Raw genomic sequence first — 57,671 nt, forward strand, 5'->3', positions numbered from 1 at the left:
AGGCGGACCTGTTGGTCGGTGATGCGGGTTCCAGACATGTGCTGACCGCTTCTTCTTTAAGAATCGATCAGCCATCCTATTGCCCCGCCGACGCAGCGCCGCCGGTGGTTCGTCGTCTCCAGCGGCTACGCCGCCTCCGACTCCTCACCACCGGCCAAAACAAACGTCAACGACCGGCCAAGCTAATTGTCGCCGCCCATTCACGCCTCCAGTGGCAGGGCGCTCGTTCCCTTGAGTTCATCGAGGCAGACGATCGAATGCACGCTGCTCACACCGGGCGCGCGCATGAGCGTGTCGAGCAGGAATTCGGACAGCGCCTTGAGATCGCGCGCCACCACCTTCAGTACGTAGTCGATATCGCCGGTCACGGAATAGCACTCCTGCACCTGCGGCAATTGCGTGACGAGCTCCTTGAACTTGACCAGCTCGCGCATGTGCCCGCGCTCCATCGTCACCTGAATGAATGCGACCACACCAAAGCCGAGCGCCTGGGCGTCGAGCCGCGTCTCGTAGCGCTTGACGACTCCCAGCTCTTCGAGCCGGCGATGGCGTCGCAGCGTTTGGGCTGGCGAGAGCTTGACGGCGGCGGCCAGTTCGAGATTCGAGGCGCGTCCGTGCTCCTGTAGCGCGGCAAGGAGCCGCAGGTCGATGGGGTCGAGGGTGAAATTTTGCACTTTCGTTGCCTTGCGGGTGGCTAATGCGAAATGAAATTGTACCAATCAGGGTTTGCCTGCGTATCAGATGAAATCATATTTTTCCGCTCCGCCTATACACTTGGCGCACCTGACAGGGCTGTCGGTCAAAGCTGAAGGCCTTGGGAGCGCGCCAGCGCAGAAGGTTGCGCGCGCAATTTTATTTCGCGCGGCCGCGCTGGGATCCCACCCGGATTCCCGGCGGACGCATCGATAAAGAAGAGACAGGAAGAGACATGGTTTCAAACGATAAACGTGGCAGTAGTGGTCAATCCGGCGACCAGAACGGTCACCTGAAGCGCGGCCTCAAAAACCGTCATATCCAGCTGATCGCGTTGGGCGGCGCGATCGGCACCGGACTGTTCCTCGGCATCGCGCAGACGATCCAGACCGCCGGCCCCTCGGTGCTGCTCGGCTACGCGATTGCGGGCATCGTTGCGTTCTTCATCATGCGGCAACTGGGCGAGATGGTCGTCGACGAGCCCGTCGCCGGATCCTTCAGCTATTTCGCCGATAAATACTTCGGTCCGTTCGCCGGCTTTCTGTCGGGCTGGAACTACTGGGTGCTCTACGTGCTCGTGAGCATGGCCGAGCTTTCGGCCGTGGGCATCTACATGCATTACTGGTGGCCGGCGCTGCCGACCTGGGTGTCGGCGCTCGTCTTTTTCGTCGTGATCAACGGCGTCAATCTCGCGAGCGTCAAGTCGTACGGCGAGCTCGAATTCTGGTTCGCGATCATCAAGGTGCTGGCGATCGTCGGCATGATCGCGTTCGGCGGCTGGCTGCTGCTCTCGGGCTCGGCGGGTCCGGAAGCGGGCGTTTCGAACCTCTGGCGTCATGGCGGCTTCTTCCCCCATGGCATGTCGGGTCTCGTGATGTCGATGGCCGTCGTCATGTTCTCGTTCGGCGGTCTTGAACTCGTCGGCATTACCGCCGCCGAAGCCGACGATCCCTCGCACACGATCCCGCGAGCGACCAATCAGGTGATCTATCGCATCCTGATTTTCTATGTGGGCGCGCTGGGCGTGCTGCTTTCGCTTTATCCGTGGGAAAAGGTCGTGTCGGGCGGCAGCCCCTTCGTGCTGATCTTCCACGCGATGAACAGCAATCTGGTTGCGAACGTGCTCAACGTCGTGGTGCTCACGGCGGCGCTCTCGGTCTACAACAGCGGCGTCTATTGCAACAGCCGCATGCTCTACGGCCTCGCGCAGCAGGGCAATGCGCCCAAGTCGTTGCTCAAAGTGAACCGGCGCGGCATCCCGCTGGCGGCGCTCACCGTGACGGCGGTGGCGACGGCGGCCTGCGTGATCATCAATTACTTCATGCCGGGCAGGGCGTTCGAGTTGCTGATGGGGCTCGTGGTGTCCGCGCTCATCATCAACTGGGCGATGATCAGCCTGATTCACCTGAAGTTCCGCCGCGAGAAGGCACGCGCGGGCCAGGCGACCCGTTTTCAGAGCCTCGGCTATCCGCTCACGAATTACCTGTGCCTGGTGTTCCTCGCCGGCATTCTCGTTGTAATGTATCTGATTCCGGATCTGCGGATTTCCGTCTACCTGATTCCGGTCTGGCTCGGGGTGCTCGCGCTTGCGTATCGTTTCTGGCGCCGTGGCGCGGAGCCGGCGCTGCAGGGCAGCGTCCAGACGCGCTAAGCGCCCAGCGCACGCCAGATCGCACCGCTTCGGGCAGCATTCGTAGCTGCCTTAAACCCGCGCCTATAACCCGCAAGCCAACTTACAAGCAAACGCCATGTTCGAACATATCGATGCCTATCCCGGCGACCCGATCCTCTCGCTCAACGAGAACTTCCAGAAAGATCCGCGACAGAACAAGGTCAATCTGAGCATTGGCATCTATTTCGACGATGAAGGCCGTCTGCCGGTGATGAAGGCGGTTCACGAGGCCGAAGCGGCGATCCTGGCGGAACCGGGCGCGAAGCCGTATTTGCCGATGGCCGGCTTCGCGCAATACCGCGACGCTGTGCAGACGCTCGTGTTCGGCGCGCAGTGTCCGTCGCGTGCGGCGAACCGCATCGCGACGGTGCAGACGCTCGGCGGCTCGGGCGCGCTCAAGGTGGGCGCCGATTTCATCAAGCGCTATTTTCCGCAGAGCCAGGTGTGGGTGAGCGACCCGACGTGGGAGAACCATCGCTTCATCTTCGAGCGCGCGGGTTTCGTGGTGAACACCTACCCGTACTACGACGAAGCGACCGGTGGCCTGAAGTTCGAGGCGATGCTTTCGGCCATCGACGCGCTGCCGGCGAAGAGCGTCGTGCTGCTGCACGCGTGCTGTCATAACCCGACCGGCGTGGATCTGGACGAGTCGCAATGGACACAGCTGATCGACGTGCTGCAAAAGCGCGATCTGCTGCCGTTCGTCGACATGGCGTACCAGGGCTTCGGCGCGGGTCTCGACGCGGACGCATTCGCGGTGCGCGAGCTTGGGCGGCGCGGCGTGCCGGCGCTGGTGGCGAATTCGTTCTCGAAGAACTTTTCGCTGTACGGCGAGCGCTGCGGCGGTCTGCACGTCATCTGCGATGACGCCCAGGCGGCCGATCGCGTGCTCGGGCAACTGACGAGCGCAGTGCGTTCGAACTACAGCAATCCGCCGACGCACGGCGCGAAGATCGTTACGCGCGTGCTCACGAACCCGGAGCTCAAGGCATCGTGGGAGGCGGAGCTGGCGGCGATGTGCGAGCGTATCGCGCGCATGCGTCGGGCGATTCACGACGGGCTCGCCGCGCACGTGAGCGGCGAGGCGCTTTCGCGCTACGTGAAGCAGCGCGGCATGTTCACGTACACGGGCCTGAGCGCGGATCAGGTCGAGCGTCTGAAGGATGAGTTCGGGGTGTATATCCTGCGCTCGGGCCGCATGTGTGTCGCCGGGCTCAACGAAAGCAACGTGAGCATCGTGGTCGATGCGGTGGGCAAGGTGCTGAAGGCCTGATAGTCCGGGGCGCCCGCAGCGGCGCCTCAGAATCTCATTCCCGTTCCTACCCCGCATCCGCCTCCGATGCCGCCGCTGCCGCCGCCCGCGGCACAGAACACACCGCAGCCGGAAAGGCTGGCGGCCAGCAGCATTAAAGCAGCACCTAGGCGCAGCCGCCGCACGGTGCGGTAGCTGCGCGAACGAGCCCAGGGGGCGTCGGTACGATCGCCGGAGGCCGGCGAAGCGCCGAAAATCGAAGCAGATTTCATGGTGGTTTAAGCGCGAATGGGCTCGAATCGAGCCCGAGTTGAGACTGAAAGCGGAATTGAGCCGCCGGATCGCCGCTCGATTGCGGTCGATCCGGATCTGGCTCGAAAATAAGCTACGCGGCGTGCGCGCTCCAATCAGACAAATCCGGCTTTGCGTTGCCGGTCAGCATATGCGCATCGCATTAAATTCTCCGTCTGTCAATCTGTGGGAATCGAACGTCACCCATGACAGAACGCGCAGGGTCTTCCAGGTGTTACCCTGATAGAATGCTTTCGCCGCAACGTAGTGGATTGCTGATGAAATTGCTTGATGCTCTCGTCGAACAACGGATCGCCGCCGCAGCCGCGCGCGGCGAGTTCGACGATTTGCCGGGCGCCGGAGCGCCGCAGGCGTTCGATGACGACCCTTTCGTCCCCGAAGAGGTGCGCGTGGCGAACCGCATTCTGAAAAATGCCGGTTTCGTGCCGCCCGCGGTCGAACAGCTTCGCGCACTGCGCGATCTCGAAGAAGAACTTGCGAAGGTGAGCGACAAGGCCGAGCAGTGCCGGCTGCGCGCCCGCATGCTGGCGCTCGATATGGCGCTCGAGTCGCTGCGCGGCGGCCCGCTGGTGGTGCCGCATGAGTACCGACGCCGCATTGCCGAGCGCCTCACCGAGCGTGCGACGCTGCAGGGCGCCGCGGTGGGGGCCGCGTGAGCGCGCCTGCCGCCACGCCGCCGTGCGAGGTCGAGCAGCACCACGCAGAGCGTTCCGAACCCTTGCCGGTCGAGACCGCGCCGCAAGCCGATCCGTCCGGATCGACCGACTCTCCCATCCCCCCCGAAGCTTCGGAAGGACGACCCGAGCCTGCCGGCGAACCGGTCTCCGAGCGTGACCGCCGTTTCATGCGCCTTGCACTGGAGGCGGCCGAAACGGCGCGCGCGGCTGGCGAAGTGCCTGTCGGCGCGGTGTTGGTGCGTGGCGACGAGGTAGTCGCGACGGGCTTCAACCATCCGATTGGCGCACACGATCCTTCGGCGCATGCCGAAATGGCCGCGCTTCGCGCCGCCGGCACGGCGTTGAGCAACTATCGATTGCCCGGCTGCGAACTCTATGTGACCCTGGAGCCGTGCCTCATGTGCGCGGGTGCGATCATGCACGCCCGCATCGCGCGCGTGGTGTACGGCGCGCGCGATCCGAAAACCGGGGCATGCGGCAGTGTCGTCGACGCCTTTTCGAACGGCCAGCTCAACCACCACACGAGTGTGGCGGGCGGCGTGCTCGAGACCGAATGCGGCGATGCACTGCGCTCGTTTTTTGCGGAGCGCCGCCGCGCGAGCCGCGAAGCGCGCCGTGCGGCCCTTGCGGTCGCCAATGCCGAGCCCGGTGCGGCCGAAAACAAGCAATAACAAGCAATAACCGGCAACAACCAGAAACAACCAGCGATAGCAATCGATAACAACGGATAATAGCCGCTGGCGGCTACGCGTCCGCGCCGGGGCAGGCGCATGGCAGGGTCGCCAATTACCTCACCTGTTGACCATGACCATGCATCACACCATCGAACTGATTGCACCGTCGGGCTATCCGCATGACCAGGAAGCCGTGCACCGCGGGATTACGCGTCTTCGCGCGGAGGGCCATCGCGTAGAGGGAACCGAGGCGGTCGAACGGCGCTTCCAGCGCTTTGCCGGCACCGACGGGCAGCGCGCCGCCGAACTGAACCGTCTCGCCGATCCCGGGCGCGACCTGCCCGATATCGTGCTCGCCGTACGCGGAGGCTACGGCGCCGTGCGCATCCTGCACGGCCTCGATTACCACAGCCTGCAAAAGCGCCTTGCCGGGCAGCCGATCGCATTGGTCGGACATAGCGACTTCACCGCGATCCAGCTTGCGCTCTACGCACAAGCGGGGCTCACGACATTCGGCGGCCCGATGCTCGTGAGCGATTTCGGCGCGCCGGAGTTGAGTAGCTTCACGATGCATCACTTCTGGAACGCGCTCTCGAAGCCCGAATTCACGCTCAAGGTCGACGCGCCGCAGGCGCAGCACGCCAACGCGTCGGGCATGCTGTGGGGCGGCAATCTCGCCATGCTGACTTCGCTCGTCGGTACGCCCTATATGCCGCCGGTGGAGGGCGGGATCCTGTTTGTCGAGGACATCAATGAACAGCCCTTCCGGGTGGAGAGGATGCTTTATCAACTCCATCTCTCCGGCATTCTTGCGCGCCAGCATGCGCTGGTGCTCGGCGACTTTTCCGGTGGCAGATCCTACGACTACGACAACGGCTACGACTTCCAGGCGATGGTCGAGCAAGTTCGCTCGGTAGTGGGGATTCCCGTTGTTACGGGCTTGCCGTTTGGCCACATCGACAACATGGTCACGCTGCCGTTTGGCGCCCAGGCGCATCTGAAGGCCGACGCTCACGGCTTCGAACTCACCGTGAGCGACTATCCATATCTGGCCTGACTGGACGATTGCGAGATGGAAGAGGCGCCTTCGGGCGCTTTTTCCGTGTGCGGATATGCAACTAACAGCCAAAAAGCGAAGAATTTGGCAAATGTTCTGGCAGCGTCGCCGCCCTTAAATTGTTGACAAAATATGGGGCGAACCGGAGTGGAATTTCACTGGCGAGGTGCCTGATTCCCCATATTGGCGCGGGTTTGACGAAAATTGGGCATGCGTATCAGGCACCGATCTGGGTATCTTCCCCAGGTTGGTCGAGAAAATTGTTGACAATCTTTATGTCCAAACTAGGATACACAACATCAAGGTGAGAGACATGCGAAACGCCGATACCGAAGCCGACGCGACCGGCACGAAACCCGAGGCCATTGCCGCGCGTATCCGCGCCGCGATCCTCGAGCATCGTTTGCCGCCTGGCGCGAAGCTCACGGAAGCGCAGTTGTGCGAAGTGTTCAATGTGAAGCGCGGGCCGATCCGGCAGGCTCTTTCGCTGCTGGCTGGCGATCACCTCGTTGATCTGGAGCCGAACCGCGGCGCGTTTGTCGCCAGCCCGTCGCTCCAGGAGGTGCACGAGGTGTTCGAGATGCGCCGCATCATCGAACTTGCGGTGGTGGAGCGCATTTGCAGTGCGCAACATGGCAACCGGCGGCTCAAGGGCATTGGCGAGACCATCCGGCGCGAGCGCAAGGCGTTCGAAGGGCGCGATTTTCCGGCCTGGATCCGGCTGTCGGGAGAGTTTCACACGGAGCTTGCGGCACTGACCGGTAATACAGTGCTGTGCGATTGCCTCAATGGCCTCGTCGCGCGGTCGACGCTGATCTCCGCGCTCTACGAGTCGCCGGGACGCAGCCCTTGCTCCTTCGACGACCACGAGGCGATCGTACAGGCCCTGGAGTCCGGCCAGGTGCAGGAAGCCACCGCGCTGATGACGCGCCACCTGCAGGGCGTCGAGCTCAGAATGCTCGACCGTCCGGCGGGCGCATCGGTGGATCTGCAGGACGTGTTCGGCACGCGTGCCGCAGCCGCGGCTGGGCGTTAAGCAAAGATTGAATGATTTTTCACCGGCACGGAGAAGTGCGGCGCCGGGCAAGACTGCAACACTGAATTGAACTGGAGACACGCGCGGCGCGACGCAATGCAGGCCGCCGCGCGCGAGAGAAAAGGATCGATGTGGCAGCGGGCGTCGCTAAGGCGCTCGCCGGAAAGGCGGCACCACGGGCAGGGCGCGCGCACGCGCGACCGCACGGTGCGATGGGCGTCGAGCCAGACGCCGCGAGGGTGCAAGGCCCCCGCCTGAATCCGGAGCCATCAGGGAACATCGCGGCGGCCGCGGCATGCGGCGCAGCGCGCGTTTCGAGGCGTTTCACGCGTCTTTTTCCGTCGGCGTACCCATCCCAAGGAGCGGATCATGGCTCAATTCAGCGCGTCACCAGGCAGTCCGGCAGTGCCCAATTTCGATTCTTCAGAGAGCAGCGACACGGCGGACAACGTCCACCTGCCGGCCGGCTACAGCGAACGCCTCTACAACGAAGACCTCGCGCCGCTCAAAGAGCAGACCTGGGGCGCCTATAACATCTTCGCGTTCTGGATGTCGGACGTGCACAGCGTCGGCGGCTACGTGTTCGCCGGCAGTCTCTTCGCGCTCGGCCTGACGAGCTGGCAGGTGTTGCTGGTACTGATCGTCGGCATCTCGCTCGTCAACGTGCTCTGCAACCTCATCGCGCGGCCCAGCCAGCGCCACGGCGTGCCATATCCGGTCGCGTGCCGTGGCACCTTCGGCGTGCTCGGTGCGAACATTCCTGCCGTGATTCGCGGTTTGATCGCGGTGGCATGGTACGGAATCCAAACTTATTTGGCGTCGAGCGCGCTCGTGATCGTCGTGCTCAAGTTCGTACCGCAACTGCTCCCATACGCTGACGTCCACAAGCACGGCATGCTCGGACTTTCGGCGATGGGCTGGGCCGGTTTCATGACACTGTGGGTGCTGCAGGCACTGGTGTTCTGGAACGGCATGGAAACCATCAAGAAGTTCATCGACTTCGCCGGTCCGGCTGTCTATGCGGTGATGTTCATTCTGGCGGGCTACATGGTGTATCGCGCAGGCTGGCACAACATCGGCCTGAATCTCGGCGGCGTGAAGTATCACGGTGCGGAGGTGATCCCGGTGATGATCACTGCGGTTTCGCTCGTGGTGTCGTACTTCTCGGGGCCGATGCTCAATTTCGGCGACTTCTCGCGCTACGGCAAATCGCTGCGGAGCGTGCATCGCGGCAACTTCTGGGGCTTGCCGGTCAACTTCCTTGCGTTCTCGATCGTCACGGTGATCACGACCTCGGCCACGCTGCCTGTGTTCGGACAACTGATTACCGACCCGGTGGAAACGGTTAGCCGCATCGACCATCCCACCGCCGTCATTCTTGGCGCGCTGACGTTCACGATCGCGACCATCGGCATCAACATCGTCGCGAACTTCGTTTCGCCGGCATTCGATTTTTCGAACGTCGCGCCGCGTCTCATCAGCTGGCGTGCGGGCGGCATGCTTGCCGCGGTGGCGTCGATTTTCATCACGCCGTGGAATCTCTTCAACAACCCTGCCGTGATTCACTACACGCTCGACGTGCTTGGCGCCTTCATCGGACCTTTATATGGTGTCCTGATAGTTGACTTCTATCTCGTGAAGCGCGGCCGTCTCGCAGTCGACGATCTCTACACCGTCTCGCCGAAGGGCGCGTACTGGTACAGCAACGGCGTGAACTGGCGTGCGGTGTCGGCGCTGCTGCCCGCAGCGGTCATTGCGATTCTCTGCGTAATGCTGCCGTCGCTCGAGAGCGCAGCGAACTTCTCGTGGTTCATCGGCGCGGGGCTGGGCGCACTGTTCTACCGCGCCTTGACGATGGGCGAACGTGCACGGGCACGGGCGTAATGTGAAACCAGCACGAAACGAGCAGAGAACTGACATGCGTATCAAGTTAATCAATCCGAACACCACGCAGCGCATGACGGCTGCGATGGGGCAGTGCGCGCGTACGGTGGCCGCGGCGGGCACGGAGATCGTCGCCGTGAGTCCGACGATGGGGCCGCCCTCGATCGAGGGCTACTACGACGAGGCGCTTGCGACGCCGGGTCTGCTCGCGGAGGTGGAGGCGGGAGAGCGCGAGGGTTTCGACGGTTACGTAATCGCCTGCTTTGGCGATCCAGGGCTGTACGCGGCACGCGAACTCGCGCGCGGGCCGGTGGTGGGGATTGCCGAAGCGGCCATGCACGCGGCGAGCGTGCTCGCGCCGGGCTTTTCTGTCGTAACCACGCTTTCGCGGACCAAGGCGATGGCCTGGCATCTCGCCGAGCGTTACGGCATGAACCGCTTTTGCCGCAACGTGCGGGCGATCGACGTGGCCGTGCTCGAACTCGACGAGCCGGGCTCGGCGGCGCGCCGTGCGATCGTCGACGAGTGCCGGCGGGCGCTCGATGAAGACGGCGCTGATGCAATCGTGCTCGGCTGCGCCGGCATGACGAGCCTGTGCGCACAGGTGGAAGACGCGCTTGGCGTACCGGTGGTGGACGGTGTGACAGCGGCCGTGAAGTGGGTGGAGGCGCTGGTCGCGCTGCGTCTCACGACGGCCAAGCGGGGCGACTTCGCGCGGCCCCTCGCGAAACGTTACGACGGCGAGTTCGCGCACTTTAGCCCGACCAGTGCGGCGAGCGTCACAGACACGCCGCCGCCAGTACGGCCGCTGCGGTACGGGTAAACGCGCAACAGGCGCGGTGCCGCGCCAGACGGGGCTTGCGCGGCACATACATCTCGCTTGACCCCTACTATCTGTCAGTGCGTATGGGCGTGCCCGGGCGATTTAGCTACACTGGGCCGATCCTGAAAACGGTCTCGCCCGCCGCGTCACAAGGCCTTGTGGCGCAAGGCTTTCATCTGGTTCAACCGGTTTCTGCAGGTGCGGACCGTCCGCGCGGTTTTTACGTTTCGTTATCCATTCGAAAGATTCGATCAGCATGCCACTCGATCCCCAATATCCCCGCGATCTGATCGGCTATGGCCGGCATCCGGTGCAGGCCAACTGGCCCGGTCAGGCGCGCGTCGCAGTGCAGTTCGTGCTCAATTACGAAGAGGGCGGTGAGAACTGCGTGCTCCACGGCGACCCGGCCTCCGAGCAATTCCTCTCCGAGATCGTTGGCGCCGCCGCCTACCCGGCGCGTCATATGAGCATGGAGTCGATCTACGAATACGGCTCGCGCGCGGGTGTGTGGCGTATTCTGCGCGAATTCGAAAAGCGCGGCCTGCCGCTCACCGTGTTCGGTGTTGGCATGGCGATCGAGCGCCATCCCGAAGTTGCGCGCGCATTCGTCGAGCTCGGCCACGAGATCGCATGCCACGGCTATCGCTGGATCCACTATCAGAATGTCACGCCCGAACTCGAAGTCGAGCACATGAAGCTCGGCATGGAAGCGATCGAGCGTGTGACGGGCGTGCGCCCGCTAGGCTGGTATACGGGTCGTGATAGCCCCAATACGCACCGCCTCGTGGCGGAGCACGGCGGCTTCCTGTACGACTCCGACTATTACGGCGACGACCTGCCGTTCTGGATGGACGTCGAAGTCACCGGTGGCAATAGCGTGCCGCAGTTGATCGTGCCTTATACGCTCGACACGAACGACATGCGCTTTGCCTCGCCGCAAGGCTTCAACACGGCGGATCACTTTTTCACCTATTTGCGCGACGCGTTCGACGTGCTCTACGCAGAAGGCGACGAAGCGCCGAAAATGCTCTCGATCGGCATGCACTGCCGTTTGCTCGGCCGCCCGGGGCGGTTCCGCGCACTGCAGCGCTTCCTCGATCATATCGAGCAGCACGACCGCGTGTGGGTTACGCGTCGTGTCGACATCGCGCGCCACTGGCGCGAGCATCATCCCTATCAACCGCAACAGAACGACCACCGCGGGGCCGCCGCATGAAGGCAATGCAATACACCCTCGACCAGTTGAACACCGCCTCGACCGACGCGTTCGTGGCAGCGCTTTCGGGCATTTTCGAGCACTCGCCCTGGGTGGCGGAAGCAGCGGCGCAGCAGCGCCCCTACACGAGCATCGACACGTTGCACAAGACGATGTCGCATATCGTGGAGACCGCTGGCGAAGTGAAGCAGCTTGCGCTCATCAACGCTCACCCGGAACTCGCGGGCAAGGCCGCCGTGCGCGGCGAGCTGACCGACGAATCCACGCGCGAGCAAAGCGGTGCAGGCCTGAACCTGTGCACGCAGGAAGAGTTCGACAAACTGCAGACCCTCAACCAGGCGTATCGCGAGAAGTTCGGTTTTCCGTTCATTCTCGCGGTGCGCGGCTACGACCGCCACGGCATCATCGCGAATTTCGAGTCACGCGTGAACAACACCCGCGCCGACGAAATGCGCGCGAGTCTTGACCAGATCTATCGCATCGCGCGCTTCCGTCTCGACGAGTTGATCGACGCATGAGATTGACGCCGCGCCTCGCGTATTATCGCGACGGCGCGTCTGCGACAGCGCTGCACTGCGGCGCTCGCGCATGCACCCGCTTGAGTGCGATAACGAGACGAATATGAGCGATATGACACAGGATCTTGGCATGACACTCGCAATCGAACTGCTGACCCCCGAGGCATTCGCGCCGTTCGGCGACGTGATCGAGCTTGCCGGCGCGAAGCAAATTCCGATTAATCTGGGCACGACGATCCGCTATCACGATCTGGCGAAAGTAGACGTCACGGACGAGAATGGTCGCACGCTGGTCAATCTCTTCCGTGGTCAGCCGCGCGTACTGCCGTTCGAAATCAAGATGCTCGAGCGCCATCCGCTCGGCAGCCAGGCATTCGTGCCGCTCAACGACAAGCCGTATCTCGTCGTCGTGGCGCCCGCGGGCGATCTGGACGTCACGAAGATTCGCGCATTCGTTTCGCACGGCTGGCAAGGCGTGAACTACGCGAAGGGCGTCTGGCATCACCCGCTGATCGCGCTGGGCGAGGTGAGCGACTTCATCGTCGTCGACCGCGGCGGCGATGGCTTGAACCTCAACGAGCAGGATCTGCCGGAGTCGCTCTGGCTGACCGAAGAGGCGATGGTGGCAGCGCAGCGCTGATGCGCTGAAGCATCGCGCTGGCGAAAGAAAAAACCACGGCCGAGGCCGTGGTTTTTGCATTTGAAGAGGCATGCGCCTTAGCGACATGCCCCGGTCATGCGGGTTTGGCTGTGATCAGAACTCGTAGCCGACCTGAGCGCGAGCCGCCGTGTTGCCGGTGCTCGTGACAGAGACGCCACCGTTGACGAGCCAGTGCATGTTCGTCGAACGATACGTTACGCCGACAGCCGCCGCGCTGCCGCCCATGTAGTAGCCGCCGCCTGCCGCGACCACCGTGCGACCCGGACCCGAAGGCGTGAGGTTCGGCATGGCCATTGCAGCAGCCACACCGGCATACGCGTTCTTCGAAACCGTGTTGATCGAGCTCTGCAGATTGCCGATTTGCTGACCGAACGCGTTCGATTGCTGCGCCATCGCGTTGTTCAACTGGTTCAGGTTGACCGCATCGGTGCCCGACGTGCCGGCTGCGACGTTGACGATCTGACGCTCGGAGCCTTCGGCGCCGACCGAGACCGCGTTGTCGCGGTTCGCGATCGAGTTCGCACCGATGGCCACGGCGTTGTTCGCCGACGCGTTGGCCTTGTCGCCGATCGCCGTCGAGTTCGCGCCCATTGCCACAGCGCCGCCACCGACCGCAACCGATTGCGAGCCCGAAGCTGCCGCGACGCCGCTCGTCGAATTGATCGAGGTCGCCGTGGAGCCGCCCACGCTGATGTTCTGCAGGGCCTGGTTCAGGCTGTCGACTTGCTGGTTCGTGGCGTAGAGCTGCTGGCCGGTCACCGCGTCCGTGCTGTCCAGCGAGAGGGCGCCGTTCGACAGGCCGCTCAGCTTGACGTTGCCGCCGCTCGTGCTGGCCAGCGTCACGCTCGAGTGGTCGGCGTTGTCGTAATGGACTGCGTCGGCGTCGGTGCTGGACGCGGTGTCGCCAACAGCGGCCATCGACCGGACGGAGCTGCTGTCGGCCGTGCTTGCGTTAGCGCCGAGCAGCGAGCGCGATGCCGCAGCCATTCGCATCGCGGGCGAGGCCGTTGCCGCGCTCGACGTGCTTAGGACCGTTGCCGGCGAGGTCGTTGCGTCCGCAGCCAGCGCCGCGATCTCGGCCGTGTTCTTCTGCACGCGGTTGTCGAGATTGGCGATGGCGTCGCCCACCGTGTTCACCGTCGTGCCGCCCACCGAGTAGGACGGTGCGATCAGGCCGCCCGCCGCGTTGATGCCGGCGCCGCCGCCCAATGCTGCTGCCACGCTGCGCAGTTGGCCGACATTGACTGCGTCGGTGTCGCCCTGGCCTGCTGCCAGATTGACGATGCGGCGCGTGTTGACGGCGTTCTGGATCGTCTGGACCTGGCCGTTCGCGTCATAGGCGACATACGAGCCCGTGCCGTCATTGCCGACCGAGACCGTGTTCGACTGGTTCGCCACCGAGCCTGCGCCGATTGCAACCGCGTCCTTCGCGCTCGCATAGGCTTGCACGCCGAGGGCCACGCCGTTCGCCGCAGGCGTGAAGGCGTTGGAACCTATCGCGATAGAGCCGGCACCCGAAGCGCGCGCCACGTCGGACGGACCCTGCGAACCGGAGCTGTCCGCGAGGCCACTGACCTGCGAGTAATACGCCGCAGTCGTATAGGTCCGCGTGAGGCCGGCCGAGTTGACGCCGGAGGTGCCATTCACGTCAGGCGCCTGCGCACGCAGCAAGGTGCTCTTGACGCCGCCACCCGTTGCCGCACTGACGATATCGTAGACTTGGCCCACGTTGGCCGCGTCGGTGTCCACCTCGCCGTTCGCCACGTTGCTGATGACGGTGCCCTTGGGCAGGTATTGACTCCGGTTGCCGTTGATGAAATACGGACTGTTGCCCTTGCCCGGATCGAGGACGATTTGCGATCCTGAGGTCCCGATGGTGTTCGGAACGTAGAGAACGGCAGGATTGCTGACCTTGCCGTTGGCGTCCATGACGAAGCCGCCGTATGTATAAGCGGTGGGATCCGACGACGTAGCCTGCGCGCCCCAACCCGCTGTGGTCAGCGTGTTGTTGATCTTCGTAATGGCGGTATTGGTGCTTGCGGCGACGTCGTACAGCTGTGCGCCGTTGACCGCTTCCGTGCTCGAAGCCGACACGTCTCCTGCCGCGACGTTGATGAGCTTCGTGCCTTGCGCGCCGCCGAGCGTGATCGCGCTCTTGCTCGAATCGTCATACTCCACGGCGTTGGCGTTTCTCTGCGCGATGTTGTCGATTGCGCTATTGGTCGCGTAAAGCTGCGAGCCGTTGATGGCGTCGGTCGACGATGCGCTCAGGCGGCCGGCTGCGACGTTCGTGAGCGTGCGTTCATTGCCGGCGCTGCCGATGCTGACGGTGCTAGCCGGATTGCTGCCCGCGAAGGTGTAGTTCTGGCCACCGATCGTGGCGTCCGGCGTTGCGACGGCGGCTGCCGTCGTCGAGCCCGCGCCGAGTGCGACTGCGTTGCTGTGCGACGCAGTGGCGCCTGCGCCGATGGCGAGCGCGTTGTCGCCGCTGGCGAGTGCGTTCGCACCGATGGCGATCGCGGCATCGCCGGTTGCGCCTTCGCCGTTGTAGTTGCCATCGTTCGGCGTGCTGTTGATACCGACGTAGTGCGTCGACTTGCCGTCGAACTTCTGGATGGCGTCATAGAGCTGCGAACCGTTGATGGCGTCGGTGCTGGCAACCGAGACTTCACCATTCGCGACGTTGTGCAGCGCGACCGGCTTCATGTCGCTTGCATTACCCAGTGTTACCGAATCGTGCGCCGACGAGTCGTACATCACCGCATCGGCGAGCTTGCCGTTGATGTTGGTGACGTCGCCAGCGAGGTTCGAGATGCTCGAGTTCGTGGCGTAGAGCTGGCCGCCGTTGACTGCATCGGTGCTGGCCGCCGAGAGTTCGCCGTTTGCAACGTTGTGCAGCGCGACCGGAGCGCTTGCATCGGCACCGCCAAGCGTCAGCGAATCGTGTGCCGACGAATCGTAGACCACCGCATCAGCGAGCTTGCCGTTGATGTTGGTGATGTCGCCTTGAATGTTGGTGACGTCGCCAGCGAGGTTCGAGATGTTCGAGTTCGTGGCGTAGAGCTGCCCGCCGTTGACCGCGTCGGTGCTGGCTGCCGAGAGTTCGCCGTTTGCAACGTTGTGCAGTGCGACCGGAGCGCTTGCATCGGCGCCGCCGAGCGTCAGCGAATCGTGCGCCGACGAATCGTAGACCACCGCATCGGCGAGCTTGCCGTTGATGTTGGTGATGTCGCCTTGAATGTTGGTGACGTCGCCAGCAAGGTTCGAGATGTTCGAGTTCGTGGCGTAGAGCTGCCCGCCGTTGACCGCGTCGGTGCTCGCTGCCGAGAGTTCGCCGTTCGCAACGTTGTGCAGCGCGACCGGAGCGCTTGCATCGGCGCCGCCGAGCGTCAGCGAATCGTGTGCGGACGAGTCGTAGACCACCGCATCAGCGAGCTTGCCGTTGATGTTGGTGATGTCGCCTTGAATGTTGGTGACGTCGCCAGCGAGGTTCGAGATGTTCGAGTTCGTGGCGTAGAGCTGGCCGCCGTTGACCGCGTCGGTGCTGGCTGCCGAGAGTTCGCCGTTCGCAACGTTGTGCAGTGCGACCGGTTTATGGGCTGCCGCGCCACCCAGCGTGACAGAATCCTGTGCCGCCGAGTCGTACTGGACGGAGTTGCCGACGCCGACGCCGAGCGCGTAGAGCTGCGAGCCGTTGACGGCATCCGTGCTGTCCGCCGATATCTTGCCCGGCGCGAGTTGCACGATCTTCTGGTTGCTCATCGTGACGACGCTGTCGAACGTCGTCGGACCGTAAACCATCACGCTGGCGCCACGGATAGCGAGCGTGCCATTCTGGTAACCAGCGACCTGCGCGGTCGACGCGCTGAATCCATAGCCACCCTTTGCATCTGCCGCATTGTTCAGTGAGAAGGCGAGGCCGTCGGAATTGCCGTTGCCACTGGAGCAATCAACTGACTGGCTGCCGCCACCGGAGCCCCACGAGTATCCCGAGGTACCCGAGCAAATCTCGAGGCCGCCCTGGCCCACGGTTCCTGGCACCGGGGCAACGGCTGTGGGGGTGGTGGTGGTTTTGGAAGTGGAGGACGCCGCCGACAGAGCGGCAAGCTGCGCGGGTGTCAGCGTTGCAGCACCCGTTGTTGCGGAAGAGAGGCCTGCAGCAAATCCAACAGCTCCGGTGGCAAGGACGGCAAGCCGGCGCGAAGATTTGCGGTGTGCCGTTGCGGTTTCGGGCGCGGCGACCCAGGTTTGGTCTGTTTCGCTCCAGACAGAGCGATAGGTCTTATTCATTCAGGCAACCATATTAGAGTTGATTTTCGTCAGCGCATGCGCCACCGACCTCCGTGTGAGTGCACGGCTGTCGAAAAAGGAAGCCCCGTTTTGGCGATGCGTTGCGCAACTCTATGGGTGGAATGCCAGTGTCAGGAATACGAATATTCTTAATTCGAGTTCTAAGGATGACATAATTTCTGAAATGGAATTTTTTTACATAAATATGAAGCTGGAATTTCTACCCCTTGACGGCAACGATAAAAGCGAAATTCTTATTTTTCGGCTTATTTTTCTGTTTAATTGAGAAATATGTGAAGTTTTGCAAATTAATATGGAAATGTGTCAATAATGGATTGGATTTAATTCCGGCTGTTAAGATAGCCGCGCCACCAAAACGGGGTGGCTTTCATCTGAAAATTGGAGAACCAAAAAATGGAAAAAATCGATCGTGGCCAACTGGCCAACGCCAAGCTCGCAGGCGGCTGCTGCAAGTGCAAGAACCAGCCGCAGCCGGACCCGACGCCGGTTCCGCGTTGATCGTCTGATCTGACCGAAAGGGGGGCATGTACCCCCTTTCGGCTTTTGAGCCTTTGGTTCATTCAGACATCGTTGGACCATGCAATGTCCGTCGGCACACTTTCACGATACTTCAAACATTTTCGCGCACGACTTGTCCGTGGGCGGCTGGTGCTGCGTCGGCAGTTGCTCGCACGCTTGCCATTTGGCGCGATCGAGCGGGCGGCGCTTGCCAGCTGGATGGTCAAGTCGGCGTTCGACGGGGGCATCCGGGCAAACGGTGTGTCGCGTTACGAGACCGGCCGCATTGATATAGGCCTTGGGCGCACTCATGCGCTGCGTACGATGAGTGCGGATGTGCGCGAGGCGTGGCTCGATGAACGCATTTATGCCGGGCGCGCACTGCGCCGGGACGCCTGGCCCGATCTGCGCGCGGCCGCTCAGCAATTGGCGATGCGAATCAACCAGATCAGGACTAAAGAGCCTGGTCGCGTCGTGGTGCTCTCGCCGTTTCACTATGTGTCGCAGTACGCGAACATCTGGGTGGTGGACGAAGTGCGCCGGGTCCTGGGAATGGAATCGATGGCAGTCGTTTCCGGCGTGCGGCGTGACATGTACGGCAACGACGCGGCGATGATTCCGTCCATCCGTGTGCTTTACACCTACGACGAGAATGGCCGCGAAAGCCGCAATGGTTTGGGCTTGCGGGTCATACGCGCATTGCGTCGCGATGGCGTGGCCGTGGTGTTTTCCGACGTTCCGCCTTATACATTGGCCAAATTTCCCATGGAGACGGTCGGGGTGACGATCGGCGGCCGGCCTGCGCGCGTGCATAACGGCGTGTTCCGGATTGGCGCGCCCGTGGATGCACTCCTGCTTCCCTTTTATCTGAGTTTCGAGAAGGGACGATTTGGCGTTAGGATGTTCGATCCTATTGCGCTTGCCGATGCCAATGCGCCGCAACATCTCGCCAACGATATTGAGATTGCGCGTCGCGAAAATTATCCGCATTGGCTCTACGCTGGGCATCCGTCGGTGTATCACTTTGCCGCAGCCCGTTAGAAATCCTTAAGAAGTAAAAGCACGAGTAGACCAAACGGCGCATGGCGCCGAAAAAAACACGTCGGCCGGCACGACTGGCCGCAGGGGAACAACAACAACGTGGAACCGATTTATCTTCCCGAGTTCCGGGATATCCGCTGGCGCTGGATTGCCTACGCGGCATCGACGATCGTGGTGTTGGGCGTGGCGTTTGCCTTCACGCGCGAGGTAGAGCTAAAACAGGACGTGCGCTGCGAAATCGTGTCGCCGGCTGAAATCAAGATACAGGGTGCGAGCGGGTTGATCTCGTCGATCTATGTTCAGCCGCCTGAGCAGGTTAGCGCGGGCCAGCCGCTTTTTCGTGTCGAGCGCGACCTGTCGCTCGCGACCGACGGCACGCGCCGAACGGCCTTCGACGCTCAGGTGCGCGACGAGGAGCGCCGTGCCGCCGACGCGCGCTATACGCAGCGTCATATCGAACTCACGACGCAGCTCTCCACGGCACGCAGCAACGAGGCCAGCCGCCGCGCGGAACTTGCTGAACTGGGCGTGCAGGGCGCGCAGAACAGCCTGCTCGTGAGCGAGGCGCAAAAGAAGCTGGCGCGTCTTGAATCCGTTTCCGATTATGTCGCCGCCGATCGTGTCGAGCAGGCGCGCGCGGACTTGCACCAGAGCCGCATCGCGAACGCCGAGGCGGCGTCGCGGCGTCAGCAGGCCCAGGCAGCGATCGCCGATCTGCAAAACACACAGACGGCGCTCGCCGCGCAACTCAAGGAACTCGAATCGAGCCATGCGCGCGAACTCCAGGAGGCGGATGTGCGCTTCGAGCAAAACCGGCGCGACGCGACGATCTCGGCGCCGAAAGCGGGTATGGTCACATTCTCGCGCCTCGTGCAGGGAAGCACGCTGCAGCCCGACGACGTGGCGATGGTGATCGTCACCGATCCGAAGCAGCCCTTGAGCGCCGAATTGCGCATTCCGTCACGCCGGCGCGGCTTCGTGCACGAGGGACAGACGGTACGCCTGAAGTTCGATGCATTTCCCTACGCACGCTTCGGTTCATACGAGGCACGCATCAATTCGATTTCGCACACGACGGTAGCGGCTGCGTCGCCGCCCACCGGAGCGGACGCAGCTACCGCGGCTGCGGGCGGCAAGCCGCCGGAGCAGGGCGACGAGTATGTTGCGTGGGTCACGCTGCCCGGCAACACGTTCCACTATGGTTCGCAGCGTTTCGACATTCTGCCGGGCATGCAGGCGACCGCGAGTGTCGTCGTCGAGCGGCGCACCATCGCGGAATGGGTGCTCGAGCCGTTGTTCAAGATCGTACGAGGCTGAAATGCAGGTGATTTACCAGAACGAAGTCGCCGAGTGCGGCTACGCGTGCCTTGCCATGGTGCTTTCGCATTTCGGCCGTGCCACGGAAGTCCGCGAGCTTTCTGCGTATCGGCCGATCTCGGCGAACGGTCTTTCGTTGATGGACTTGTACGACACGGCAACCGATTTTGGCCTCGAAGTTCAGGCGTTCCGCTTCGACGCCTCGCAGGTGGGCGAGATCAAGCGCGGCTCGATCATCCACTTCGGCGGCGCGCATTTCGTGGTGTTCGAGCGCGCCTCGCGCCATTACGTCACGTTGCTCGACCCGGCGGTCGGACGCCGGCGCATCGCCATGGACACCTTCCTCTCGTGCGTATCCGGCTATCTGATCGAATGCGCGCCCACACCGGCGCTCACGCAGATCAAACGGCGCTCGCGGGTGCCCGCCGCGCTCGCGCGCGTGCGTGCGCTCAATCCGCAGTTGCGCGGCCAGTTCGGGAAGATTCTCTTCGTCGCGCTCGGGGCGCAGTTCGCGATTCTCGCGCAACCTTATTTCGGCTCGTTCGTGCTCGATCATGTCGTGTCCGCGGACAATCTCGAACTACTCAACGTGCTCGCACTCACGTTCGGGTCGATCTTTCTCGTGGGCGCGCTTAGCCAGTACGTGCAGGGCGTGCTGGTCGAGTTGCTCTATGCGCGCATGAGCGTGAATGCCACGGAGGGGCTGTTTGCGCATCTGTTGCGCGTGCCCATCGCGTATTTCGAGAAGCGCAACGTCGGGGATATCTTCACGCGCTTCAAATCCCAGGATGAGATCAACGGTTTCGCGTCGCGCAAGGCCGTGTCTTTTTACATCGACATCACGGTCGGGTTGCTGGCGATGCTCCTGATGTTCGTTCAGAACGTCAAACTATCGCTCCTCGTCCTGGTGATTTTTGCTGTCTACGTCATCGTTTCCGGAGCGATCTTCGCATCGATGCGCGATGCCCACGCGCGCGTGCTCCAGGAGGGCGCACGTTGCGACGACGCGCTCTTCGAGACCGTACGCGGTGCATCGCTCATCAAGCTGTCGCAAGGCGAGACGCGGCGCGTGGCGCGTTACATGGAGATCTTTCGCACCTATGCGTCGGCGCTATTCCGCAGCAGCCGGCTCGCCGCTACGCGCGATGCCGTGCTCAAGCTGCTCATGCATGTGGAAACCCTGGTCGTCACCTGGTTCGCCGCGAAGCTGATGCTTGGCGGCGTGCTCTCGGTTGGCGCGTTCTACTCGTTCATGATCTATAAGGCGCTGTTTTCGGAGCGGATCGCATCCACCATCAACACGGGTTTTGCGTACTACATGCTGAGCGTGCCGGTCGCGCGCGTCGACGACATCGTTGCCTGCGAGCCGGAGCGCTATACGGCGCTCGCCGACGTGCACAAGACTGTCGAGGTGCGCGAGTTCGAGCGCATTGGCGTGCGTAACGTGACCTTTGCCTATGGCGTCTCCGACCAGCCCGTGCTCGCCGGGGCCAGCATCGATATCGCGCGCGGCGACAAGATCGTCATTACCGGACCGTCGGGCGCGGGCAAGTCCACGCTGTTCAAATTGCTGGCCGCTTCCGAAGTGCCGCAGCAAGGAGAGATCACGCTCAACGGCGTCGCCTGGCCCAATCTGAGCGTGGACGAAATCCGCCGCCACGCCGTTCACATGCGCCAGGGCGACATCATTCTGCACGGTTCGATCGCGGACAATATTTCGCTCTTCGAAGGCAATCCCGACGAAGCGCGCATTCTCAAGCTGCTGGAGGAGGTCGGGCTGCTCGATGACGTGATGCGCTTGCCGATGCGCACGCGCACGATCATCAGCGATTCGCTCGCGAATATTTCCGCCGGCCAGCGGCAGCGGCTGCTGCTTGCACGCGCGCTTTATCAGCGGCGCGAGTTGCTGCTGCTCGACGAGCCGACCTCGAATCTCGACCCCGTAGCGGTGCGGCGCATATCGGCGCTGCTGCAGCGGCTCGACCGCACGGTCGTGGTGATCACGCACGACGTTGCCATGGCCGAAGGTTTCGAGCGGCACTATCGTCTCGTCGACGGTGCGTTCGTGCGCGTCGAGCGCGAGCACGCCGGCGCGGCGATGGAGGGCATGGCATGAGCGGCGCGCGTCCCGGCCGCGGCGTGCGCGCGCTCGCGCTCGCGTGTTTCCTGCTCGTGAGCGGCGCGCATGCCGCCGACCTGCTTTCCGTGGTCGACGACGCGCTCGATCACGACCCGGCGCTGGCCGCTTCGCGCGCTGCGACGCGCGCTGCCGCGCAGGCCGTGCCCAAGGCGCGCGCGGGGCTCCTGCCTCGGGTCACGGGCGGTTGGGGGCGGGCCTATAACGGCATCGTGACCGAGGATTTTCCGACTCAGCATTACTGGCAGAGCGGCTGGACGATCGGGTTGACGCAACCGGTCTTCAACTGGGCGAGCTGGACTGCGTACCGCCAGGCCGACTACGAGGTCGTGCGCGCGCGCCTGCAGGCGGCCAATGCGACCCAGGACACCGTCCTTGCCGCAGCGCGCGCGTATTTCGATGCGCTTGCGGCCGGCGACGAGGTGGCACGAGCGACGGACTATCTGCGCGCGCTCGACGCACATCTCGCGCTGGTCAGACGCGCGAAGTCAGCAGGCGAGGCGACGCTCATCGATGTGCAGGACGGCGAAGCGAGCCGCGCACAGGCGCAACTCCAGTTGCTCGACGCGCAGAGCCAGGCGCGTCTCGCGCGCGCATCGCTCGAACGGCTTTCCGGAAAATCCGCGGAGACGCTCGCGCCGCTGCCGCCCGGCGGCGCGCCCATGCTCCAGCCTGCCGATGTCGAACCGTGGGTCACGCAGGCGCAAACGCACGGCTACGCGGTGCAGATCGGCGAGGTGGCCCTGCAAATCGCGAAGTTCGACACCGAGAAGGCGCGGGCGGGACGTTATCCGACGGTCGACTTGCAGGTGAGTCACACGCCAGCCGGCGCGGCGGGAGGCTATGCGAGACCCACGACGACCACGACCGGCATGCTCGCCGTCACGATTCCGCTTTTTGCGGGCGGCGAGATCTCGGCGAAAGTCGACGAGGCGAAGGCGCTGGAAGACAAGGCGCGCGACGAGCTCGACGTGGCGGTGCGCGACTCGGGAGCGGGCGCGCGCGACGCGTGGCTGCGCGTGACGTCGGGGCAGGCGCGCGTGAGCGCGCTCGAACAGGTCGTGCGGCGTTCGCAAACGGCGCTCGACGCGACGCGCATCGGCTTCGGTGTGGGAAGCCGCACGAGTCTGGACGTGCTGCGTGCGACCGATACGTTCTACGCGAGCCGCCGCGACTTGATCCGCGCGCGCTATGAATCCGTGCTCGCGTTGTTAAAGCTGCTCTCGCAGACAGCCACGCTTGACCTGGACGAAGTGGGCCGCATCAATGCACAGCTTTTCGCGAACGGCGGGGCGCCTGAGCGCGGGAAGCCGCTTGCCACGGCAAGCCAGGTCAGTGCGAAGCAGGCAAGCGCGCCTATTGCCGAGCCGGTCGTGCGCAACGTCGTCGATAGCGAGGCTTCTATTGCGCGGTCTGCGGAGCCCGCTGGGATGCCTGTCACGCCAAAACGCGCAGAGGCAACGCCTGTACAAAGCGCACCGTCGCAGGCTGCGCCGCGGGCGCAACGCGTGCTTTCTGCGGCGGACATGGCGCCCGCCGCGCAGGCCTTGAATAGCTATGCGCCGGCCGTTCGCTGATCTGATCGATCAACGAAAAAAAGCCCGAAGCGTTGCGCTTCGGGCTTTTTCATCTTGCTTAACTGCCTGATTCGCGGCGAGGGCGATTACTGCTTTGCGCCACCCTGGAACCACGCTGCAATCTTCTGGCGCTCATCATCGGTCATGTGCGTGACGTTGCCAAGCGGCATGGCCTTGAGCGTGACAGCCTGCTGGTACAGACGCTGAGCGTTCTGCGAGATTTCGTCGGGCGTATCGAGCATCACGCCGGCGGGCGCTGCGCCCATCATCGTCGGGTGAGCCGAGTGGCAGCCCGCGCAACGCTGTTGCAGGATCGGCTGGATGTCCGAAACCTTGATCGACGGAGCGTTCGCGGCTTCGGCTTGCGGCACGACCGGCTTCGGCATCGTCCAGACCAGTGCGACGAGCATCAGCACCACGCCGCCGATCGGCAGATACCACAGCTGCTGACCACGGTGACGCATCACGAAGAACTGGCGAATCAGCGCGCCGGCCAGCATGATCACGACGAGCACGGCCCAGTTGTAGGCGTGTGCGTACGTCATTGCGTAGTGGTTCGACAGCATCGCGAACACGACGGGCAGCGTGAAGTAGGTGTTGTGCACCGAGCGCTGCTTGCCGCGCTTGCCGTAGATCGGGTTCGGCGTTTCGCCCTTGAGCATCGCGGCGACCATCTTGCGCTGGCCCGGGATGATCACGAAGAACACGTTCGCCGACATGATCGTTGCCAGCATGCCGCCCATGATCAGGTACGCTGCGCGGCCCGAGAAGATGTGGCAGGCGAGGTAGGCTGCGACCACGACATAGATGCCGACGCAAACGCCGAGCAGCTTGTCGTTCGTGCCGAGCGTGCGGCACAGCGTGTCGTAGACGATCCAGCCGGCGGCGAGAAAGCCGAGTGCCGAGAAGACCGCGACGACCGGGCCCATGTCGAGCACGTTCTTGTCGATCAGGTACGTGTTCGGCGCCATCAGGTAGAGCACCGTGAACAGCGACGCACCCGAGAGCCACGTCGTGTACGAAGGCCACTTCGACCAGTGCAGGTCATCGGGCATTTCGGGCGGCGCGACGGTGTACTTCTGCATGTTGTAGAAGCCGCCGCCGTGCACGTGCCACAGCTCGCCGAACACGCCGCGACGCTTCTGGTTCGGGTCCGTAGGCGGTTTGAGGCTGTTGTCGAGTGCGACGAAGTAGAACGACTCGCCAATCCAGGCGATGGCCGCGATGACGTGGAACCAGCGCAACGCGAGGTTCAGCCAGTCGGTAATAAAGCCTTCCATGAAACTCCTCCAATCCTGATTCGTTGCGCGCGGACGGCTATGCGTCTCGCGCTGACTGCGGGGACGGCGCGCAGGAACCGGGTAATCCGGTCTCGCACCAAACGCCGAGAGAAAGTGCGGCGCGTCAAAAGCGGGGTGTCGCTTGCGCGGACCGCCTTCAGTCTGTTATGCGTTTTTGGGTTTGGCGGGACCGCTCAGCTACCGCGATAGGTGCTGTAGGACCACGGCGAAACGAGCAGCGGCACATGGTAGTGCGCGCCCGTGTCGGCGATGCCAAAGCGCAGCGCGACGCGGTCGACGAAGCGCGGTTCCGGCACTTTGGCGCCCAGCGCGGCGAAGTAATCGCCAGCGTGGAAGATCAGTTCGTATTCGCCCGTGGCGAGCGCTGCGCCTTCGAGCAGCGGTTCGTCGCAGCGGCCGTCGTGGTTGGTCGTGACGGTCTTCAGCGCACGACGGGTTTCGCCCTCGAGCGCATAGAGTTCGACCTTGATGCCCGCGCCGGGACGGCCGTTCGCGGTGTCGAGCACGTGGGTAGTCAGCTTGCCCATTCGCAGTTTTCCTTGTCTTTTCCTGGTGTCATTGCGAGGTTTCGGCGGCAGTCCGATCCGTCGAACCCGAGGGTTCTTGGCGGATCGAGGCTCCACGTCAGCTGTGGCTACATACCCGTCGGCGGATCGATTTGAGCGCCGTGCACGCATTTTAAGAACAATGCGGCAAAAGCGCGCGACCGATAGGAAAGATAATCCAGGCCGCATGTACCTGACGCCGAGCCTTGCCCCGTGGGGCTTACGCGGCGATGCCGAGTTGGGGTTTTCACCCATGGATGAATCTTAAATGAGCCAGAAATCGACCTTTATACGTATTCCGTGAATGTGGTTATCCCGTCCGGGTGAATTGTCAGCATTATTTTGGCCGCGCAAGGTAACGTTTATGCGCGGCCCACACGTTGAGCCGCGCGTCCCGAAGACGGCGCCAGGGCGCTGGGTAACCGGGCCAGCGGCGTCTGCAGTCGGGACGCGTCGGCACCGGGCTCCCGGATTGACTGGCGCGTGCGGCGAGGGCGTCTGCTTCAAATTCACGGTCATCTCAAACGCGGCGGGCTGCGCGCTCATTAGCGCGAGGCATGCACTGCGGCAAGACAACGGAGCGAACAGACACAATGGAACCCACGAACCGCACAGCGCAAGGCGCAAACCAGGGGCGCGGCAAGACCCTGCTGGTGAAGAACGCCGACATGCTGGTGACGATGGATGGCGCGCGGCGCGAGATTCGCGGCGGCGGCCTCTACGTCGAAGATAACCGCATCGTCGCGGTCGGCACGGCCGACGAGCTGCCCGAAAGCGCCGACGAAGTGATCGATATGCGCGGCCACCTGGTGCTGCCGGGTCTCGTCAACACGCACCATCACATGTACCAGAGCCTCACGCGCGCCGTACCCGCCGCGCAGGACGCCGAGCTGTTCGGCTGGCTCACAAGTCTCTACAAGGTCTGGGCGAACCTCACGCCCGAAATGATCGAGGTCTCCACGCTCACGGCCATGGCCGAGCTGCTGCTCTCGGGCTGCACGACCTCGAGCGATCATCTTTACATTTACCCGAACGGCAGCCGGCTCGACGACAGCATTCGCTCCGCGCAGCAGATCGGCATGCGCTTTCACGCGGCGCGCGGCAGCATGAGCGTCGGGCAAAAGGACGGCGGCTTACCGCCCGATTCCGTGGTCGAAAACGAGGACGCGATTCTCGCCGATACCCAGCGCCTCATCGAGACGTATCACGACGAGGGCCGCTACGCGATGCTGCGCATGGTGGTGGCGCCGTGCTCGCCGTTCTCGGTGAGCCGCGATCTGATGCGCGAATCGGCGACGCTGGCGCGCCACTACGGCGTTTCCATGCACACGCACCTCGCTGAGAACGTCAACGACATCGCCTATAGCCGCGAAAAATTCGGCATGACGCCGGCCGAGTACGCCGAGGATCTGGGCTGGGTGGGCCACGACGTCTGGCATGCGCACTGCGTGCAGCTCGACGAGCACGGCATCGGCCTGTTCGGGCGCACCGGCACGGGCGTCGCCCATTGCCCGTGCTCGAACATGCGGCTTGCCTCGGGCATCGCGCCCATCAAAAAGATGCGTCTTGCGGGCGTGCCGGTCGGGCTCGGCGTGGACGGTTCCGCTTCCAACGACGGCGCGCAGATGGTGGCGGAGGCGCGCCAGGCCATGCTGCTCGCGCGCGTGGGCTTCGGCCCCGATGCGATGACCGCGCGCGAAGCGCTCGAAATCGCCACGCTGGGCGGCGCGCGCGTGTTGGGCCGCGACGACATCGGCGCGCTCGCACCGGGCATGGCCGCCGACTTCATCGCGTTCGATCTGCGCCAGCCGCACTTTGCAGGCGCGTTGCACGATCCGGTCGCGGCGCTCGTGTTCTGCGCACCGTCGCAAGTTGCGCTATCGGTGATCAACGGACGGGTTGTGGTGAAGGAGGGCGTGCTGCAGACCGTCGAACTCGGGCCCGTAATCGAGCGGCATAACCGGCTTGCGATGCAGCTCGCGCAGTCGGCGCGCTAAGTGGAATAAGAGCGGGGACAGGATGGAGCGGGCGGCGCGTGTGCGTGCCGCCCGGCCCCGAATGATAAAAGCAGGGAAGGAACGTAGAAAGTGCAACGGCGCAACTTCAGGCGCCTAGCTTGCCGCAGCAGCGTTGCCTGCCGTTCAGGGCTTGTCGATCAGCGTCTTCGTCGCTTCGGCCACGAGGCTGCGTAACCAGCGTACCTCGTCCGAGTAATGACAGCGTTCATGCCACAACTGGTAGTACTGCATCGGCGGGAAGTCGAGCGGCGCCGGCACGACCGTGAGCGGCAGGAAGCGCGCGTAGTGGTCGGCGAACAGGCGCGTGGTCGTGAACACGAGATCCGACTTGATGAGCACGTAGGGCGCGAGGTTGAAGTACGGCAGCGTGACGACCACGTGGCGCTTGAGGCGCTCGCGCGCGAGATGCACGTCGATGGCGCCACGCTGGCCCACGGAATAGGGCGTGGGCGCAAGGTGCGGCGCGTTGAGGTACTGGTCGAGCGTGAGCCCGCCGCGCTTGGCGTACGGGTGCGTGCTGTTCAGCAGGCAGACGATCTGGTCGACGAACAGATTCGAAAGGTGCAGTTGCTCGGGCGGCTCGGGCCAGTTGCCGATCACGATGTCGAGCTTGCCTTCCTCGAGCGCGAGTTCGTAGTCGAACGCGGGTCCGAGCGAATGGAACTCGAGCGTGGCGTTGGGCGCGGCCTGGCGAAAACGTTCGACCACGGTTGGCACGAACAGCACGTTCAGGTAGTCCGGGCAGCCGATGCGGTAGCAGCGGATGGAAGTGGCTGGATCGAAATTGTGCTGCTGGAAACGGATGCGCTCGATCTCGCGCAGCGCGTTCTGGACGGGCTCGAGCAGGCGCAGACCGTATTCGGTGGGCACCATGCCGGACTTGCCGCGCACGAGGAGCGGGTCGCCGGTGATGTCGCGCAGACGCCGCAGCGCGGCGCTGATCGCGGGTTGCGATTGATTCAGTTTGACGGCGGCGCGTGTGACGCTGCGCTCCATCAAAAGGGTGTGCAAGACGCGCAAGAGGTACGTGTCGATCGCCTCGCGTTGCTGGCTCATGAACTCTCCGGATTATATGTTTTGGCTGATCGAGGGGCTTTGTCAGTATATGATTTTTAATATGAACTGAAAGCTCCGTCAAGGGCGGCTTTCTACCAGGCATATTTGTCGAACCTGCGCCGCGTGGGGAAACGCGGGTTTTTGGCGGCTCGACTCTGGCACTGTGAACAAGTATCGTCATTTCGCGCGGCGGCGCTTTACGGGGGCTCGCCGCGGCATCGAACGGCACACAGCACCACGTCGAAACACACATAGCCATAACGTACTACGACGGAACCTCCATGGACGACTCATCTTCACGTCTGGCCGGCAGTCCACACGCGGCGCGCGCTGTTGCGCGTGCGCCGCGGCTCGCGCTCTCGGGCATCACGAAGCAGTATCCCGCCGTGCGCGCGAACGACGATGTCACGCTCTCGGTCGAGCCCGGCGAGATTCACGCGTTGCTCGGCGAGAACGGCGCAGGCAAGAGCACGCTCATGAAAATTGTCTACGGCGCGGTGCGGCCGGACGCCGGCGAAATCCGCTGGGAGGGCGAGGCGGTCGAGATCCCCAGTCCGGCCGCTGCGCGCAAGCTCGGCATTGGCATGGTGTTCCAGCATTTTTCCCTGTTCGAAACGCTCACGGTGGGCGAGAACATTGCGCTTTCGCTCGACGAGGCGTTCGACCTCAAGGCTTTGGCCAGGCGTATTCGCGAGGTGTCGGCGCAGTATGGGCTCGACGTCGATCCCCAGCGTCACGTGCATAGCCTCACGGTCGGCGAGCGCCAGCGCGTCGAGATCGTGCGCTGCCTGTTGCAGAACCCGCGCCTGCTGATCATGGACGAACCGACCTCGGTGCTCACGCCGCAGGCCGTGCGCAAGCTGTTCGGCACACTGCGCCGGCTGGCCTCGGAAGGCTGCAGCATTCTCTACATCAGCCACAAGCTCGACGAAATCCAGGAGCTTTGCGACACGGCCACGGTGCTGCGAGGAGGCAAGGTGACCGGCAACGTGACCCCGCGCGAGGAAACGCACGCATCCCTCGCGCGGCTGATGGTGGGCCATGAGTTGCCCGCCTACACACGCCGCGCGCACTCGCCGGGAGACGTGCGGCTCGACGTGAAGCATCTGTCGATGCCAAGCGAGGATCCGTTCGGCACCTCGCTCGACGATGTCACGTTCGCCGTGCACGCGGGCGAGATCCTGGGGATCGCCGGCGTGTCTGGCAACGGCCAGGCGGAACTGCTCGCGGCGCTCTCGGGCGAGGCGCGCGATGCGCTCCAGTCCCGGGCGGCCCGCCACAGCGTGGCCACCGATGCCGTGACGATCTGCGGCAAGCCGGCAGCGCGTCTTTCCGCTGGCGCGCGGCGCAAGCTTGGCTTCGCCTTCGTGCCCGAGGAGCGGCTTGGCCGCGGCGCCGTGCCCGCGATGTCGCTTGCCGAAAACGCGCTGCTCACGGGGCACCGGCAGGGCATGGTGCGCTCGGGTTGGTTGCGCACGGGCGCGATGCGCTCATTCGCCGAGCGCTGCATCGGCGCTTTCGACGTGCGCTGCGGCGGCCCTGATGCGCTCGCCCAAAGCCTCTCGGGCGGCAATTTGCAGAAGTTCATCGTCGGGCGCGAGATCCTGCAGGCGCCGCAGGTGCTGGTGGTTGCGCAACCCACGTGGGGCGTGGACGTGGGGGCGTCGGCGTTCATCCGGCAGCAACTGCTCGATCTTTCGGCGCGCGGTGTGGCGATCCTCGTGATTTCGGAGGAGCTCGACGAACTCTTCGACATCTGCGATCGCATTGCGGTGCTTGCGGGCGGCCGGCTTTCTCCTGCGCGCCTCACGGGCGAGACCAACGCGGAGGAGATTGGCCGCTGGATGGCGGGCCTCTTCGGGGAGCGTGGCGACGGCGCGGGGCGCCCGAACGGCGGCCCGCCGCCAGCGGAGCCTGTGATGCATCCCTGAGCGAAGCGCACTGCAGCGCACCACTTGCGTCCCAAGCTTTTCCGCAGAGCGACCACCATCACGATCACCGGACCGATTGACGACATCGCCATCATGATCCTTCCGTACCGCCTCGAAGCCCGCACTACGCCTTCCCGCACGGTTCGCATCGCCGTGCCGCTCGTCGCCGCGCTCCTTACCCTCGCCATCGGCTTTCTGATCTTCAGTCTCGTCGGGCGCGATCCCGTGCAGGCGATGCGCGCGTTTTTCATCGATCCGCTCTCCAGTGTCAACGGCTGGTCCGAACTGCTGCTCAAGGCGTCGCCGTTATGCCTGATCGCGCTCGGCCTCGCGGCGGGCTATCGCGCCAATGTCTGGAATATCGGCGCGGAAGGGCAGATGGTGCTGGGCGGCATCGCGGCGAGCGGCGTGGCCATCTACTTCGATCAATCGACCGGTGGGTGGATCCTGTTCCTCATGATGCTCGCAGGCGTGCTGGGCGGCATGGCCTGGGCGGCAATTCCGGCCTGGCTCAAGAGCCGCTTCAACACGAGCGAAATCCTCACGAGCCTGATGCTCACCTACGTCGCCACGCAATTGCTGATCTGGCTCGTGAGCGGTCCGTGGCGCGACCCCAACGGCATGAACTTCCCGCTTTCGGAGATGTTCAGCGGCGACGCGCTCTATCCGACCTTCGGCGGCGACTGGCGCATTCACTGGCTGCGCGGCACGCGCCTGAACGCGTCGATCTTCCTCACGCTCGCGGCCGTTCCGCTGGTCTGGCTGTTCATGCGCCGCAGCTTCGCGGGCTACCGCATGAGCGTGGGCGGCCTCGCGCCGCTCGCCGCGCGCTACGCTGGCTTCTCGGAGAAGAAGACGATCTGGACCTCGCTGCTGCTCTCGGGCGGCCTCGCTGGACTTGCGGGCATGAGCGAGATCGCCGGCCCGATCGGCCAGTTGCAGGCAACTTGGTCGCCAGGCTACGGCTTCACGGCGATCATCGTCGCGTTCGTGGGGCGCTTGCATCCGGTCGGGATCGTGCTCGCGAGCCTGCTGATGGCGCTGCTCTATCTGGGCGGCGAAGCCGTGCAGACCTCGCTGCAACTGCCCCAGGCGCTTTCGGGTGTGTTTCAGGGCCTGCTGCTGTTCTGCCTGCTCGGCGCGGATCTCTTTGTGAACTACCGCGTGCGCCGCCGCCATCCCATAGCCACAGCTCGCTGATCCGCGAATCGACCGACTCACGAAAAAGCCCAGAAAAAAGGCCTCAAGACATGGATATCCAGCAAGCCAGTTCGCTCGCATCGAGCGCCGTCACCGCGGCAATCCCGCTGATGTTCGCGGGCGTGGGCGAACTCGTCACGGAAAAATCGGGTGTGCTCAATCTCGGCGTGGAAGGGATGATGCTGATGGGCGCGGTGACCGGCTACGCGCTCACCACTGTCACAGGCGATCCCTGGCTCGGGCTGCTGGCCGGCATGGTCGCGGGCATTGCCATGGCGCTGCTGTTCGGCTTTCTCACGCTCACGATGCAGGCCAACCAGGTCGCCACTGGCCTGTCGCTCACGATCTTCGGCGTCGGGCTTTCGGCGTATGTGGGCAAGCCGTACACCTCGGCGGCCACGTCGGCGACGATTGCCGCCTGGCCGATTCCGGGCCTCTCGCATTTGCCCGTTGCCGGACCGGCGCTCTTCAGCCTCACGCCGGTCGATTACCTCGCATTCCTGATGTTCGCCGTGGTCGGCTGGTTTCTCTATCGCACGCGCGCGGGGCTCGTGTTGCGCTCCGTGGGCGAGTCGCCGCAGGTCGCGCACTCGGTAGGCTTTCCGGTGATCGGCGTGCGCTATGGCGCGACGGCGTTTGGCGGCGCGATGGCGGGGCTCGCGGGCAGCTACTACTCGGTCGTGCAACTGCACCTGTGGCAGGAGCAGATCACTGCGGGGCGCGGCTGGATCGCGCTTGCGCTGGTCGTGTTCGCGACGTGGCGCCCGGGACGCCTCCTGATCGGCGCTCTGCTGTTCGGCGCTGTCACGGGCGCGCAATTCTATGCGCAGGCCGTAGGCGTGCCGGTGCCCACGCAGTTTCTCGCCATGCTTCCCTACGTGGCAACGATCGTGGTGCTGGTCCTCATTTCCCGTAATCCGAACACGATTCGCCTGAACGCGCCTGCCTCGCTCGGCAAGGCGTTTTATGGGGCCGCCTAGATGGCGGCCGCGCAGGTGATCATCTTGAAGCTTCGAACGCACGCAGTAACCCTATTCACGACAGGAGATCCACGATGAGAAAAACCATCCTGACCGCATTCGCCGTTGCCGCAACCTGTGGCACGGCGGCGCTCGCGCCGCAGGCCCAGGCGGCCGATGCGCCGGGCGTCGCGTTCGTCTATCTCGGCAATCCGGGCGATGCCGGCTGGACCTACGCGCACGATCAGGGTTCGAAGATGGTCGAGCAGAAGTTCGGCAACAAGATCAAGATCACGCGCATCGAGAACGTGCCCGAATCCGCAGATTCGGAGCGCGTGTTCCGCGATCTCGCGAACAAGGGCAACAAGATCATCTTCGGTTCGAGCTTCGGTTATCAGGACTTCGAACTGAAAGTCGCCAAGGACTTCCCCGATACCGTGTTCCTGCACGCGACCGGCTACAAGAAGGCCGCGAACTTCGGCACCTATGACGTGCGCATGTACCAGGGCGCATATCTCGCGGGCGTGGCGGCCGGTTACGCGACCAAGACCAATACGCTGGGCTTCGTAGCCTCGGTGCCGATTCCCGAAGTCGTGCGCAACATCAACGCGTATACGCTGGGCGCGCGCTCGGTGAATCCTAAGGTCCATACGAAGGTCATCTGGATCAACAGCTGGTTCGATCCGGGCAAGGAGAAACAGGCAGCCGAGACGCTGATCGGCCAGGGCGCCGACATGCTGCTGCAAAACACCGACTCGAGCGCGACGCTCGCGACCGCCGAGGAGAAGCACGTTCATGCCTTCGGCTGGGATTCGAACATGAAGAAGTTCGGTCCGCACGCCCATCTGGGTTCGGTGGAAGCGAACTGGGGCGTCTACTACACGGCAGTGATCCAGCAGGTGCTGGACGGCAAGTGGAAGAACGATCCGGTCTGGTGGGGCATTCCCCAGAAGGCCGTCGATCTCGGCGACGTGAACACGTCCGAGCTGTCCGCCGAAGCGCAAAAAGCCGTCGCCACGAAGCGCGAACAGATCGCGAGTGGCAAGTGGGACGTATTCACGGGCCCGATCAAGGACCAGACCGGTGCCGTCAAGATTCCGGCCGGCAAGACGCTGACCGATCCGGAACTGCAGCGCCTGAACTGGTACGTCGAGGGCGTGGACGGCGCCTTGCCGAAATAAGCAGAAGTAAGGCGAAGCAGGGCCTGGCGACGCCACGCGGCTGCGCGCGAACCTCACTCGTCAATGCGCAGCCCGACCTTGATGGTCACCTGCCAGCGCGTGATCTGGTCGTTCTCGATCAGTCCGCGCGTTTCGGTGACTTCGAACCAGTGCAGATGGCGCAGTGTCTTCGAGGCGCGCGCGATGGCGCCGCGCACGGCGTCGTCGCTCGAAACGGTGGAGGAGCCGGTGAGTTCGATCTGCTTGTAGACGTGGTCGTTCATGACAATCTCTCCTTATTTGCAGGCGCGGCGCGGCCCATTGGGCACACGTGTCAATCGAGTATAGGCAACCGCCGGCATCGACGGCCGGTATCATGGCGCCTTGCGATTGCGCCGCATCGGCCGTGCCGGCCAGGGCCGGAAGGCCAGGCAAAGACCACACGCGGCGCGGAAAGTGAAATGCGCCGGACTCGAACGTAGCGAGGCGCGATGCAGGAGACGGAGAGGATGCAGAAGCAGGAACTGGGATTTTGCGGACCGGGATTGATGGGCGCGCCGATGATTCGCCACTTGTTGCGCGCGGGTAACACGGTGCACGTGTGGAACCGCTCGCCGGCGAAGGCCGAGGCGCTGGTCGCCGATGGCGCGCAGGTCGCGGCCACGCCGGCGGCGCTGGCGCAGCACGCGGACGTCGTGTTGCTGTGCGTTGCGGACGGCGCGGCAGTCGAGCAGGTGGTATTCGGCGAGCAAGGCTTGCTCGCCGCTGCGAAGGACGAGAGCGGGCAAGCCGTGCGCGTGCGCCGGATCGTCGACCATTCGAGCATCCCGCCCGAACTGACGCGCGAGCTTGCCGCGCGCGCGGCGGCGCTCGGCGTGGGCTGGGTGGACGCGCCCGTGTCGGGCGGCGTGGCGGGCGCGCAGGCGGGCGCGCTCGCGGTCATGGCGGGCGGGACGGCCGAAGACGTCGAGGCGGTGGCGCCGATACTTGCTGCCTATGCGGCGCGGGTCACGCATATGGGCGGCCCCGGCGCCGGCCAGACCACGAAGCTGTGCAACCAGGCCATCGTCACGGCAACGGTTGCGGCGATTGCAGAGGCGGTGGGGCTCGCACACCGCAGCGGCATCGACGCCGCCAAGCTGCCCGAGGCGCTCGCGGGCGGCTGGGCCGACTCCACGCTGCTGCGCACGTTCGTGCCGCGCATGACGCAGGACGGTCTCGTGCCGATCGGCGCACTGAGAACGTTCCAGAAAGATGTGGACACGGTCGCGGACGCCGCGCGCCAGACCGGTACGCCCATGCCGGTTGCGGGTGCCGTGCAGCAAATCTTGCGCCTTGGCGCCGCGATGGGTCTGGCTGAGGCGGACTTGTCGGGTTTCGTCGACGTCCTGCAGACGCCGCGCCGCGCCTGAGGGCGCGAGATGGGGAAGGGTATCAAGCGGCCGCCCCGTGCCTGACGGGTTTTCATCAGGCCCTATCGCAGGCGGCCCCCCTGTGCCGCCTGCACGAATCTGCCACGAATTTTCGGTAGTTTTCCCGAGCGCACCCGCAACACCGGAGCGCTGGCAGGCGCGCGCGAACTGGCATAACCTGCTAAAATTACAGGTTTTTCGTCGATCTACTTTCCGGGACGCGCTGTGCTCTCTACCGCCAACATCACCATGCAATTCGGGCCGAAGCCCTTGTTCGAGAATATCTCGGTCAAATTCGGCGAAGGCAACCGCTATGGCCTGATCGGCGCTAACGGTTGCGGCAAGTCCACGTTCATGAAGATCCTCGGCGGCGACCTCGAACAGAGCTCGGGCACCGTGATCCTCGAACCGAACGTGCGTCTGGGCAAGCTGCGCCAGGACCAGTTCGCCTACGAAGACGTGCGCGTGCTCGACGTCGTCATGATGGGCCACACGGAAATGTGGGCCGCGATGACCGAGCGCGACGCGATCTACGCGAACCCCGAAGCCACCGACGACGACTACATGCACGCCGCCGAGCTCGAGGCGAAGTTTGCTGAGTACGACGGCTACACGGCCGAGGCGCGCGCGGGCGAACTGCTGCTCGGCATCGGCATCGGCACGGAATTCCACAATGGCCCGATGAGCGGCGTGGCGCCGGGCTGGAAGCTGCGCGTGCTGCTCGCGCAGGCGCTGTTCTCGAAGCCGGACGTGCTGCTGCTCGACGAACCGACCAACAACCTCGACATCAACTCGATCCGATGGCTGGAAGATGTTCTGAACGAGTACAACTCGACGATGATCATCATCTCCCACGATCGACACTTCCTGAACCAGGTCTGCACGCACATGGCGGACATGGACTACGGCACGCTGAAGGTCTGGCCCGGCAACTACGACGACTACATGCTCGCTTCGGCGCAGGCGCGCGAGCGTCAGCAGGCCGCGAACCAGAAGGCGAAGGAGCGCGTGGCCGACCTGCAGGACTTCGTGCGCCGCTTCTCGGCGAACAAGTCGAAGGCGCGTCAGGCCACCAGCCGCCTGAAGATGATCGACAAGATCAAGATCGAGGAATTCAAGCCGTCTTCGCGCCAGAACCCGTTCATCCGCTTCGAGTTCGAGAAGAAGCTGCATAACATCGTGGTGGTCGCGGAAGAAATCACGAAGACCTATGAACGCAAGATCTTCAACAAATTCAGCATCAGCGTGCAGCCGGGCGAGCGCATCGCGATCATCGGCGAAAACGGCGCGGGCAAGACCACGCTGCTGCGCTCGCTGCTCGGCAATCTTGCTGTCGACAACGGCACGGTGAAGTGGGCCGAAAACGCGAACATCGGCTACATGCCGCAGGACACGTACGAAGAGTTTCCGGACGACGTCACGCTGATGGACTGGATCGACCAGTACCGCCAGGAAGGCGACGACGAGCAATCGGTGCGCGGCACGCTGGGCCGTCTGCTCTTCAACGCCGACGACATCCGCAAGTCGGTGAAGGTGTTGTCGGGCGGGGAGAAGGGCCGCATGATCTGGGGCAAGCTGATGCTCGGCCGCCACAACGTACTGCTCATGGACGAGCCCACCAACCACATGGACATGGAGTCGATCGAGTCGCTGCAGATCGCGCTCGAGAAGTTCGAAGGCACGCTCATTTTCGTGTCGCACGACCGTGAGTTCGTGAATGGTCTGGCCAACCGCATCATCGAGGTGAAGACCGATGGCAAGATCAACGACTACAGCGGCAACTACGAGGACTTCCTCGCAAGCCAGGGGCTGCACTAAGCGCTGGTCTAGCGGGCAGGGCAGGTAACAAAACAAATCGGGCGGCGCGAATGCGTCGCCCGATTTGTTTCTGGCGCGGCACAACTGCCCGAACGCATGAAGGCTCGACCTTACGTTTGCGTCAACCACGCTAGAATGCACTGTTCCTGCGGTGCAAGCCGCGACGAGATCGCAAACGAACACGGAGTCAGGAGAGACGCGCATGCACAACTACGACCAGCTCTACATCAACGGCCACTGGGTCGTGCCGCACGGCAAGGGCACGATCGACGTGTTCGACTCGGGTACCGAGGCCGTCATGGGCCGCATCCCCGAAGGCAACGAAGCCGATGCCGAAGCGGGCATTGCCGCCGCGCGCGCCGCGTTCGACAAATGGGCCGCAACGAGCCCGCAAGAACGTGGCGCTTACCTTCAGAAAATCGCCGAGAACCTCAAGGCCCGCACCGATGAGCTCGCGCGACTGATCGCGGGCGAAGTCGGCATGCCGCTGAAACTCGCGCGCGCGATTCAGGTGGGTGGCCCCGTCTACAACTGGGGCGCTTATGCGAAGCTCGCAAGCGAGTTCCAGTACGAGGAGCGCGTGGGCAATTCGCTCGTCGTGCGCGAGCCGGTGGGCGTGGTGGCGGCCATCACGCCGTGGAACTATCCGCTCAATCAGATCACGCTCAAGGTAGCCGCCGCGCTTGCCGCGGGCTGCACCGTCGTGCTCAAGCCGTCCGAGGTCGCGCCGCTTAACGCGTTCGTGCTCGCCGAAGCCATTCACGAGGCCGGCCTGCCCGCTGGCGTCTTCAATCTCGTGACCGGCTACGGGCCGGTGGTCGGCGAACTGCTCGCGCGCCATCCTCAGGTCGACATGGTCTCGTTCACGGGCTCTACGCGCGCGGGCAAGCGCGTCTCGGAAGTGGCCGCGGCCACCGTCAAACGCGTCGCGCTGGAGCTGGGCGGCAAGTCGGCCTCGGTCGTGCTGGACGACGCCGATTTCGCCGCGGCCGTGAAGGGCACCGTGGGCGCCTGCTTCCTGAACTCGGGTCAAACCTGTTCGGCGCACACCCGCATGATCGTGCCCGAGGCCCGATACGAAGAAGCGCGCGCGCTCGCGAAGGAGGCCGTCGAAGCCTATACGGTGGGCGATCCTCGCGACGAGAAAGCGAAGCTTGGACCGCTTGCCTCGAAGGTGCAGCAAGAGCGCGTGCAGCAGTACATCGAGCGCGGCATCGCAGACGGCGCCGAACTCGTGACGGGCGGCGCGGGCATGCCCGAGGGCGTGACGAAGGGCTTCTTCGTGAAGCCGACCGTGTTTGGCCGCGTGCCGCGCGATGCCGCGATTGCGCAGGAAGAAATCTTCGGCCCGGTGCTCACGATTCTCACGGCAAAAGACGAGGACGACGCTGTCGCCATCGCCAACGACTCGCTCTATGGCTTGGGCGGCGCAGTGTGGGCCGGCAGCGACGAGCGCGCGGCGCGCGTGGCGCGACGTATCCGCACGGGGCAGATTGACATTAATGGCGGCACGTGGAACATGGCCGCGCCGTTCGGCGGTTTCAAGCAGTCAGGCCATGGCCGCGAGAACGGCGTATATGGTCTCGAGGAGTACCTCGAGTACAAGTCGATGCAGTTCAAGGTGCCAAAACCTTGATCTAATGACGTTTTCGCGCCTTGCAAATGTTTTGGTGCGACGTTTTGATTTTTGTCAAAAACGCGGCGATCCTTGAGGCTCCCCGCGTTTTTTATTGATGTGCATCAATAACGCATGTGGGCAGCGCGCGACCATTGACGTTTTGCCACCGACAACGCAAAGCGGTCCACCATGTTTCCTAACTATTCTTTTGCGCCGCTCCATATTCGCGGCCGCCAACTGCTGCCCATCGTGCAAGGCGGCATGGGCGTCGGCGTCTCGGCGCACCGGCTCGCGGGCAGCGTCGCGCGCGAAGGCGCGCTCGGCACTATCGCGAGCATCGACCTGCGCCATCATCACCCCGACCTCGTCGAGTTGTGCCGCGCCGACCCTCGGCACGCGACGCTCGAGCGTGCCAATCTCGTCGCGCTCGGCCGTGAAATCGCGGCTGCGCACAAGCTGGCGCAAGGCAACGGCATGATCGCCGTGAACGTGATGAAAGCGGTCAGTGCGCATGCCGACTACGTGCGCGCGGCCTGCGAGCATGGCGCCGACGCCATCGTCATGGGCGCGGGCTTGCCGCTCGATCTGCCGGATCTCACGCAGGGCGTGGACATCGCGCTCATCCCGATTCTTTCCGATGCGCGCGGCGTCTCGCTCGTGCTCAAAAAGTGGATCAAGAAAGGGCGTCTGCCCGACGCCATCGTGCTCGAACACCCCGCACACGCGGGCGGCCACCTCGGCGTGACCGACATCGCCGACATGGACAACGAGCGCTTCGGGTTCGAGCGCATTTTCGAAGAGCTCGACGGTGTTTATGCGTCGCTTGGCATCACGCGCCGCGACGTGCCGCTCATCGTGGCGGGCGGCGTCAATAGCCACGACGCCGTGCGCAAGTGGCTGGAGGCGGGCGCCAACGGCGTGCAGGTGGGCACGCCGTTCGCCGTGACCGAGGAGGGCGACGCGCATCCGAATTTCAAGCGCGTGCTCGCCGACGCCAAGCCCGAGGACATCGTCGAGTTCGTGAGCGTGACCGGCCTGCCTGCGCGCGCGGTGAAAACGCCGTGGCTCGATCGTTACCTGCGCAACGAGTCGCGCATCCGCATCAAGATCGGCTCGAAGAAGAATCCCTGCCCGACCGGGCTCGAATGCCTGTCGATCTGCGGCCTGCGCGACGGCATCGAAAAATTCGGCCACTTCTGCATCGACACCCGCCTGGCGGCGGCGTTGCGCGGCGATGTGGCCAATGGCCTGTTCTTCCGTGGTCGCGAAGCGTTGCCGTTTGGCAACGCCATTCGCAGCGTCAGGGACCTGCTGGAGCTGCTTTTGACCGGAGTTGCGCGGCCTCCGGTCGCACAGCAGCCAGCATTGGCCATGAACTGACAGCTGTCAATTTCGTGATGGGATCCCCCGCAGAGAATCTCTGCGGACCTGCGAATCTACGCGGGCACAAAAGGGGTAATCATCATGAAGAGGCAATTGAAAACCATCGCGGCCGCTACGGCATTGGCACTGGGCGCCGCGTTCGCCGTATCGGCTGCTCACGCCGCCGATGCGCCCGCCACGGGCATCTACGCGGGTGACTGGCTCGTGCGGCTGCGCGCGATCGCCATCACGCCGCAGGTGAGTTCGAGCGGCGCGCTCAATACGCTCAAGGCCGGCGTCAACAACGCGATCGTTCCCGAGCTCGACTTCACCTACATGGTGACGAACAACATCGGCGCCGAACTCATTCTCGGCACGTCGCGCAACCAGGTCACGTCCAGCCTCGGCGCGCTGGGTGGCGTCGGTGTGCTGCCGCCCACGCTGCTGCTGCAGTATCACTTCAACAATGCAGGGGTATTCCGGCCATACGTGGGCGCCGGCATCAACTACACGCTGTTCTACAACAACGGGCTGCACGCGGGCGGCCAGCCCGTGTCGATCGACAACCATAGCTTCGGCCCGGCGCTGCAGTTCGGCGTCGACTACCAGGTCGCGAAAAACGTGTTCGTGAACGCGGACGTCAAGAAGATCTGGATGCGTACCGGTGCGTCGCTCAATGGCTCGTCGCTCGGCACGCTCTATATCGACCCGATCGTGGTGGGCGTGGGTGTCGGCATGAAGTTCTGATCGCCGTCGCTCGATATCGATACAAAAGCAACGCCGGTTCATCCGGCGTTTTTTTCGTGTTGTGGGCCGCTGGGCTTAGGCGCGGCTCTTCTGGAAGCGCATGGCGGTGCCTTCGCGCTCGATGCGCGTCCAGACGGCGCGCTTTTCCTCGTCGGTCAGAAACACCCAGTTCGAGACTTCCGACGCAGTGCGGCCGCAGCCTTTGCAGATTTCGTCGAACAGCGTCGAGCACACGCCGATACAGGGACTGTCGGGAAGGTCGTGGAGATTGGAGGCCATCGATATGTCTTGGGGCAGGATGACCGGCACGCGGACATGCGCACCGGCTTTGCGGAAAACCCCGCTATGTTAATCGATTCGCGGGCGCCGCCTGCTTAGCCCATTTGGCTGAGGGGGCGATGGCCTCGTGGCGAGAGGCGTCGCGCGAATGTTGCGCGGGCCGTTTTTTTGGTGGACAGGGGCCGATAAACGGCTAAAATTGCGCGCGATTTACTGTCAGTGGCGCCCATCCGGGGGCGTGCGCGGGTTGCGGCCGGCCTGGCTGCACGACAGGTCCTGTTCCGTTTGTGCGACAGGCCGGCGCGCTTTCTTTGTCCCCCGGCAGGTTTGATGGTAGGTTCGATGAATTATTCAGGCGGGCCGCCGCCGGGCTGAACACCGGCAGGGACAAGCAGCACGCAAGCTAACAGGCAGATTAACAACCAGGCTATCAATCGGGTTGTTGTTCGGCCATCAATCGGGCTATCAATCGGAGAACGGGATGAAGAAACGGGTTTTGGCGAAACTGGCTGTACTCGCGCTGTGTGCGGCGCCGTGGGTGACGTCGGTGGCGAAAGATACGCAACTGAACGTGTATAACTGGTCCGATTACATCGCTAAAGACACGATTCCGAACTTCACGAAGCAGACCGGCGTTCAGGTCAAGTACGACAACTACGATAGCGACGATACGCTCCAGGCCAAGCTGCTCGCAGGCAATTCGGGCTACGACATTGTGGTGCCGACCAGCAACTATGCGGGCAAGCAGATCGCCGCCGGCATCTTCTCGCCGCTCGACAAGTCGAAGATTCCCAACCTCAAGTATCTCGATCCGCAATTGATGGCGCTGGTAGCCGGCGCGGATCCGGGCAACAAGTATGCGGTGCCCTGGGCCTACGGCACCACGGGTCTGGCCTATAACGTCACGAAGGCGCAGCAGCTTCTCGGCAAGAACGTGCCGCTCGACAACTGGGACAACCTCTTCAAGCCCGAGAACATCTCGAAGCTGAAGGCTTGCGGCGTGTCCGTGCTCGATGCGCCGGACCAGATGTTCGCGGCCGCGCTGCACTACATCGGCAAGGACCCGCTCTCGACGAATCCGGACGACTATCGCGCCGCGCTGGCGATGATGAAGAAGATTCGCCCGTACATCACGCAATTCAGCTCGTCGGGCTACATCAATGACCTCGTGGGCGGTGACGTCTGCTTTGCTTACGGTTATTCGGGCGACGTCGTGATCGCCAAGCACCGCGCGCTCGACGCCAAGAAGCCGTACAAGGTCGAGTACTACATTCCGAAGGGCGGCGCGCCGATCTGGTTCGACGTGATGACCATCCCGAAGGACGCGCAGCACAAGGAAGCCGCTCACGAGTGGATCAACTACATCGAGACGCCGCAGGTTCACGCGGCCATCACGAATGCGGTCTACTACCCGAGCGCGAACGCCGAGGCACGCAAGTACGTGAACAAGGACATCGCCAGCGACCCGGCCGTGTATCCCCCGGCGGAAGTCCTGAAGACGCTGTTCCTGCTCAAGCCGCTGCCGCCGGAGATCCAGCGCCTGCAGACGCGACTGTGGACCGAGTTCAAGTCGGGACGCTGATGCACTGGCGCGCCGTTGACAGACCGCGTTGGCGGTGCGCGTAGCGTCTTCCGATCGTATTACCCGAGCCCTCGGCATGATGCCGGGGGCTTTGTTCGTCAACCCCGTCCAGCATCAAGGCAGAACCAGGCAGGGCAGAGAGAATCATGAGTGACCAGTCGAGCGTGCCGGCAGCCCCCGGCGTGCTGCCTTCGGGCATCGCCACGGCCGATAGCGCCGCGGATAACTTCGTGCAGGTCGTCGACGTCGTCAAGAAGTTCGGCGAAACGACGGCCGTCAAGGGTGTCAACCTGTCGGTGAAGAAGGGCGAACTGTTCGCGCTGCTCGGCAGCTCGGGCTGCGGCAAGTCCACCTTGCTGCGCATGCTTGCCGGTCTGGAAACAGTGACCTCGGGCAAGATCCTGATCGACGGCGAGGATCTCGCGATGCTGCCGCCGTACCGTCGTCCGGTCAACATGATGTTCCAGTCGTATGCGCTCTTTCCGCATATGACCGTGGAGTCGAATGTCGGCTTCGGGCTGCGCCAGGAAGGCGTGAAGAAGGCCGAACTCAAGGACCGCGTGGCCGCCGCGCTCGAACTCGTGCAGATGTCACGTTTTGCCAAGCGCAAGCCCCATCAGCTCTCTGGCGGCCAGCAGCAGCGCGTGGCGCTCGCGCGTTCCCTTGTCAAGCGCCCCAAGCTACTGCTGCTCGACGAGCCGATGTCGGCGCTCGACAAGCAGATTCGCCAGCGCACGCAGATCGAACTCGTCAACATTCTCGAGAACGTGGGCGTCACCTGCATCATGGTCACGCACGACCAGGAAGAGGCGATGACGATGGCCGACCGTCTCGCGGTCATGAGCGAAGGCCAGATCGTGCAGCTTGGCGCGCCCAATGAAGTCTACGAGTTTCCGAACAGCCGTTTCTCGGCGGAATTCATCGGCTCGACCAATCTGTTCGAGGGCAACGTCGTCGAGGACGAACCCGATCACGTATTCGTCGAGTCGCCGGACCTGCCGGTACGCCTCTACGTGAGCCACGGCATCACCGGCCCGCTCGGCATGCCCGTAACGATCTCGGTGCGGCCCGAGCGCATCGCGCTCACGCGCAAGCCGCCCGAGGGCGCGTTCAACTGGGGCAAGGGCGTCGTCAAGAACGTCGCGTACATGGGCGGCTACTCGCTTTATCACGTCCAGCTCGAATCGGGCAAGACGGTGATCGCGAACATGTCGAGCCTTGCGCTCTCCGAGATCGACTCGCCCACCTGGGAAGACGAGGTCTATGTGCGCTGGGGCGCATCGGCCGGGGTGGTGCTGACGTCATGAGCGCGCTGAGCTTCAAGAATCTGCTGCACTGGCCGGCGAAGCGTTTCAACCTGACCGGCCGCACCGCCGTCGTGGCGGGCCCGTTCTTCTGGCTGCTGCTGTTCTTCCTCGTGCCGTTCGTGCTGGTGGTGAAGATCAGCTTCGCCGACCAGCAACTCGGCATCCCGCCATACACGGAGCTCACGTCGTACGCGGATGGCGTCTGGCACATCGCGCTCGATCTCTCGCACTACGCATTCCTGCTTCAGGACAGCCTGTATTTCGCGACCTACGTGAATTCGGTTGTGGTGGCGGCCATCTCGACGCTGCTGTGTCTGTTGATCGGCTATCCGATGGCGTACTACATCGCGCGCTCGAATCCGGCCACGCGCAACGTTCTCATGATGGCGGTGATGCTGCCGTTCTGGACGTCGTTTCTGATTCGCGTGTACGCGTGGATCGGCATCCTGAAGAATAATGGACTGCTGAACAATTTTTTGATGTCGCTCGGCATCATCCATTCGCCCATCGAGCTCTATCACACGAACACGGCGGTCTATATCGGCATGGTGTATTCGTATCTGCCGTTTCTCGTGATGCCGCTTTATGCGCACCTCGTGAAGATGGATCTCACGCTGCTGGAGGCCGCCTATGACCTTGGCGCGAAACCGTGGCGCGCGTTCGTGGAGATCACGCTGCCGCTCTCGAAGAACGGCATTATTGCGGGGTGCCTGCTGGTGTTTATTCCGGCGGTGGGCGAGTACGTGATTCCCGAACTGCTCGGCGGCGCGAACACGCTGATGATTGGCCGCGTCATGTGGAACGAGTTCTTCGACAATGCAGACTGGCCGATGGCCTCCGCCGTGACCTGCGCAATGGTCCTGCTGCTGCTCGTGCCGATGGCGCTGTTCCAGCACTTCCAGGCGAAGGAACTGGAGGGCCGCGGCAAATGAAACCAAATCGCGTTCTGCAATTCATCGCGCTCGGCATCGGCTTTGCGTTCCTCTATATTCCGATCCTGAGCCTGATCGTCTACTCGTTCAACGATTCGCAGCTCGTGACGGTGTGGACGCATTTCTCGACGCGCTGGTATCAGGCGCTCGTGACCGACGACGAACTCATCACCGCAGCGTGGCTGTCGCTGCGCGTCGCGCTGATGACAGCGTTTGCCTCGGTGATCATCGGCACATGGGCGGGCTTCGTGCTCGCGCGCATGGGGCGTTTTCGCGGCTTCACGCTCTATACTGGCATGATCAACGCGCCGCTCGTGATTCCCGAAGTGATCCAGGGCATTTCGCTGCTGCTGCTGTTCGTGGAAATGGGCAAGCTGTTCGGCTGGCCGGCGGGGCGCGGCGTGTTCACGATCTGGATCGGCCACGTGATGCTGTGCATCTCCTATGTGGCCATCATCGTGCAGTCGCGCGTGCGCGAGCTCAATCCGTCGCTGGAAGAAGCCGCTCTCGATCTCGGCGCCACGCCGTTCAAGGTGTTCTTCCAGATCACGCTGCCGCTGATCTCGCAGGCGCTTGCGGCAGGCTGGCTCCTGTCGTTCACGCTGTCGATCGATGACCTCGTGCTCTCGGCCTTCCTCTCGGGCCCCGGTTCGACAACACTGCCGCTCGTGGTGTTCTCGCGCGTGCGCCTTGGCTTGAACCCGGAGATGAACGCGCTCGCGACGCTCTTCATTCTCGTGGTGACGGCGGGCGTGATCGTCGGCAATTACTTCATGCAGCGCGCCGAGCGCAAACGCATGGCGATGGCGGTCTGACGCGCTCCCAAGCGAGCGGGTGCTTCCGTGCAAAGGCGGCGCGTGGGCTTCGGCTCACGCGCCGTTTTTCGTTTTTTCGGCGCGTTTGTGCGTCGGCCGCGTGGGGGGCTTTAGCGTGCCAGGCGGCTAAGGGGCTATGATCGCAAAATACGGGCGGGCAGCTATCGTCATGCAGCACGGCGACCAGCACGGCCCGCAGCGGGAACACGATGATCGAAGCAATATTGAAGGAGGGCGCGATCGTAGCGCTCTGGCAACAATTGATTCAGCTCTGGGAGCTGATCGTCTTGGTCTGCCGTTTCCTTTGGGGGTTGCTCAAGCTCCTGAGCGGCGCCTGAGTGCGAGGCGGCCATTACGCGACGGACACGATACGAGGGCATACGATGATCGACGATTCCACCCGGCGTTTCACCGATCGGGTCGCGGACTACGTGAAGTACCGGCCGGCTTATCCACGCGAAGTGGCGACTTTCGCTCACGTCGAATGCGGCATTGCGCCAGGCGCCACGGTAGCAGACATTGGCGCGGGCACTGGCATTTCGGCGAAACTCTTTCTCGATGCGGGCCATCCGGTCGTGGCCGTCGAGCCGAACGCAGCGATGCGCGAAGCCGCGGACCGCTATCTCGCGAACTATGCCGACAACCCCGGCTATCGCGGTGTGGCCGGCACCGCGGAGAACACGACGCTCGACACTGCGAGCGTCGACCTCGTGACGGCGGCTCAGGCGTTCCACTGGTTCGAGAGGGCGGACGCACGGCGCGAGTTCGCGCGCATCCTCAAGCCGCGCGGCAAGATCGTGCTGTTCTGGAATAGTCGGCTCGTGAAGGGCTCGGCGTTTCTCGAGGGCTACGAAGCGCTGTTGCGCGAATTCAGCGCCGACTATGCGAGCGTGGCTGAGACGTACCCCGACGACGACGCCATTGCCGACTGGTTCGGCGACGGCTTCGAGCAGAAAACCGTGTTTCCGAATGCGCAACTGCTCGACTACGACGGGCTGCGCGGGCGTCTCGCGTCCTCGTCGTATGCGCCGAAGCCCGGCGATGCGCGCCATGAACCGATGCTCGCCGCGCTGCGCCAATTGTTCGACGCGACGCAGCGCGACGGGCGCGTGAACTTCGCGTACGAAACGCGCGTGTATGCGGGCAGGCCGCTGGCCGCTCAGCGCCCGAACTCGTAGTCGCGCTCGCGCACGCGGCGCGTGCGGCGCCGAAACGTGAACGTGAAGCCCGGCCATAGCGACGTGACTTTGCCGCTCATGGTCTGGTAATAGCTGTGGCAGCCCGAAGTCCACACCGTGTGCGCGAGTTGTGCCTGCAACTGTACGTTGAAGGCGCGCTGCACCTCGGGCCGCACGGTCATCGTGCGCGCGCGCCGGCGCCGCAGCGCCTCGATGCAATCGGCGATATAACGGACTTGCGACTCGATCATGTAGATCATCGAGTTGTGCCCGAGGCCCGTGTTGGGCCCGACGATGATGAAGAAGTTCGGAAAGCCCGCAACGGTGGTGCCCAGATACGCCTCGGGCCCGTCGCGCCGCCATGCTGTACCCAGATCCGCGCCGTCCATGCCGGTCACGCGAAACGGCGCATCCACATCGTTCACCTGAAAGCCGGTGCCGCAGACGATCGCATCGAATGCCCGATGCACGCCATCCGCGGTGATGATTCCGTCGGCGACCACTTCGCGAATCGGCTCGGTTACCAGATCCACGTTCGGCTGCGATATCGCCGGGAAATAGTGGCTCGACAGCAGCACGCGCTTGCAGCCCAGTACATGGTCGGGCGTGAGCTTTGCGCGTAGCACCGGGTCCTTGACCTTGTGCGCGAGATAGTTGCGCGCGAACTTCATCGGCGCATTGAGCAGGCGTCGATCGACTACAAAGCCCAGTGCGCGCGATTCGAGCTGCAAGTAGATCGCCGCGCGCGCGAAGCGCCGTGCGAGCGGCACATGGCGATACACCCAGCGCGCGCACGCGCCGATGGCGCGATCGCGGCGCGGCATGATCCACGGGGCCGTGCGCTGGAACACCGTGAGTTGTGCGACGCGCGGCTGAATCATCGGCACGAACTGGATGGCGCTTGCGCCGGTGCCGATCACGGCGACGCGCTTGCCGTCGAGCGCGTAATCGTGGTCCCAGCGCGCCGAATGAAAGCGCGCGCCTTCGAAGCGATCGAGCCCCTCGATGGCCGGCAGGGCGGGGCGCGAAAGCGGGCCGTTCGCGGCGATCAGCAAATCGGCCTCGACGGTGTACAAGACCCCGTCGCGCTCGATCTCGATCAGCCATACACCGCGCCCGCTGTCGAAGCGCGCGGCGCTCACGTGCGAGCGATACTCGATGTAGCGCTCGACGCCGTATTTGTGCGCGCAGTGGCGCAGGTAATCGAGAATCTCGCGCTGCGGCGCATAGGTGCGCGTCCAGTTCGGATTCGGCTCGAACGAAAATGAATAGAGGTGCGAAGGAACATCGCAGGCCGCGCCGGGATAGGCGTTGTCGCGCCACGTGCCGCCGAGACTCGCGGCCGCCTCGTAAAGCGTAAACGTCTCGATGCCCATGCGCCGCAGACGAATGGCCATGCCGATGCCGGCAAAGCCGCTGCCGACGATCGCGATGCGCGGTGTGGTTCGCGTGTCTTGCCGCGACGAGGACGCGTGAGTGGTCATGTCTGAACGTAGAAAATTGCTGCGCTGGGGAACAGGCGCAAGCACAGCACAAGCGGCGAATGATGCAAAACGGGCTCCGTGAGGGAGCCCGTTATTGTGCGACATTAACCGGGAACGGTGGTGCGATCAGGTATTCCAGTCGTCCGAGCTGTCGTTGCTGCCCAGATCTACGCCGCCGCCCGAGCCGTCGTCCCAGTCGTTCGAGCCCTGGCCAAAGTCGACGCCGCCGCCATTGCCGCCGTCGCGCGAAATGCGTCGGCCTTCGTCGTCGACGAGCACGTCGCGCTCGATCACCCGGTCGCGGCCCTGATTGAGCACCTGGCCCAGCAACACGCCGGTCATCAGGCCTCCCATGCCGCCCATGCCACCGCCGCCTTGTTGGACGATGACCGGCGGTTGCTGCTGCTGAGGCGGGTACTGCGGGGGATATTGCGGGTTGTGTCCGAACGCGGCATCCGCCTCGCGCGCATAGGCCGAGCCTTCGCCATAGGGCTGCGCGGGCGCGGCGGCGGCCTGGGCGTTCGGATCGGGCCGGCCTTCGGCGCGCGCCTTGAGGCTTGCGAACTGGCGCTCGAGATCCTCGATCTGATACGGCGCCACCGGGTTCGTGCTGCCCGAGAGCGTTTCGACCACGCTGCGCAATTGCGCCTCGAAGCCTTCGACTTCCTTTTCGAGCGCTTCATGGCCGGGCGCCGTCGACAGCTTCAGGTCGAGCTTGAGCGAACGCACGGCGTTGAGCAGGTCGGTAGCACGCTTGAGCTGGTCGCGGCGGTCGTCGCCGGCCTTCGCGTCCTCCGTGGATTTCGCGCGGCGCAGCGTCCAGCGCAGCACGAGCGCCACGCCCACCAGCACGACGGCAATGCCGATCCACATGCCCATGCCAGGACCGTGCTTTTGCGGCGCTGGCGCTGCTAGAGCCGCCGGCGCTGCCGCTTGTGTCTGCTGGGCGAACGGGTTATTCGCGCGGTTCGTCGTGACAGCGCCTGTGCGCGTCGCGTCCGAGCGGATCTTCGCTTCGACCTGCGCGAAACGCTGCGGCTGTGTGAAGCGGATCTGCGGATCGAGCGACTTCGCCTGCTGGATTTGCGTGAGCGCGTCGGCGAAGCGGCCTTCGCGATTGAGCACCTGCGCGTACAGGTAATGCGCGCGGGCATTGTCGGGGTGCGCCTGCAGGACTTCGGTGAGCCCCGCGTCCGCACGTTGCCAGTCGCCTCGCGACATCGCGGATTCGATCTGCTGCGCGCTCGGCACGGCGAACGCCAGGCCGCTCACGAGCGCGAGCGATGCGAGAAGGGCGGCGAGATACTTTTTCATGTTGCAGGCCGGGCGGTTTGCCGCCCGTCTCCATGACATACGAAACGTGGATGCGGCACGTGCTGGAGCTGGCCAGCCGCGCCGCATCCGTTACGTCCGGCGCATTTACTGTGCCGGCGTATTGAGCTGCTTCTTGAGGGCTTCGAGGCGGTCGTCCACCGACGGGCCCTTGTTCAGCGCGGCGAGCTTGTCGTCGAGCGCCTTGCCGCTCGACGTATCCGCCGAGTTCAAGCGGGCGTCGGAGCGCGCGTTCGAGAGGTTCACCTTGTCTTCGAGCTTCTGAAAGTCCTCGGACAGATTCTTGCCGCCAATGCCGCCGAGCGCCGTGGCTGCGACATCCTTCGCCTGGGCGATCTGCTGCTTCGCCTGCAGGATGTTCGAGCGCGCGTTGAGGTCGTTGCGGCGCGAGCGCATGTCGTCGATCTGCTGCTTCAGTTGATCGACCGACGGTTCGAGCTTCGCGAGTTCGGCCGCGAGCGCATCGCGTTCGGCTTCGGCCGTGCTCTGGGCGCCCAGCGCTTCGCGCGCGAGGGCTTCATCGCCCGATTGCAGCGCGCGTCTGGCGCCGTCCTCGTACTTCTTTGCCTTGTCGGCGGCCACGTCGCGCTTGCTTTGCTGCATCGCGACCTGCGCCTGGATCTCGACGAGCGAGTTCTCGGCCTTTGCGATGCTGTCGTCGAGTTCGCGCACGATCTGGCGCGCGTCGCGCGACGAGTCTTGCACGGAGTCGGCGGCGTCGTTCAGGAGACCCTTGACCGTGCGAGAGATGGAGTCGAAAAGCGACATGTATTCCTCCGGTGAAATGAGATTGGCCCCACCATGCTCCAGCGGGCCGCGATGCACGCATGCGGCGTTCGCGTTGCGCTGCGAGGTATTGCGGCGGACCCGATCGGCTCGCCCGGCAATTTCGCATTTAGCTTACGCCGCTTTGTGCGAGCCGCGCATGCAGCGCGCAATTCGGGGCGCTTTAGCCAATTGCAACAGGCCACCGCAACTAAATTAACCGTTGCGCCACCGATCCGGCCCTGGCGCATTGCTCGCGGATATTACACCACGGGGTCTCTTAAAAGGGACTTAAAGAGCCGCCGAGGGCAGGCGGCCATGGCGCGATTCGCGCGCGTTCAAAACGCGTGTTCCAACCGCCTGTTCCAATGTTAAAGCGGTCGGTCGCTCAAGCGAATTTGCTCGCGTTGGGAGCGGCGTCGTTGCTGTGCGTGGCATCGTCATCATCTTCGCGTGCCGCGCGCGCGAGTGGGGCGCCGCTCAGCGGCTGCAGCGGTGCGGCGTCTGCTTCGCCTGCTACATCGGCTTGCGCATCGGTAACCTGAACCGCCTCGGCGGCTTCGCTGGACAGGCGTACAACGGCTTGGGCCAAGGCGCGCTCGGCGCGTGCGGAGTCCGGTTCGAGTCCGGCCTCAGGCGCCGGGTCTGCGCTTTCGGTGGTCCCCGCCGCAAGCGGAACGGCGTCATCGGCGTTCGCTTGCGCCTCGGCTGGAGGTTCCACGGCAGCGGGCCGCAGCCCCGCCGAGCGTCCCGTTCGCAGCGGCTTTGCCGCCTTGCGCAGCACTTGCGCGAGCGCGTCGGGCTCGCGCGTCGCGCTCAGCCGGTCGACGATGTTCGCTGCCTTCACCTGGTCGCTCGTCGCGCTAAAAGCGAGCACGGCACGGCGCATCAGTTCGCTGATGCTGATGCCAAGTTCATCGGCTGTTGCGGAGATCGCGCGCTTTTGCGCGGGCGTCACGAAGACAACGATGCGTTCGCTGGGTTTGTTCATAGTCGGCTGGCCGTTGGATCGGCTTCGAGTGAACCGGGGTCCCGTATGCAAACGACGGCTGGTGAAGCAGGGTGTATTGGCCGGCAAGCAAAGCGGGCAGAGCGTGCGGTAACCTTTCCATCATATGACGAGACAGGCGATGCGCAACGCAAAGATGCGCTCGCAAAATGAGGGTCGCAGGGCGGTTCCCAAAAAACTCTTACAAAAAAAGCCCGACCGGCGATGCACGAATTATTTAGAATGCGCTGTTACATTTCGCACGGGCGCTTCCCGCGAGGCGTCCCTGCGAAAGGGTATTGAAAGAGTAATTTGCGACAGTGCGCCAGCCAGGCGCGCCGCGTGACCGAACGGGGGCGTTGCCGGTCACGCCAGAGCGCCGCGCTCATGCAGGCGGCGCTGTCTGTCACATGCTGTCACACGCCGCATTGGCGCCATGACGCCAGGATCGAGATCTATGCGCGCAAGCCGCGCGCAGCCGGGGGCGCGAAACCCACGCGCCAATCATTCCAGTCATGCCTATCATCAAACGACCGCCTTCCGCGCAGTACCCGAACGATCGGGAACCCTCCTTCAACCATGAACGTCAGCCGCAGCGCCGCGAGGACCCGCGCAACGAGCGCGTGCGCCGCCGCTCGTTCGGCGCGACGATCGCGCTCTGGTTCGCCGGCCTGATCGCCACGCTGTGCGTGATCGGCGCGCTGATCCTCGGCTACGCGCTCGTCGTGATGGGGCCGCAACTGCCTTCGCTCGATGCGCTCACCAACTATCAGCCCAAGGTGCCGCTGCGCATCTATACCGCCGATCACGTGCTGATCGGCGAGTTCGGCGAGGAGCGGCGCCAGCTCGTGCGCTTCCAGGACATCCCCGACGTGCAGAAGAAAGCGGTGCTCGCGATCGAGGACTACCGCTTCTACGAGCACGGCGGCGTGGATTTCGTCGGCATCCTGCGCGCGGGCATCGCCGACCTGATGCACGGCGGCGCGTCGCAGGGCGCGAGCACGATCACGATGCAGGTCGCGCGCAACTTCTTCCTGTCGAGCGAGAAGACCTATACGCGCAAGATCTACGAGATGCTGCTCGCCTACAAGATCGAGCGCGCGCTCACGAAGGACCAGATCCTCGAGCTGTACATGAACCAGATCTATCTGGGGCAGCGCGCCTATGGCTTCTCGGCAGCGGCGCGCGTGTACTTCGGCAAGGACCTCAAGGACATCACGCTCGCCGAGGCAGCGATGCTTGCGGGCCTGCCGAAGGCACCGTCCGCGTATAACCCGATCGTCAATCCGAAGCGCGCGAAGATTCGTCAGGAGTACATCCTCAAGCGCATGCTCGACCTGAATTACATTACCCAGGCGCAGTACGACGAAGCGATCAAGGAGCCGCTGCATACGCGCACCGCGGGCACCGAGTACAGCGTGCATGCGGAGTACATTGCGGAAATGGTTCGCCAGATGATGTATGCGCAGTACAAGGACGAAACGTACACGCGCGGCCTCACGGTCACCACGACGATCGATTCCGCCGATCAGAACGCGGCCTACGCGGCCGTGCGCAAGGGCGTGATGGATTACGAGCGCCGCCACGGCTATCGCGGTCCCGAAGGCTTCGTGCAACTGCCCGCGGCGGGCGACGACCGCGATCAGGCCATCGACGACGCGCTCACCGATCACCCCGATAACGGCGACATCGTCTCGGCGGTGGTCATCGATGCGAGCCCGAAGTCGGTCACCGCGCAGCTGCTCGACGGCACTCAGATCACCGTCACCGGCGACGGGCTGCGGTTCGTCGCGAGCGGGCTTTCGGCGCGCGCGTCCGCGGCCCTGAAGATTCGGCCCGGCTCGATCGTGCGCATGATGACGGACAGCAAGAACAACTGGCAAATCACGCAGCTGCCGCAGGTGGAAGGCGCGCTGGTTTCGCTCAGGCCGCAGGACGGTGCGATTCGCGCGCTGATTGGCGGCTTCGACTTCAACAAGAACAAGTTCAACCACGTCACGCAGGCGTGGCGCCAGCCGGGTTCGAGCTTCAAGCCGTTCATCTATTCGGCTTCGCTCGAGAAGGGCCTGGGGCCCGCCACCATGATCAACGATGCGCCGCTGTACTTCCCGCCCAGCACGCCGGGCGGCGACGCGTGGGAGCCGAAGGACGACGACTATCCCGAAGGCCCGATGTCGATGCGCCTCGCGCTGCAGAAGTCGAAGAACCTCGTGTCGATCCGCATCCTCTCGTACATCGGCACGAAGTACGCGCAGGACTACGTCACGCAGCGCTTCGGCTTCGACGCGGACAAGACGCCGCCGTATCTGCCGATGGCGCTGGGCGCGGGTCTCGTCACGCCGCTGCAGTCGGCGGGCGCGTACTCGGTGTTCGCGAACGGCGGCTATCGCATCAACCCGTACCTGATCGCCGAGGTCGACGATGCGCACGGTCAGCCGATCCTGCGGGCCCAGCCGCTCGTGGCGGGCCAGAACGCACCGCAAACGCTCTCGCCGCGCAACGCGTTCGTGATGAACAGCCTGTTGCATTCGGTGGCGACGGCGGGCACGGGCGCGGGCACCAACGTTCTCCACCGCGACGACCTGCAGGGCAAGACCGGTACGACCAATGACGCGCACGACGGCTGGTTCGCCGGCTATCAGCGCAACCTCGTGGCCGTGGCGTGGATGGGCTACGACCAGCCGAAGAGCCTCGGCAGCCGCGAGTTCGGCGCGCAACTCGCGCTGCCGATCTGGGTGGAGTACATGAGCAAAGCATTGCGCAGCGTGCCGCAGGAAGAGCCGCCGATGCCGTCGGGTCTCACGACGATCGGCGGCGAGCTGTACTACTCCGATGCGACGCCGGGCGCGGGCTTTGTCTCGGCGGTCGGCATGGAGTCGGGCAACGCGGCGGGCGGGGCCAGCGATGCGAGCGGGGCGACCGGCAGCATGGGACCGGGCGGACTGCCGACGCCGAGCGTCACACAGAGCGAGCGCAAGCAGATCATGGATCTGTTCGAAACGAACAAGCCCTGATGGGCGCTCATTGATGGGCGAGTTGTCCTGAACGCGGCACACCGGCAACGGTGTGCCGCGTTTTATTTTGGCTCGCTGTTTTGCTTTTGCATCAGGGACTTGGCTGGGTTGCCCAGGGCTTTTCCACAGGGCCTTCAACAAAAACTGTGGATAAGCCCGGCGTCGGCCGGATGCTCCGTTGTCCACAGTTTTTGTTGAAGGCCCTGTTGATAACATTGGGAGAGCGAAGCTAACTCACTGATCCACAAGGCCGTCCGCACGCCGGAGCACATTGGAGCACCGCGTGGCGCATCAGAAGGTATTGCCGTACTGCAAACCGATGGTGTGGCTGTGCGGCTCGCGCGACCAGGTGATCGCCCAGTGCGCGAGCCACGCGCCGGTGAACGCGCCCAGCGCATCGGCGAATAGATCTTTGTACGAGAAGCCGCCGCTGGGGCAGGTGCCGTTCAGGACTTCCAGCGCGAGCCCGGGTACCGTGCCGATCAGCGTACCGTATACCACGGGATGATCGGTGTCGCGCGTGAGCCAACCCCCAAGCGCGCCGAACGGCGCGGAAACCGCGAAGTGCTCGAGTTTGTCGGTGCCGCCCCAGCTATCCGATTCCACGCGGAAGCCGCTGCGCTCCGTGGCGCAATGGAGGTCGGCGTGCGCAGCGACGCTGGCCGTGAGAAGCGCTGCGGCGCAGAGGCCGCGATTCGATACGAGTGTCATGATCGATGTCGTCGAGGTTGTAATGCGCCGACGCGCACAGGCTGCATCGGCAGCATATGTGGCGATGGCAGGTCGCTGGATGAAACGCTCGCGATTTATGTGGCAATACGAAGTAATTTATTGTCTGCTATCTCGATTTGCGACGCAGTTTAGCAGTTGTATCTTGAAATTAGTGCTCAGATCTTTCTGACGGAAATGGACGACAGACGCGGTGCGGATGGAAGAGGCTTGAACGAAGCTCGCGCAGTGTAGCTGTTGCTTTATTTGTTTTTGCGCGCGCCTCGGGCCAGGGCGGCGGGCTTAGTCTCGCGCCGGGGTCGTCGCGGCACGAGCTCGAGCGTTGGACGCCGAGGCACCGGCGCTCGTTGGCGGCTGCCCCATTGCCTGGAACAGCGCGGCCGTATCCGAGAGACGCGTGCCGCGATAGCGGATTTCATCGAGCCGCGCGTTGCGCCATTGTTGCTCGCTCTGGCGCACGGCGTAATAAGGCACCGCACCCAGCTTGTAACGTGCGTTCGTCTCGTCAAAGACGCCCTGCGCGGTCTGCGCCGACGTGCCGGCTGCATCAAGCGCCTCGGCGTCGTGCTCGAGCGCGGCAAGCCGGGTGGCGACGTCCTGGAACGCCGCGAGCACGGTCTGCTTGTATGACGCATTGGCCGCATCGTAGGACTGTAACGCCGCGCGACGCTGTGCGAGGAGTGCGCCGCCGTGAAACAGCGGCTGCGTGAGCGAGGCGCCGAGCATCCAGAGCGCGCCCGCGCCGGAGGTCAACATGGGCCAACTGAAGCCGGCCTTGCCGAGGTCCGCGGAAAGCGTGATGCTCGGGAACATCTGCGCCGTGGCGGCGCCTACATCGGCGGACGCTGCAATCAGCGCCGCGCCGGCGGCCTGGATATCGGGCCGCGACTCGAGCAGCGCCGAGGGCACGACGACCGGCACCTGAGCGGGCAAGGTCAGGCTGGCGAGGTCGAGGTCGGGCGGTGCGGCGTCGGGCGTGCGCCCGAGCAGCACGGCGAGCGCGTGGCGCAGCGCCGAGCGTTGCTGGCGCAGCCCAGGCAAGTTCGCGGCGAGCGAAGCGGCGCTTTGCTGCGCGTTGAGCAGATCGGTGTGCGAGGCCGCGCCTAGCGCGTAGCGCTTTTGCACGTCGTCGGCCTGTGCGTTGGCGAGCGCGACGAGCTGCTCGGTCGTGTCGATCTGCGCGCGCAGCGTGGCCGCGCCCAGCGCGCTCGTCACGATGTTCGCCGCGAGCGCGCGGCGTGCCGCCTCGTACTCGAATGCCTGCATGTTCACGCGTGCGGCGAGCGCGGTGTTGTTCAGTCGCGTCGCGCCGAAAATGTCGAATGTGTAGTTCACCCGAACGAGGCCCGCGAACACATCGTACTGGAGCTTGTCGACGCCGAGCTGCGGGGGGGCCGGCACATGCTGGCGCTGCGCGACGCCGAGCGCGTCGACGGTGGGCAGCATCGAGCTGCCCACCTGGCCGCGCAACTGCTCGCGTGCGGCTTGCAGGCTATGATCGGCGGAGGCAAGGTTCGGATTGTTGGCGAGGCCTTCATCGACGAGCGCATCGAGTTCGGGCGATCCATAGAGCGTCCACCATTGCGGCACCGGTTGCGCACCTGTCACGAATTGCTGGGCGACGCCTTGCGCCGCCACCGTTTGCGCGGGCTGCGCTTGCGCGCCATAGTGCGCGGGTTCGGGCATCGCGGGCGGCGCGCCGCCCGGACCCCATGCGCAGGCGCTCGCGAACAGCGTGCACAGCGCTGCCGCGCCCGTGCGCAGGCTCGCTGGACTCCATGCGAGCGAACGGCGCGTCTTCATCGGTGCGGACTCTTTCATGATGCGTTCTCCGCATTGGGGCGTGGCGCGTCGGTCTCGCTGCTGCGCACGCGGAACGCGGTGGCATACAGTGCGGGCAGGAAGAACAGGGTGAGCACGGTTGCGCTCGTGATGCCGCCCATCAGCGCGGTCGCCATCGGCCCGAAAAAGTTCGAGGGCACGAGCGGAATCAGCGCGAGCACGGCGGCCGCCGCGGTCAGAATGATCGGGCGGAAGCGCCGCACCGTTGCGCCAACGATGGCGTCGAAGCGCTTGTGTCCGGCGCGGATGTCGCTCTCGATCTGGTCCACGAGAATCACCGAGTTGCGCATGATGATGCCGAACATGGCAATCACGCCCAGCATCGCGACGAAGCCGAACGGCTCGCGGAAGATGATCAGCGCGAGCGCGACGCCGATCAGCCCGAGCGGCGCGGTGAGCACGACCATCATGACGCGCGAGAGGCTTTGCAGCTGGATCATGAGCAGCGTGAGCACGGCGATCGCGAGGATCGGCAACTGCGCGTAGATCGACGCCTGGCCTTTCGCGCTTTCCTCGACTGAGCCGCCGACTTCGATGCGGTAGCCGGAGGGCAGTGTGGCGCGTATCGGCTCCAGCTGCTTATGCAGCGCATGCGTGACGTCGATGCCTTGCGCGCCCGCTCGCACGTCGGCTTGCACGGTGAGCGTGGGCTGCCGGTCGCGCGACCAGATCACGCCGTATTCGAGCGTGTTCTCGAGATGCCCGATCGCGCCGAGCGGCACGGGGCCGTTCGGTGTAGGCATGGCGAGCGAGAGCATATGGGCGGGCGCCACGCGTTCGTTCGGCGGCGAGCGCAGGTCCACGCCGATCAGCTTGTCGCGTTCGCGGTACTGCGTGACGGTGTAGCCGGAGTAGGTCATCTGCAGGAAGTTCGCAACGTCCTGCGAGGAGATGTTGAGCGCGCGCGCCTTTTGCTGGTCGATCTCGAAGTGCAGCGAGCG

46 protein-coding genes and 1 pseudogene (1 of these 47 running past the window's edge) are annotated in these 57,671 nt (G+C 64.0%); 32 read left to right on the top strand and 15 right to left on the bottom strand.

The window, feature by feature from the left end:
* Window positions 1-200: 200 nt before the first annotated feature.
* On the bottom strand, window positions 201-674 hold the full coding sequence (locus NH14_RS31545; protein ID WP_035532512.1) for an Lrp/AsnC family transcriptional regulator: 474 nt from the start codon (window positions 672-674) through the stop codon (window positions 201-203).
* A gap of 254 nt (window positions 675-928) precedes the next feature.
* Here NH14_RS31545 and NH14_RS31550 point away from each other — a divergent pair, with 254 nt between their 5' ends.
* The 11 genes from NH14_RS31550 (at window position 929) to NH14_RS31600 (ending at window position 12,454) form a co-directional block, all read left to right on the top strand.
* A complete protein-coding gene (locus NH14_RS31550) occupies window positions 929-2,344 on the top strand; it encodes an amino acid permease (RefSeq protein ID WP_052148433.1) in 1,416 nt (471 codons plus the stop codon).
* A 97-nt stretch (window positions 2,345-2,441) separates the two neighbouring features.
* Entirely contained in the window at window positions 2,442-3,638 is a 1,197-nt protein-coding gene (locus NH14_RS31555) for an amino acid aminotransferase (protein ID WP_035532514.1), read from the top strand.
* Between the two features lie 548 nt (window positions 3,639-4,186).
* Window positions 4,187-4,585: a DnaJ family domain-containing protein gene (locus NH14_RS31560; protein ID WP_035532517.1), complete on the top strand. Its 399-nt coding sequence runs from the start codon at window positions 4,187-4,189 to the stop codon at window positions 4,583-4,585.
* A gap of 116 nt (window positions 4,586-4,701) precedes the next feature.
* Complete coding sequence (tadA, locus tag NH14_RS31565) at window positions 4,702-5,277, top strand: tRNA adenosine(34) deaminase TadA (RefSeq protein ID WP_052148440.1); 576 nt, start codon at window positions 4,702-4,704, stop codon at window positions 5,275-5,277.
* Window positions 5,278-5,410: 133 nt separating this feature from the next.
* On the top strand, window positions 5,411-6,337 hold the full coding sequence (gene ldcA, locus NH14_RS31570) for a muramoyltetrapeptide carboxypeptidase (RefSeq protein ID WP_035532521.1): 927 nt from the start codon (window positions 5,411-5,413) through the stop codon (window positions 6,335-6,337).
* A 313-nt stretch (window positions 6,338-6,650) separates the two neighbouring features.
* Window positions 6,651-7,373 carry a GntR family transcriptional regulator gene (locus NH14_RS31575; RefSeq protein WP_035532524.1) on the top strand — a complete coding sequence of 241 codons (723 nt, stop codon included), beginning with the start codon at window positions 6,651-6,653 and terminating at the stop codon, window positions 7,371-7,373.
* 369 nt (window positions 7,374-7,742) lie between these two features.
* Window positions 7,743-9,257 carry an NCS1 family nucleobase:cation symporter-1 gene (locus NH14_RS31580; protein WP_035532528.1) on the top strand — a complete coding sequence of 505 codons (1,515 nt, stop codon included), beginning with the start codon at window positions 7,743-7,745 and terminating at the stop codon, window positions 9,255-9,257.
* Between the two features lie 34 nt (window positions 9,258-9,291).
* A complete protein-coding gene (locus NH14_RS31585) occupies window positions 9,292-10,080 on the top strand; it encodes an aspartate/glutamate racemase family protein (RefSeq protein ID WP_035532530.1) in 789 nt (262 codons plus the stop codon).
* Between the two features lie 256 nt (window positions 10,081-10,336).
* Window positions 10,337-11,296 (top strand): allantoinase PuuE, encoded by a 960-nt coding sequence (gene puuE, locus NH14_RS31590; RefSeq protein WP_035532532.1) that lies wholly within the window; start codon window positions 10,337-10,339, stop codon window positions 11,294-11,296.
* Window positions 11,293-11,814: a 2-oxo-4-hydroxy-4-carboxy-5-ureidoimidazoline decarboxylase gene (gene uraD, locus NH14_RS31595; RefSeq protein WP_035532535.1), complete on the top strand. Its 522-nt coding sequence runs from the start codon at window positions 11,293-11,295 to the stop codon at window positions 11,812-11,814. The genes puuE and uraD overlap by 4 nt, the downstream gene beginning before the upstream one ends.
* A gap of 112 nt (window positions 11,815-11,926) precedes the next feature.
* Window positions 11,927-12,454 carry an ureidoglycolate lyase gene (locus tag NH14_RS31600; RefSeq protein WP_237179838.1) on the top strand — a complete coding sequence of 176 codons (528 nt, stop codon included), beginning with the start codon at window positions 11,927-11,929 and terminating at the stop codon, window positions 12,452-12,454.
* A gap of 114 nt (window positions 12,455-12,568) precedes the next feature.
* Here the strand turns inward: NH14_RS31600 and NH14_RS31605 are convergent, their stop codons facing one another.
* Window positions 12,569-16,516 (bottom strand): YadA family autotransporter adhesin, encoded by a 3,948-nt coding sequence (locus NH14_RS31605; protein WP_244143487.1) that lies wholly within the window; start codon window positions 16,514-16,516, stop codon window positions 12,569-12,571.
* A 114-nt stretch (window positions 16,517-16,630) separates the two neighbouring features.
* Window positions 16,631-16,765: pseudogene (locus tag NH14_RS34195) on the bottom strand (ESPR domain-containing protein); the annotation flags it as partial.
* Between the two features lie 603 nt (window positions 16,766-17,368).
* Here NH14_RS34195 and NH14_RS31610 point away from each other — a divergent pair.
* From NH14_RS31610 to NH14_RS31625, 4 genes are all read left to right on the top strand, one after another.
* The gene (locus NH14_RS31610; RefSeq protein WP_052148435.1) at window positions 17,369-18,325 is read left to right on the top strand and encodes a hypothetical protein; all 957 of its coding nucleotides are present in this window, start codon (window positions 17,369-17,371) and stop codon (window positions 18,323-18,325) included.
* A gap of 99 nt (window positions 18,326-18,424) precedes the next feature.
* Window positions 18,425-19,642, top strand: coding sequence for an HlyD family secretion protein (locus tag NH14_RS31615; protein WP_035532539.1), 1,218 nt, complete (start codon window positions 18,425-18,427; stop codon window positions 19,640-19,642).
* Window position 19,643: 1 nt separating this feature from the next.
* Window positions 19,644-21,758, top strand: coding sequence for a peptidase domain-containing ABC transporter (locus NH14_RS31620; protein ID WP_035532541.1), 2,115 nt, complete (start codon window positions 19,644-19,646; stop codon window positions 21,756-21,758).
* The gene (locus NH14_RS31625; protein ID WP_084225871.1) at window positions 21,755-23,356 is read left to right on the top strand and encodes a TolC family outer membrane protein; all 1,602 of its coding nucleotides are present in this window, start codon (window positions 21,755-21,757) and stop codon (window positions 23,354-23,356) included. Before NH14_RS31620 ends, NH14_RS31625 begins: the two co-directional genes overlap by 4 nt.
* 86 nt (window positions 23,357-23,442) lie before the next feature.
* Here NH14_RS31625 and NH14_RS31630 read toward each other — a convergent pair whose 3' ends face one another.
* The gene (locus NH14_RS31630) at window positions 23,443-24,636 is read right to left on the bottom strand and encodes a urate hydroxylase PuuD (RefSeq protein ID WP_035532543.1); all 1,194 of its coding nucleotides are present in this window, start codon (window positions 24,634-24,636) and stop codon (window positions 23,443-23,445) included.
* 194 nt (window positions 24,637-24,830) lie between these two features.
* On the bottom strand, window positions 24,831-25,184 hold the full coding sequence (gene uraH, locus NH14_RS31635; RefSeq protein ID WP_035532546.1) for a hydroxyisourate hydrolase: 354 nt from the start codon (window positions 25,182-25,184) through the stop codon (window positions 24,831-24,833).
* Between the two features lie 611 nt (window positions 25,185-25,795).
* On the opposite strand from uraH, the gene NH14_RS31640 reads away from it, so the two are divergent.
* Window positions 25,796-27,199 (top strand): 8-oxoguanine deaminase, encoded by a 1,404-nt coding sequence (locus NH14_RS31640; RefSeq protein WP_035532549.1) that lies wholly within the window; start codon window positions 25,796-25,798, stop codon window positions 27,197-27,199.
* Between the two features lie 144 nt (window positions 27,200-27,343).
* Here the strand turns inward: NH14_RS31640 and NH14_RS31645 are convergent, their stop codons facing one another.
* Entirely contained in the window at window positions 27,344-28,276 is a 933-nt protein-coding gene (locus NH14_RS31645; RefSeq protein ID WP_035532552.1) for a LysR substrate-binding domain-containing protein, read from the bottom strand.
* A gap of 281 nt (window positions 28,277-28,557) precedes the next feature.
* Between NH14_RS31645 and NH14_RS31650 the strand changes: the two genes are divergently transcribed.
* The 4 genes from NH14_RS31650 to NH14_RS31665 all read left to right on the top strand — a co-directional run bounded on the left by NH14_RS31650 (window position 28,558) and on the right by NH14_RS31665 (window position 33,547).
* Window positions 28,558-30,207, top strand: coding sequence for an ABC transporter ATP-binding protein (locus tag NH14_RS31650; protein WP_035532555.1), 1,650 nt, complete (start codon window positions 28,558-28,560; stop codon window positions 30,205-30,207).
* Between the two features lie 93 nt (window positions 30,208-30,300).
* Complete coding sequence (locus tag NH14_RS31655) at window positions 30,301-31,407, top strand: ABC transporter permease (protein ID WP_035532681.1); 1,107 nt, start codon at window positions 30,301-30,303, stop codon at window positions 31,405-31,407.
* A 50-nt stretch (window positions 31,408-31,457) separates the two neighbouring features.
* Window positions 31,458-32,387 (top strand): ABC transporter permease, encoded by a 930-nt coding sequence (locus tag NH14_RS31660; RefSeq protein WP_035532557.1) that lies wholly within the window; start codon window positions 31,458-31,460, stop codon window positions 32,385-32,387.
* A gap of 74 nt (window positions 32,388-32,461) precedes the next feature.
* On the top strand, window positions 32,462-33,547 hold the full coding sequence (locus NH14_RS31665; RefSeq protein WP_035532559.1) for a BMP family ABC transporter substrate-binding protein: 1,086 nt from the start codon (window positions 32,462-32,464) through the stop codon (window positions 33,545-33,547).
* Between the two features lie 53 nt (window positions 33,548-33,600).
* On the opposite strand, the gene NH14_RS31670 is transcribed toward NH14_RS31665, so the two are convergent.
* The gene (locus tag NH14_RS31670) at window positions 33,601-33,810 is read right to left on the bottom strand and encodes a dodecin (RefSeq protein WP_035532563.1); all 210 of its coding nucleotides are present in this window, start codon (window positions 33,808-33,810) and stop codon (window positions 33,601-33,603) included.
* Window positions 33,811-34,035: 225 nt separating this feature from the next.
* Between NH14_RS31670 and NH14_RS31675 the strand changes: the two genes are divergently transcribed.
* The 5 genes from NH14_RS31675 to NH14_RS31695 all read left to right on the top strand — a co-directional run bounded on the left by NH14_RS31675 (window position 34,036) and on the right by NH14_RS31695 (window position 40,483).
* Complete coding sequence (locus NH14_RS31675; protein ID WP_084225873.1) at window positions 34,036-34,938, top strand: NAD(P)-dependent oxidoreductase; 903 nt, start codon at window positions 34,036-34,038, stop codon at window positions 34,936-34,938.
* 225 nt (window positions 34,939-35,163) lie between these two features.
* Window positions 35,164-36,756 (top strand): ABC-F family ATPase, encoded by a 1,593-nt coding sequence (locus NH14_RS31680; protein WP_035532567.1) that lies wholly within the window; start codon window positions 35,164-35,166, stop codon window positions 36,754-36,756.
* A 202-nt stretch (window positions 36,757-36,958) separates the two neighbouring features.
* On the top strand, window positions 36,959-38,392 hold the full coding sequence (locus NH14_RS31685; protein ID WP_035532570.1) for an aldehyde dehydrogenase family protein: 1,434 nt from the start codon (window positions 36,959-36,961) through the stop codon (window positions 38,390-38,392).
* Between the two features lie 171 nt (window positions 38,393-38,563).
* Window positions 38,564-39,754 (top strand): NAD(P)H-dependent flavin oxidoreductase, encoded by a 1,191-nt coding sequence (locus tag NH14_RS31690; RefSeq protein WP_035532573.1) that lies wholly within the window; start codon window positions 38,564-38,566, stop codon window positions 39,752-39,754.
* Window positions 39,755-39,838: 84 nt separating this feature from the next.
* Complete coding sequence (locus NH14_RS31695; protein ID WP_035532576.1) at window positions 39,839-40,483, top strand: OmpW/AlkL family protein; 645 nt, start codon at window positions 39,839-39,841, stop codon at window positions 40,481-40,483.
* A gap of 75 nt (window positions 40,484-40,558) precedes the next feature.
* On the opposite strand, the gene NH14_RS31700 is transcribed toward NH14_RS31695, so the two are convergent.
* Window positions 40,559-40,762, bottom strand: coding sequence for a DUF1289 domain-containing protein (locus NH14_RS31700; RefSeq protein ID WP_035532577.1), 204 nt, complete (start codon window positions 40,760-40,762; stop codon window positions 40,559-40,561).
* Between the two features lie 481 nt (window positions 40,763-41,243).
* Between NH14_RS31700 and NH14_RS31705 the strand changes: the two genes are divergently transcribed.
* The 6 genes from NH14_RS31705 to NH14_RS31725 all read left to right on the top strand — a co-directional run bounded on the left by NH14_RS31705 (window position 41,244) and on the right by NH14_RS31725 (window position 46,576).
* Window positions 41,244-42,344, top strand: a complete 1,101-nt coding sequence (locus NH14_RS31705; RefSeq protein ID WP_035532682.1) for a polyamine ABC transporter substrate-binding protein — start codon at window positions 41,244-41,246, stop codon at window positions 42,342-42,344.
* A gap of 146 nt (window positions 42,345-42,490) precedes the next feature.
* A complete protein-coding gene (locus NH14_RS31710) occupies window positions 42,491-43,651 on the top strand; it encodes an ABC transporter ATP-binding protein (protein WP_035532581.1) in 1,161 nt (386 codons plus the stop codon).
* Entirely contained in the window at window positions 43,648-44,583 is a 936-nt protein-coding gene (locus NH14_RS31715) for an ABC transporter permease subunit (protein ID WP_035532584.1), read from the top strand. Before NH14_RS31710 ends, NH14_RS31715 begins: the two co-directional genes overlap by 4 nt.
* Window positions 44,580-45,398 carry an ABC transporter permease subunit gene (locus NH14_RS31720; protein WP_035532587.1) on the top strand — a complete coding sequence of 273 codons (819 nt, stop codon included), beginning with the start codon at window positions 44,580-44,582 and terminating at the stop codon, window positions 45,396-45,398. Before NH14_RS31715 ends, NH14_RS31720 begins: the two co-directional genes overlap by 4 nt.
* A 209-nt stretch (window positions 45,399-45,607) precedes the next feature.
* Entirely contained in the window at window positions 45,608-45,736 is a 129-nt protein-coding gene (locus NH14_RS33960) for a hypothetical protein (protein ID WP_269151899.1), read from the top strand.
* 45 nt (window positions 45,737-45,781) lie between these two features.
* Window positions 45,782-46,576, top strand: coding sequence for a class I SAM-dependent methyltransferase (locus NH14_RS31725; protein ID WP_035532590.1), 795 nt, complete (start codon window positions 45,782-45,784; stop codon window positions 46,574-46,576).
* Here the strand turns inward: NH14_RS31725 and NH14_RS31730 are convergent.
* The 4 genes from NH14_RS31730 to NH14_RS31745 form a co-directional block, all read right to left on the bottom strand.
* Entirely contained in the window at window positions 46,558-48,060 is a 1,503-nt protein-coding gene (locus NH14_RS31730) for a flavin-containing monooxygenase (RefSeq protein ID WP_035532592.1), read from the bottom strand. The two genes, NH14_RS31725 and NH14_RS31730, sit on opposite strands and share 19 nt — an antisense overlap.
* Before the next feature lie 126 nt (window positions 48,061-48,186).
* On the bottom strand, window positions 48,187-49,374 hold the full coding sequence (locus NH14_RS31735) for a tetratricopeptide repeat protein (RefSeq protein WP_035532593.1): 1,188 nt from the start codon (window positions 49,372-49,374) through the stop codon (window positions 48,187-48,189).
* 105 nt (window positions 49,375-49,479) lie between these two features.
* Window positions 49,480-50,160 carry a PspA/IM30 family protein gene (locus NH14_RS31740; protein ID WP_035532594.1) on the bottom strand — a complete coding sequence of 227 codons (681 nt, stop codon included), beginning with the start codon at window positions 50,158-50,160 and terminating at the stop codon, window positions 49,480-49,482.
* Window positions 50,161-50,545: 385 nt separating this feature from the next.
* Window positions 50,546-51,148 carry a plasmid mobilization protein gene (locus NH14_RS31745; RefSeq protein WP_052148436.1) on the bottom strand — a complete coding sequence of 201 codons (603 nt, stop codon included), beginning with the start codon at window positions 51,146-51,148 and terminating at the stop codon, window positions 50,546-50,548.
* A gap of 512 nt (window positions 51,149-51,660) precedes the next feature.
* Here NH14_RS31745 and NH14_RS31750 point away from each other — a divergent pair.
* Window positions 51,661-54,159 carry a penicillin-binding protein 1A gene (locus NH14_RS31750; protein ID WP_035532595.1) on the top strand — a complete coding sequence of 833 codons (2,499 nt, stop codon included), beginning with the start codon at window positions 51,661-51,663 and terminating at the stop codon, window positions 54,157-54,159.
* A 291-nt stretch (window positions 54,160-54,450) separates the two neighbouring features.
* Here the strand turns inward: NH14_RS31750 and NH14_RS31755 are convergent, their stop codons facing one another.
* The 3 genes from NH14_RS31755 to NH14_RS31765 form a co-directional block, all read right to left on the bottom strand.
* Window positions 54,451-54,870 (bottom strand): YfiM family lipoprotein, encoded by a 420-nt coding sequence (locus NH14_RS31755; protein WP_035532596.1) that lies wholly within the window; start codon window positions 54,868-54,870, stop codon window positions 54,451-54,453.
* Between the two features lie 300 nt (window positions 54,871-55,170).
* Window positions 55,171-56,709 carry an efflux transporter outer membrane subunit gene (locus tag NH14_RS31760; RefSeq protein WP_084225874.1) on the bottom strand — a complete coding sequence of 513 codons (1,539 nt, stop codon included), beginning with the start codon at window positions 56,707-56,709 and terminating at the stop codon, window positions 55,171-55,173.
* Window positions 56,706-57,671: the 3' end of an efflux RND transporter permease subunit gene (locus NH14_RS31765; RefSeq protein WP_035532598.1), read on the bottom strand. It continues 2,226 nt past the right edge of the window; 966 of the gene's 3,192 nt are visible here — the last part of the coding sequence; its start codon lies beyond the right edge, outside the window; its stop codon occupies window positions 56,706-56,708. Before NH14_RS31765 ends, NH14_RS31760 begins: the two co-directional genes overlap by 4 nt.

The organism is Paraburkholderia sacchari (assembly GCF_000785435.2).
In the GTDB taxonomy this organism is placed as follows: domain Bacteria; phylum Pseudomonadota; class Gammaproteobacteria; order Burkholderiales; family Burkholderiaceae; genus Paraburkholderia; species Paraburkholderia sacchari.

Excerpts from the sequence above, each read along its gene's own strand:
- NH14_RS31610 (WP_052148435.1), top strand. The coding sequence starts at position 17,369 with ATGTCCGTCGGCACACTTTCACGATACTTCAAACATTTTCGCGCACGA.
- NH14_RS31670 (WP_035532563.1), bottom strand. The coding sequence starts at position 33,810 with ATGAACGACCACGTCTACAAGCAGATCGAACTCACCGGCTCCTCCACC.
- NH14_RS31720 (WP_035532587.1), top strand. The coding sequence starts at position 44,580 with ATGAAACCAAATCGCGTTCTGCAATTCATCGCGCTCGGCATCGGCTTT.
- NH14_RS31660 (WP_035532557.1), top strand. The coding sequence starts at position 31,458 with ATGGATATCCAGCAAGCCAGTTCGCTCGCATCGAGCGCCGTCACCGCG.
- NH14_RS31685 (WP_035532570.1), top strand. The coding sequence starts at position 36,959 with ATGCACAACTACGACCAGCTCTACATCAACGGCCACTGGGTCGTGCCG.
- NH14_RS31710 (WP_035532581.1), top strand. The coding sequence starts at position 42,491 with ATGAGTGACCAGTCGAGCGTGCCGGCAGCCCCCGGCGTGCTGCCTTCG.
- NH14_RS31700 (WP_035532577.1), bottom strand. The coding sequence starts at position 40,762 with ATGGCCTCCAATCTCCACGACCTTCCCGACAGTCCCTGTATCGGCGTG.
- NH14_RS33960 (WP_269151899.1), top strand. The coding sequence starts at position 45,608 with ATGATCGAAGCAATATTGAAGGAGGGCGCGATCGTAGCGCTCTGGCAA.
- NH14_RS31735 (WP_035532593.1), bottom strand. The coding sequence starts at position 49,374 with ATGAAAAAGTATCTCGCCGCCCTTCTCGCATCGCTCGCGCTCGTGAGC.
- NH14_RS31690 (WP_035532573.1), top strand. The coding sequence starts at position 38,564 with ATGTTTCCTAACTATTCTTTTGCGCCGCTCCATATTCGCGGCCGCCAA.
- puuE (WP_035532532.1), top strand. The coding sequence starts at position 10,337 with ATGCCACTCGATCCCCAATATCCCCGCGATCTGATCGGCTATGGCCGG.
- NH14_RS31665 (WP_035532559.1), top strand. The coding sequence starts at position 32,462 with ATGAGAAAAACCATCCTGACCGCATTCGCCGTTGCCGCAACCTGTGGC.
- NH14_RS31620 (WP_035532541.1), top strand. The coding sequence starts at position 19,644 with ATGCAGGTGATTTACCAGAACGAAGTCGCCGAGTGCGGCTACGCGTGC.
- uraD (WP_035532535.1), top strand. The coding sequence starts at position 11,293 with ATGAAGGCAATGCAATACACCCTCGACCAGTTGAACACCGCCTCGACC.
- NH14_RS31600 (WP_237179838.1), top strand. The coding sequence starts at position 11,927 with ATGACACAGGATCTTGGCATGACACTCGCAATCGAACTGCTGACCCCC.
- NH14_RS31655 (WP_035532681.1), top strand. The coding sequence starts at position 30,301 with ATGATCCTTCCGTACCGCCTCGAAGCCCGCACTACGCCTTCCCGCACG.
- NH14_RS31695 (WP_035532576.1), top strand. The coding sequence starts at position 39,839 with ATGAAGAGGCAATTGAAAACCATCGCGGCCGCTACGGCATTGGCACTG.
- NH14_RS31645 (WP_035532552.1), bottom strand. The coding sequence starts at position 28,276 with ATGAGCCAGCAACGCGAGGCGATCGACACGTACCTCTTGCGCGTCTTG.
- NH14_RS31705 (WP_035532682.1), top strand. The coding sequence starts at position 41,244 with ATGAAGAAACGGGTTTTGGCGAAACTGGCTGTACTCGCGCTGTGTGCG.
- NH14_RS31550 (WP_052148433.1), top strand. The coding sequence starts at position 929 with ATGGTTTCAAACGATAAACGTGGCAGTAGTGGTCAATCCGGCGACCAG.
- NH14_RS31730 (WP_035532592.1), bottom strand. The coding sequence starts at position 48,060 with ATGACCACTCACGCGTCCTCGTCGCGGCAAGACACGCGAACCACACCG.
- NH14_RS31750 (WP_035532595.1), top strand. The coding sequence starts at position 51,661 with ATGCCTATCATCAAACGACCGCCTTCCGCGCAGTACCCGAACGATCGG.
- NH14_RS31650 (WP_035532555.1), top strand. The coding sequence starts at position 28,558 with ATGGACGACTCATCTTCACGTCTGGCCGGCAGTCCACACGCGGCGCGC.
- NH14_RS31630 (WP_035532543.1), bottom strand. The coding sequence starts at position 24,636 with ATGGAAGGCTTTATTACCGACTGGCTGAACCTCGCGTTGCGCTGGTTC.
- NH14_RS31725 (WP_035532590.1), top strand. The coding sequence starts at position 45,782 with ATGATCGACGATTCCACCCGGCGTTTCACCGATCGGGTCGCGGACTAC.
- NH14_RS31555 (WP_035532514.1), top strand. The coding sequence starts at position 2,442 with ATGTTCGAACATATCGATGCCTATCCCGGCGACCCGATCCTCTCGCTC.
- ldcA (WP_035532521.1), top strand. The coding sequence starts at position 5,411 with ATGACCATGCATCACACCATCGAACTGATTGCACCGTCGGGCTATCCG.
- NH14_RS31625 (WP_084225871.1), top strand. The coding sequence starts at position 21,755 with ATGAGCGGCGCGCGTCCCGGCCGCGGCGTGCGCGCGCTCGCGCTCGCG.
- NH14_RS31740 (WP_035532594.1), bottom strand. The coding sequence starts at position 50,160 with ATGTCGCTTTTCGACTCCATCTCTCGCACGGTCAAGGGTCTCCTGAAC.
- NH14_RS31760 (WP_084225874.1), bottom strand. The coding sequence starts at position 56,709 with ATGAAAGAGTCCGCACCGATGAAGACGCGCCGTTCGCTCGCATGGAGT.
- NH14_RS31715 (WP_035532584.1), top strand. The coding sequence starts at position 43,648 with ATGAGCGCGCTGAGCTTCAAGAATCTGCTGCACTGGCCGGCGAAGCGT.
- NH14_RS31560 (WP_035532517.1), top strand. The coding sequence starts at position 4,187 with ATGAAATTGCTTGATGCTCTCGTCGAACAACGGATCGCCGCCGCAGCC.
- NH14_RS31580 (WP_035532528.1), top strand. The coding sequence starts at position 7,743 with ATGGCTCAATTCAGCGCGTCACCAGGCAGTCCGGCAGTGCCCAATTTC.
- NH14_RS31755 (WP_035532596.1), bottom strand. The coding sequence starts at position 54,870 with ATGACACTCGTATCGAATCGCGGCCTCTGCGCCGCAGCGCTTCTCACG.
- NH14_RS31585 (WP_035532530.1), top strand. The coding sequence starts at position 9,292 with ATGCGTATCAAGTTAATCAATCCGAACACCACGCAGCGCATGACGGCT.
- uraH (WP_035532546.1), bottom strand. The coding sequence starts at position 25,184 with ATGGGCAAGCTGACTACCCACGTGCTCGACACCGCGAACGGCCGTCCC.
- NH14_RS31640 (WP_035532549.1), top strand. The coding sequence starts at position 25,796 with ATGGAACCCACGAACCGCACAGCGCAAGGCGCAAACCAGGGGCGCGGC.
- NH14_RS31575 (WP_035532524.1), top strand. The coding sequence starts at position 6,651 with ATGCGAAACGCCGATACCGAAGCCGACGCGACCGGCACGAAACCCGAG.
- NH14_RS31745 (WP_052148436.1), bottom strand. The coding sequence starts at position 51,148 with ATGAACAAACCCAGCGAACGCATCGTTGTCTTCGTGACGCCCGCGCAA.
- NH14_RS31675 (WP_084225873.1), top strand. The coding sequence starts at position 34,036 with ATGCAGAAGCAGGAACTGGGATTTTGCGGACCGGGATTGATGGGCGCG.